Source organism: Pseudomonas sp. Ga0074129 (assembly GCA_001465025.1).
Classification (GTDB): domain Bacteria; phylum Pseudomonadota; class Gammaproteobacteria; order Pseudomonadales; family Pseudomonadaceae; genus Aquipseudomonas.
On sequence record LNDO01000079.1, the window covers coordinates 57,515 to 113,811 of the forward strand.

A 56,297-nucleotide genomic window follows, 5' to 3' on the forward strand; every position below is an offset into this window, starting at 1 on the left:
CAGCTACCCGGCGGATGCAGCGTGGCTGCCAGCCCGTGCAGTAGAACTGAGCGAAGTGTGGAGCCCGCAACCGGACACCACGCAAGTGGGCGACTCACTGACCCGTAGCGTACTGCTCAAAGCCGAGGGCTTATCCAGCGCGCAACTGCCGCCCTTACCGGCCACTGAAGCCAGTGGCCTGCGGCGTTACCCGGACCAACCGCAACTGGCTAACCAAGCCAGTGACACCGGCCTGGTCGGCAGCCGCGAAGAGCGCGAAGCGCTGGTGGCCAATCGTGAGGGCGTGATAACCCTGCCGGCCATTGAGGTGCTGTGGTGGAACACCACAACCGATCAACTGGAACGCAGCCAACTGCCCGCGCGCGCCTTGCAAGTGGCAGCCAACCCCAACCTGGAAAGCCCGATAGTGGCAGCCGCCCCTGTGCCGATGCGGGAAGATAACAGCGCCGAACTGTGGCCCTGGCAACTGAGCAGCGCGCTGCTGAGCATGACTACCTTGCTGGGTTTCACCCTCTGGTGGCGGGCGCGCCGTCAACCCGCCGTGCTGCCTAGCCAGACCACAGGCCCAAGCCCGCGCAACCTGCTTGATGACCTCAAGCGCAGTTGCATGGCCAACGATTCCCAAGCCACCCGACATGCCCTTGACGCCTGGGCACGACAACAACCAGAAACCCTGGCTGAAATGGCCGCCCGATTTATTCCCTTGTCCGAGGCACTGGACGGTCTAAATGGCGCGCTGTACAGCGAAAGCGGCCAACACTGGCAAGGCCGCAACCTGTGGTTGGCAATCCGCAGCCTGCCCAACATCGAAGACCTCGACAGCGCAGCCAATCCTGACAGCAGCGCCCTGCCGCCGCTCTACCCTCGCTGACCCATTGATTAAGCTGCGGCTCCAACAAGGACCGCAGCAATCAATCACATAAACCTATCGAAGCAATTCAATCGAAATATTTTAACAATCGACAAATCAGCACTACGCTGCCAATCAGACACAAATGATTCTCAGCCGAGGTGCGCCATGCTCAAGACCCTGACCTTTACCGTGATGCACTTTTGCATCGCCTTCGGCGTCACCTATGCGTTAACTGGCAGCCTCGCCGCCAGCAGCCTGGTGGCCGCCATTGAACCGCTGTGCAACTCGGTGGGCTTCTACTTCCACGAAAAAATCTGGCAGCGTGTCGAAGGCCGCAAAAAGCCCTCAACACAACCTAAACATGCCTGGTTACATCACCAAGCCTAATTTAGGCTGATGGCCACATAAAGGCCCAACACCGCACTCAAACAGCCCGCCCTGCACCAGTGCAATCAGCTAATATGCGCGCCTCACTCATCGACCGCGCACGATCATGCCAGCCACTTCTCGATTCTTCGCTGCACCTTACTTACTGACCTTGATGGTGTCGTTAATGGCGCTGTTTGGTCTGTGGTTTTACATCGGCCAACCCGTTGAGTTAGCCGATGCCGCCACGCCCACGCACAAGCTGCAGTGCGCCTCTTACACCCCGTTCGATAAGGACCAATCGCCCTTTGATCAGCCGCTGAAATTGCGCCCCGAGCGCATGGAAGCGGATATGGCCTTGCTGTCCGAGCGTTTCGAGTGCCTGCGCACGTATTCGGTTACGGGGCTGGAAGAGCTGCCCAATATGGCCCGCAAGTACGGCTTGAAGTTAATGGTCGGCGCCTGGGTGAGTCGCAACCCGGCGGATACCGCCACCGAGATTGCCGGCCTGATCAAAGTCGCCAACGCCCATCCTGACGTTGTTCAGTCGGTGATCGTTGGCAATGAGGCGCTGCTGCGTAAAGAGGTCACCGCCGAACAATTGGTGACACTGATCGAACAGGTCAAGGCGCAGATCAAGCAGCCCGTGACCTACGCCGATGTCTGGGAATTCTGGCTTAAGCATCCAGAAGTGGCACCGGCGGTGGATTTCATCACCATCCACCTGCTCCCCTACTGGGAAGACAACCCGGCGGGCATTGAAAGCGCCCTGCATGAGGTGGCTGAGGTGCGCAAGACCTTTGGCGCGGCCTACGCACCCAAAGAGATTTTTATTGGCGAAACGGGCTGGCCCAGTGAAGGTCGCCAGCGCGAAACCGCCGTACCCAGCTTGGTCAACCAGGCTAAGTTCATCCGCGGCTTTGTCGCTTTGGCAGAAGAAAACGGCTGGCGCTACAACCTGATCGAGGCCTTCGATCAACCATGGAAGCGTGCCAGCGAAGGGGCTGTCGGCGGTTACTGGGGGCTTTACGACGCCAACCGCCAGGACAAGTCGGTGCTCGCCGGGTCCGTATCCAACTTACCGCACTGGCCTTTCTGGCTGGGCACAAGCCTGGCGCTGTTTACCGCGACGCTGCTGTTAGCAGGCCGCCCCCGTTCCACGCGTACTGCGCTCCTGCTGCCCTTGCTCGCGGGCTTGGGTGCGGCGTGCATCGGCCTGTTCGCCGAACTGAGCTTGATCACCAGCCGTTACGTCGGTGAGTGGTTATGGGCTGGGGCGTTGATCGTGCTCAACCTGTTGGTTTTGAGTCAACTCGCGCTCACCCTCGGTCAACCGACAGGCTGGCGCGGCAAGCTCAGCCATTGGCTGTCCAGTAAAGCCGCGCTGTGGCTGGTGCTAAGCGGGTTTGCCGGCGCCGTGATGATGCTCGCACTGGTTATGGACGCGCGTTATCGCAGTTTCCCCAGCGCAGCCCTGCTGCTGCCAGCAGTGGGCTACCTGTGCTGGCCGGTGAGTGGTTATCGGCGCGAGGTCGCGTTGCTGGCTCTGTTGGTGGGTGCAGGCATTGCGCCGCAGTTGTATCAAGAGACCTTGAGCAACCTGCAAGCAGTGGGCTGGGCCCTGACCTGCAGCCTGCTGGTAGCGGCCTTGTGGCGCAGCCTGCGAACCACAAGGCGCACCGCCTGATCAGGTCGCCTTAGGCGCACGAATCAGACGTAACAACGCCAGCACAACGGCAAACACAGCAAGGCTGGCGCTGTACAACACCAGCGCTGGCAAGCCAAGGATCAATGCGGGGCCTGCCAGTCTGCGGCCCCATGGATCTGGCAGCACAAACGCCATCAGCGCAATGCCGAGGGCGCCAAGTGACAGCACACGAAAATGAATCAGCCAGCCGAAGAGTGCGCGCACCTCACAGCCTAATTGTGTGGGGTCGGTGACACACAGCCCCACCCACACCTCGTTCTCCATCACCTGATAACGCAGCACTAGACTGGCCAACAAGCTCAACGCAGCAACAATCAACACCAGAATCAGCGATAAGTAGCGTGGCATAAGTAACTCAGGCAATAAAAATGGCTGCGTAGGATAAGCCTCTCCGCTGCGGATAACATCCCCCAGCGCAATCGCTACACTGCTCACATGCTCATACGCCGCCTAATTATCGCTGTCGCTGGCTTGCTCGCCCTGTGGATGCTGTGGGTGATCGTGCTGCCCGACGCCAATCGTCTGCCATCCGGCGTCTCCACCAGCACCGGCACCTGGCGCGTGGGCGAAAATAACCTGCGCGCACTGCAAGCCTTTTCATTAAAGGCACGCGTTTTACGCCGCGAGAACTACTACTTCGACCGCGGCGCAAAACTCTCGCCCACCGACCTAGCGTTGGGCTGGGGGCCAATGGCCGACCCTCAAGTGCTCCGGCACATCAGCATCAGCCAACGTAATCGCTGGTATTTCTGGCGCGCTGAACACTTGCCGATTGAGCGCAGACAAATCGAAATTCACAGCGCCAACATGCACTTGATACCCGCCAATGCAGAGGTGGCCAAAACCCTCGCAGAGCTTAAAACAGACCAGCAGATTCAGCTCAGCGGCCAGTTGGTCAGCGTCGAAGGTGACGATGGTTATCGCTGGGTCAGCTCACTGAGCCGTGAAGACATCGGTGAAGGGGCCTGCGAGTTGATCTGGGTTGAGCAATTGGTGGTGCTGCCCTGACCTGAAGTTCAGGCGCTTCAAGCCGCACTTGCAACAGGTTCTGTGGTCAAATCGAGCCACTTGCCCCTTCGCAGCCCAGAACAGCGCCTTAGAGATATCACCATGTCGCAACGCCTACGCCTGCTCGCCTTGCTCAGTAGCCTGGCCTTTATTGCCCCTGCCTGGGCAACTGATGTCGATCCCAACAGCTATGGTTTTCCGCTGACCAACGCCTTTGAAGCGACCATTGCCACCACGCCCCCTGAATTGCGCCCAGCCCTGCCGGTCGACGCCGACATCAACCAGAGCGACTACCAGGTCAAGCTGCGTCCGGAGCGTGAATTTGAAGTGCCGGACAACTTCTGGCCCGTGACCAAAATGCGCTATCGCCTGGCCAAACAATCCGGGCAGGCACCGCTGATCTTTATCATCGCGGGTACCGGGGCGCATTACGCCAGCAGCACCCCGGAATACCTGAAAAAGCTGTTCTACGGTGCAGGTTTTCATGTGGTGCAGCTGTCTTCGCCGACCAGTTACGACTTTATGACGGCCGCCTCGCGCTTTGCCACGCCGGGGATCACGCGCGACGATGCCGACGACTTGTACCGCGCCATGCAGGCCGTGCGCGCGCAGCATCCACGCCTTAACGTCAGTGAATTCCACCTAACCGGTTACAGCCTGGGCGCATTGCAGGCGGCCTTTGTCAGCGAGTTGGACGAAACCCGGCGCAGCTTCAACTTCAAACGTGTGCTGCTGCTCAATCCGCCAGTCAACCTTTACACCTCGGTCACCAACTTGGACCGGCTGGTGCAAACCCAAGTGACCGGCATTGATGACAGCACCACCTACTTTGAGTTGGTACTTGGCAAGCTGACGCGCTATTTCGAGGAGAAGGGCTATGTCGACATCAATGACGCCCTGCTCTATGACTTCCAGAACTCCAAAGAAAAACTCACCGATGAACAGATGGCCATGCTGATTGGCACCGCCTTCCGTTTTTCGTCTGCCGACATTGCGTTTACCTCCGACCTGATCAACCGACGCGGCCTGATAACGCCCGTCAGCTACCCGATCAGCCAAGGCACCAGCCTCACCCCATTTTTCAAACGCGCATTGCAATGCGACTTTGACTGCTACCTGACTGAACAACTCATTCCCATGTGGCGCGCACGCTATGACGGCGGCAGCATCACGCAGTTGATTGATCAGGTCAGCCTTTATGCTTTGACTGACTACCTGAAAACCAGCAGCAAGATCGCCGTCATGCACAACGCCGACGACATGATTCTTGGCCCAGGCGATCTGGGCTTTCTGCGGCGCACCTTCGGCGACCGGTTGACGGTGTATCCGCTGGGCGGTCACTGCGGCAACCTCAACTACCGCGTCAATAGCAACGACATGCTGGAGTTCTTCCGTGGCTAAGCCGACCCTGCTGGTATTGACTCTTACCTTGCTGCTGCACACTCACTGGGCACTGGCGGCCGACGAAGACGGCTTCAAACGCCCACTGCAGAACCTGAAATTCAATCCCGGCTTGGACGAGCGCGAATTTGAACGCGCCACGCTCAACGCGTTGAGCGTCTACGACCCGTTGGAGTCATGGAACCGCCGCGTTTATCACTTCAACTACCGCTTTGATGAGTGGGTTTTTCTGCCGATTGTCGATGGTTATCGCACCATCACCCCCAACTTGGTGGAGAGCGGGGTCAGCAACTTTTTCAGCAACCTGGGCGATGTGCCCAATGCGCTGAACAGCGCCTTGCAACTCAAAGGCAAGCGCACGGCACAAACCACCGCGCGGCTGCTGCTTAACACCACCATTGGGGTAGCCGGTTTATGGGACCCGGCGACGCGCATGGGCCTGCCCAAACAGAAGGAAGACTTCGGCCAAACCCTGGGGTTTTATGGCGCGCCGTCAGGGCCCTACCTGATGCTGCCGCTGTTAGGGCCGTCCAACCTGCGTGATACCGGCGGATTGCTGGTGGATTTCAGCGTGAAGAACCAAGTCAACTGGCTCAACGTGGCCGAAGCCAGTAGCAATCACCCAGAAATCACCCTGCTGGAAGTGGTTGATCAACGCTCCACGGTGAACTTCCGTTACGGTCAGCTCAACTCACCGTTCGAATACGAGAAGATTCGCTTCTTCTACCATGAGGCCCGCAAGCTGCAGATTGCCGAATAGCCATGCACGCTTGACCCAAGGGCCGCCCACAGGTTTTAACCTGATGCGGCCATAAGGTTCTGGAGAGTGATTATGCACGTTGCCCAACTGGCCAAAGCAGCCGCTGTCAGCGCTGATACCGTGCGCCACTACACCGCGCTGGGCCTACTCAAGCCCACGCGCGACCCGCAAAACGGTTACCAGCAATACGCGGCCACGGACCTGCAGCGCCTGCGCTTTGTTGCCCGCGCGCGGCGCATGGGGTTTAGCCTCAAGGATATCCAGCGCATTCTCAGCAGCGCCGAGCATGACCGCGCGCCCTGCAGCGACGTGCGCGAACTGCTCAATGAGCGATTAAGCGCGCTGCAGGCGCACATTGACGAGTGCCAACGCCTGGCGGCGGTCATGCACCAAGCCGTGGAACAGTGGAACCATGCGGATCAATGCTCGGCAGAAGGCCAACCCCTGTGCCGACTCATCGAAGCATTCGAAACCGACATTGAACGCCGGCCTGCGACGCCCTGCCCGGCACATTAAAACCGAATAACGTTCTTCGGTCGCACTGCCCATAAAAAACGGCAGCGCATTCGGCGCGTTTGTTTAAACGCTGCGCCGAACAGGCTGCCGCTGGGTGCCGGTATCAGGGTGTTGGCGTATCCGCCGTGTCGATGCGCAATTGCTGTAGGTTTGTGGTTTTGCTGGCAATCGGCTGGCTGCTGCCGATCCACTCGCCTGCGGTGGCGTTGCCACTGCGCGAAATACGCGCCACCAGTTGCACCTGCTCAAAGCCAGAGATTTTCAGCTGCGGCATCATCGCATCGTTATCCGACAGGCTGACCTCGGCGGGCAAATCGGCCACGGTCAAACGCTTGACCGCCAGCGGCATCGGCGGGCCGGAAACCGCGCGGGCAAAGATGAACACCGCATCACCCGGTTGAACTTTATCGCTCAACTCAGGCGCCAGTTCGACCTTGACCGTAATACCCGGCACGTTGGTCACCGCGGCGTCTGGCGTGGCAATACCCAGTTGTTGGCGGGCACGTTCAATGCCGCCCTCAATGGCCTGACGCGACGGGTCTTCAACCGGCAATACCGCCACCAGTTGCTGCCAGTACTCGATGGCGCGCTGGTACTGACCGCCCTCGTACGCGGCAATGCCCAACAAACCCAGCGTGGTGGCTTCAGCCGGATCGCCTTTGAGGGCGTCATCCGTCATGGTTTGTAGTTGATCAGTCCACTGTTTATTGCCGGCAAAATACAAAGCTTGAGCCCATTGCCCCAAGAGCTCCGGCTCGCGGCCAGCTACTGCGACGGCACGTTCAAACGCGGCAGCAGCTTCAGCCGGACGCTCTTGCGCCATATAGGTACGACCGAGGAAATACCAACTCTCCGCCGAGTCGGGATTCTTCTCTGTGGCCTCTTCCAGGCGTGCAGTCATCTCTTCGATGGTCTTAGGCTGTTCAACAAAGGTGCGGGCCCGCTCCACCTCATCAATCACGCCCCAATGCATGTACAGCCCAACACCCAGTGCGGGCACCAGCAACGCACAAATCAGCGGCACGGCACGCCCCAGGGAGCGTTTAACCGGCAACGCCTGAGCACCCTCGGTATCGGACAGCAATTCACGAGCAGCCTCGTCACGCGCGCCCGCCAATTGCTTATCATCCAATGCACCTGCGGCATGCTGTGCTTGCAACTCCTGCAGATGCTCCTGATACAGGGTGACGTTCAATGCCGTGCGGTCTTCCTCGGCTTGGACGCCGCGACCGCGCAACACAGGTAGCAACAAGATGGCCAAAGCCGTCAGCAACAGCAGACCGGCGCACAACCAGAATTCGATCATCAGTCTTTGTTATCCATGGACGATTGATTAAGCAGCGCTTTAAGGCGTTGCACTTCATCAGCAGACAGGCCATTGGCCGCTGTCGCCGATGAGCCGCGCCGACGCAGCACGATAAAACCGAGCAGCACAAAACCCGCCCCCAGGAAGATCGCCGGGCCATACCACAGCAGCAGCGTACGACCGGTTACTGGCGGTTTATAGAGAACGAAGTCGCCATAACGACTGACCAGAAAGTCGACAATTTGCTGATCGCTCTCGCCCTTTTCCAACATGCGGAAAATCTGCTCACGCAGGTCCATGGCGATGGGGGCGTCAGAGTCGGCAATGTTCTGGTTCTGACACTTGGGGCAACGCAACTCCTCGACCAAGGTGCGGTAGCGCTGACGATCGGCCTCAGAGTCGAACTCATAGGTGTCGATGGCCGCCTGTACGCTGCCGGCGAGAACGGCGGTTAACAATGCAATGCTGATCCACGCTTTCATGGCGTTGCCTCATCAACCAGTGACTGATAAATGGGCGCTAACTGCTCACGCCAGATGCGCTCATCAATGGTGCCGACAAACTTATGGCGGATGATCCCCTGCGCATCAATGAAGAAGGTTTCCGGTGCGCCATACACGCCCAGATCAAGGCCCAGGCTGCCTTTGGCATCTTCAATGTTCAACTGATAGGGATTGTGCAGTTCACGCAGCCACTTTTGCGCCGCCGAACGATCATCCTTGTAGTTGACGCCATGAATCAGCACGCCGCGCTTGGCCAACTCATTAAGCACCGGGTGCTCATGCCGACACGACGGGCACCAAGTGGCCCAGACATTTACCAGTGCCGGACGGCCCTTAAGATCAGCCTCCGTCACCGTGCGTTGTGGGTCATCCAGCGCGGGCAGTGCGAATGCCGGGAAAGGCTTTCCAATCAGGGCTGACGGCAGCTCTGAGGGGTCCATAAACAGCCCCTTATAGAGAAACACCGCCATGCCCAGAAACACCAGAAAAGGCACCAGCAGGATTAACCGTTTCATACCCGCGCTCCGGCCATGCCCAGTGCATCACGCACCTTGGTACGCACTTTCATGCGGTAACGTTTGTCAGCTGCAGCCAGCAAACCACCCAAGCCCATTAACAAAGCGCCCAGCCAGATCCAGCGTACAAATGGTTTGATGTGTACGCGCACAGCCCAGTCGCCGCCTTCAAGTGACTCACCGAGGGCCACAAACAGATCACGGGTGATGCCCGCATCGATACCCGCTTCGGTCATCACGGTTTGTTGCACGGTGTAGAGGCGTTTTTCCGGGTGCAACACGGCAATTTCGCGCTCGTCTTGCAGCACGCGAACGGTGCCTTTATCGGAGCTGAAGTTCGGCCCGTCAAAGTGCTCAGCCCCTTCGAAAATAAAGCGATAACCGCCGATCTCGACCGAATCACCCGGCGACATACGCATATCGCGCTCGAAGCTGCCCACAGTGGTAAGGATCACCCCCACCGCACACACCGCCATACCCAGGTGCGCGACCTGCATGCCCCAGTAGCTTCGAGTCAGGCTCGGCAGCCCTTTGAGCAAGCCTTTGTGGCGAGTTTTCTCGCGGATGTCACGCAACCCGGCCAACACCACCCAGAGCGACAACAAGCACACACCCAGCACAGACCAGCGGAACTCGCCATGCAGGAAGGTCAAAGCAAAGGCCAACACGGCGGTGGTGATCAGTACCGGCACCAGCATGCTGGTCAGCCACTTAAGCGGTGTGTCCTTCCAGCGCACCATTACACCCACCGCCATCATCGCCATCAACAGGCCCATTAGCGGTACAAACAGCGCGTCGAAGTAAGGCGGACCTACCGACAGCTTGGTACCGGTCAGCGCATCCAGCACCAGTGGGTACAGAGTCCCCAGCAGAATCATCGCCGAAGACACCACCAGGATGATGTTGTTGATCAGCAGGAAGGTTTCCCGCGACCACATGGCAAAGCCCACCTGGCTTTTAACCACCGGGGCACGCACGGCAAACAGGGCCAGCGAACTGCCCACGACCAGAAGCAGAAACGCCAGAATAAACACGCCGCGTTCCGGGTCGCTGGCAAACGCGTGCACCGAGGTCAACACGCCGGAACGGACGAGGAAGGTGCCCAGCAAACTCAGGGAGAACGCGGCAATGGCCAGCAACACGGTCCAGCTTTTAAACACGCCGCGTTTTTCCGTCGCTGCCAGTGAGTGAATCAAGGCTGTGCCGACCAACCAGGGCATAAATGAGGCGTTTTCAACCGGGTCCCAGAACCACCAGCCGCCCCAGCCAAGTTCGTAATACGCCCACCACGAACCCAAGGCGATACCAATACCAAGAAAAGCCCAGGCGACTAGCGTCCATGGCCGCGACCAGCGCGCCCAAGCGGCGTCCAGTTTACCGCCTAGCAACGCGGCGATGGCAAAGGCAAAGGCCACCGAGAAACCGACATAGCCCATGTAGAGCATCGGTGGGTGAACGATCAGGCCGAAGTCCTGCAGCAGCGGGTTGAGGTCACGGCCGTCGGCCGGTGCGTTGAAGATCAGGCGTTCAAACGGGTTGGAGGTGACGATCAAAAACAGCAGGAAACCAATGCTGATAATGCCCATCACAGCCAACACACGGGCCAGCATTTCTTCCGGCAACTGGCGCGAGAAAATCGCCACGGCAAAGGTCCAGCCGGCCAGAATCAACGCCCACAGCAGCAGTGAGCCTTCATGCGCACCCCAGACGGCACTGAATTTGTAGTACCACGGCAACGCGGTATTGGAGTTGTTGGCCACATAGGCCACGGTGAAATCGTCGACCATAAAGGCATAGGTCAAGCAGGCGAAGGAAATCAGCAGAAAGACAAACTGCCCCCACGCTGCCGGTCGCGCGAGACTCATCCACAGACGGTCACCACGCCAGGCACCGATCAATGGCAAGGTGGCCTGCACCAAGCACATACACAGCGCCAGAATCATGGCCAAATGGCCGAGCTCAGGAATCATTATCAGTACCCCTGCTTAGCGGCGTTTGCCGCATCGTGCTGCTGTTTCATGCCGCTTTGCTCAAGCGCCTGCATGACTTCGGGTGGCATATAGTTTTCATCATGCTTGGCGAGCACTTCATCGGCGATTAACACGCCCTGATCATTCAGCTTGCCCATGGCAACGATGCCCTGCCCCTCACGAAACAGATCGGGAAGAATGCCGTTGTAACGGATGGTCACGTTGGCCACGCCATCGGTTACCACAAAGTCAGTATCCAGCGATTTATCAGAGCGCTTTACCGAACCCACGGCAACCAATCCACCGGCCCGAATACGGACTTCTTCAGGGGCATCACCGGCCGCAATCTGGGTCGGTGAATAAAACAGATTGATATTCTGCTGCAGGGCGCTGAGGGCCAAGGCCACCGCTATACCCGCACCGGACACCAAAGCCATGACGGCATACAGGCGTTTCTTGCGCACAGGATTCACTTCAACTCCTCCCGGCGCATACGGCGCGCCTCATCTTGCAGGAAACGTCGGCGCGCCAGAATCGGCAGCACCACATTAAGGGCCAACACAGCCAGGCTGATGGCATAACAGGTCCAGACAAACGGTCCATGGGTGCCCATGGCCAGAAATTCGCTAAAGCTGGCAAAACTCATAGGCCTTTCTCCACTTGCGCCTTGATCTCGGCCTTTGCCCAACTGCTGCGGACTTCACGGCGAAGTACTTCCAGGCGCATGCGCATAAGCAGCACGGCACCAAAAAAGCAGTAGAACCCCAGCACCGAGATCAACAACGGCATCCACATTTCAAACGGCATGGCGGGTTTGGCCACAATGCTGAACGTGGCCGGCTGGTGCAGGGTGTTCCACCACTCCACCGAGTACTGAATGATCGGAATATTCACCACGCCAACGATGGCCAGCACCGCACAGGCTTTGGCTGCACTGTCGCGGTTGGTAATGGCATTGCCCAAGGCAATCACGCCGAAGTAGAGAAACAACAGGATCAGCATGGAGGTCAGGCGCGCGTCCCACACCCAGTAGGTGCCCCAAGTGGGCTTGCCCCATATCGCGCCGGTGACCAGCGCGATAACCGTCATCCAGGCGCCAATGGGCGCGGCTTGCTGCAGGGCCACATCCGCCAGTTTCATCTTCCACACCAGCCCAACCGTGCCGGCGATGGCCAACATGATGTAGATGGATTGCGCCAGGAATGCGGCTGGCACGTGGATGTAGATGATGCGAAAGCTGTTGCCCTGCTGATAATCCGGGGGCGCGAAGGCCAGCCCCCAGACCAGACCGGTCACTAACAGCAAAATCGCGCTGACAGCGAGCCAAGGCAGCCAAAGGCGGCTGATTTCATAGAACCATTTAGGCGAGCCAAGCTTGTGAAACCACATCCAGTTCATCAGATTACTCATCAGTGCTAGGGCTGAATCCGACGCACGCAAGCGTCAGATCCGAGCGGCCATTCAGGCTTATTATCTACTCAGCGACGCTGATCCGAAGACCGGCGGCGATGGCGAAAGGTGTCAAGGTCACTGCTAATGCAGTGAGGCTGGCCAGCCACAACAGGTGGCCGGCCACCGGCAATCCTTGCAGGCTGGCTTGTAACGCACCGCTGCCAAGGATCAGCACCGGGATGTACAGCGGCAAAATCAACAGGGCGAGTAACACACCGCCACGCTTGAGCCCGACGGTCAGAGCGGCACCCACCGCGCCCAACAAACTGAGCACCGGAGTGCCCAACAACAGAGAAATCAGCAGCACCGGCAGACAGCGCCCTGGTAAGCCCAACATCAGCGCCATCAGCGGAGCCAACAACACCAGCGCCAAGCCCGACAGAAGCCAGTGTGCCAGCACCTTGGCCAGAACCAGAAGAGCCAGGGGGTGCGGCGAAAGGACCCACTGTTCGAGTGAGCCGTCTTCGAAATCACTGCGAAAGAGCCCGTCTAGCGAGAGCAATACAGCCAAAAGCGCGGCCACCCAGACCAAGCCAGGCGAAAGGGTTTGTAACAACTGCGACTCAGGGCCAACCGCCAACGGAAAGAGCGCAATCACAATGGCAAAGAAAACCAGTGGGTTGGCCAACTCTGCGGGACGCCGGAACAGCACACGTGCTTCACGAGCCAGCAGCAGGGTAAAAACATTGCTCATACGCTGCGCTGCCCCAGATCAAGCTCGCGGTAACCGGCGGGTTTGACCGTTAATTCATGATGAGTGGTTAGCACTACCAGACCGCCCCGCTCGCAATGCGCCGCCAAATGCTGTTCAAGCTGAGCGACTGCCGCCTTATCCAACGCGGTGAACGGCTCATCCAGCACCCAGAGCGATGGCCCAGGCAGGTAAAGACGCGCCAGTGCCACGCGACGCTGTTGACCGGCGGACAAGGTGTGGCAAGGCACATCTTCAAAACCGCGCAGGCCTACGGCGGCCAACGCCTGCCAGATCGCCTCGCGTGAGGCAGGCTCATGCAGCGCACACAGCCAAGTGAGATTCTCTTCAGCGGTGAGCAAGCCTTTGATACCGGCTGCATGACCGATCCACAACAAGTTAAGGGCTGAATCTGTGCGCGACTCTGTGAGGGCGCGGCCCTGCAAGCGAACCTCACCGGCCGTCGGTTGCATCAATCCGGCCAACAAACGCAGCAGACTGGTCTTGCCACTGCCATTGGGCCCCACCACCTGAAGCATCTCACCGGGCTCCAGTTGCAACTCCAGGCGCTCGAACAGCATGCGCCAGTCACGCTCACAGGTGAGTGCCACGGCTTCAAGAAGAGGGCTGGTCAAAGCATCGGCACCTAAGAGGAATGGCAAAAGCTGTTTAAGTCGACAGAGTCTTGGCCGCTATACTGAGGCACATTGAACGCGCGCCAGCTCAGTCGGGGCGCGATTATACATGCCCTGACCTGCCTGCCGCAGCGGGCATTTTCGACAGGGTGTAACCCGTTAATGAGCGAAATCAGTAGTCCACGCCCACTACCGCCAGCATCTGCCAGCAGCCGTGTTTCACCTGCAGCGGCAGACATGGCAGTTAAGCTGCTACAACCGATGCAAGGTATTCTGAGCAGTGGCGAGAGCGCCAAAGCTGAAGTCATAGCCCTCAAGGAAGTCGCCCAGAGCTTTCAGTTGCTGCTAAAGCTGACGTTGGCAAATGGACGTCAAACCACACTGGAAGCGCAAAGCAATCGCCCACTGATGCAAGGCACCAGCATGACGGTGACGGCTTTATCGGCAACCAGCCTGGCACTGTCGGCGTTAACGGGCGGTGAGAAACCCCTGACCAGCCTGGACCTTAATCAACTACCGGTCGGCACCTTGCTGCAAGGCAAGGTGATCAGTCGCGAGCAGATGCCACAGGATCGTGCGCAACAGGTGATTTATAAAGTATTGCTCAACCTGCTCAACACCCCGTTGGCAGGAAGCAAACTGTCGCTGGAAACCCCCCTTCCACTGCCAGTCGGCAGCCTGCTAAGCGCCCAGGTGCAAGGCAACCAGGCGTTAAGTTTTTTGCCCCTGAGCGGTCGTCTCGATCAGCTCGTACTCAGCCAACAACTGGGCTTACAGAGCAACAAACAAGGCTCGCTGGAGAACCTCTTCAGCGCCCTGCAAAGCTTGCGGGGTAATGCTGAGGCCAGCGAAGGACTGCGCACCAGTATCGACAAACTCTTTGCCAACCTGCCTGACGCCGACCAATTGAGCACAGCCAAAGGCCTCGCTTCAGCCATGGAAAACAGCGGCATTTTGCTTGAAAGCAAACTACTGACTGGGCAGGGACACCCCTTGAGCACCGACCTTAAAGCCAACCTGCTACGGTTGATTAGCCAGTTGCTGCCCAACCTACAACCTGGCACACCGCTGGCCAGCCTGACGGCAGGCGGCTCACTAGCACAGGCAATTCCAGCCCTGGCGCGAGACCTGTTAAACAGCCTGGGCAAAGCCAGCAACCGTCAGCAGGCGCTTAACTTCCCCCTGCCCTCCCGTCTGCTGCAAACCATGGATGGCGAAGCTGATCTCGAAGCGCTGTTGAAACTTGCCGCCGCCGCCATTTCACGCCTGCAGACCCATCAATTATCGAGCCTCGCACAAAGCCAAATCGGCCCAGATGGCAACCTACTGACCACCTGGCAACTGGAGTTGCCCATGCGTAATCAGCAGGAGTTGGTGCCCCTGCAGGTGAAGATCCAGCGCGAGGACAAAAACGCACAGGACAAGCCCGACAAGAAGGAAACGCTGTGGAAAGTCGAACTGGCATTTGATCTCGACCCGCTTGGGCCCCTGCAAGTGCAGGCTCAGTTAATTCATAGCCGCCTCACAAGCCAGCTGTGGGCCGAACGCATGAGCACCGTACAACTGATTGACGGGCAGTTGGATCATCTGCGCCAACGACTTAATGAGGCAGGCCTGCAAGTGGGCGATCTGGCCTGTCGGCAAGGCACCCCACCGCGCGGCCCCCGCACCAGCCTGGAACAACGCTGGGTGGATGAAACTGCATGAAGAAAAACACACCTCGCCAGGCAATCGCCCTCACCTATGACGGCAAAAATACCCCCACACTCAGCGCAAAAGGTGATGACGAACTGGCAGAAGCCATTCTGGCCATTGCCCGCGAATGCGAAGTGCCGATCTATGAAAATGCTGAATTAGTTCGACTGTTGGCACGCCTCGAACTGGGTGAAGCCATACCCGAACAGCTGTATCGCTGCATCGCAGAAATAATCGCCTTCGCTTGGTATCTAAAAGGGAAATGCCCGGCAGGCAATACACGCGACAACGACGTGACACCACCGTTGCGCTTATTGGAAGGCCCCGACCATTAAAGGCGGTCGAGTAATCAGGAACGCTGCAACTTGGCCTGATGCATTTTGCTGACTAGCTCGGCTTCAGCCTGGCTCAACCCGCAGGACTGAGTCAGGTCTTCAACGCTAGCGCCCATACCGGCCAAGCGCGCCGCCTGAGTGAACGACAAACTGCTAGGGTCGCGCTGCTCAATCTGATTTAGCTTGTCAGGCAAGGGTGCCACCACTCGCCTTAGCTCATACAACTCTTCACCAATCTGCACACTGCCCGTCAGGTAAGCATCCAATCGCCGACTCAACTCCTTGAGGCGACGATCGCGCACAGCGTCACGCTCGCCTTGCACACTCACGGCATGCCGCAGTTGCTTGGTCAACCAGATGCACGCAGCCACAAGCCCCAGACAGACTAGGGCTAGCGCGACCAGCAGTGCCTCGAGCATGGCTTAGAAGCCCTCCAGCTCGGACCACTCTTCCTCGCTCATCATCTTGTCGAGCTCAACCAAAATCAGCAATTCGCCATTCTTGTTGCACACGCCTTGAATGAACTTGGCAGACTCGTCGTTGCCAACGTTTGGCGCGGTTTCCACTTCCGACTGGCGCAGATAAACCACTTCGGCCACGCTGTCGACCAGAATACCGATAACCTGCTTGTCGGCTTCGATGATCACAATACGCGTGTTATCGGTCACTTCGCTCGAATCAAGGCCAAAGCGCTGACGCGTGTCGATCACCGTAACCACGTTGCCGCGCAGGTTGATAATCCCCAGCACATAACTTGGCGCACCAGGCACAGGGGCAATCTCGGTATAACGCAATACTTCTTGGACCTGCATCACGTTGATGCCATAGGTTTCGTTATCCAGACGGAAAGTCACCCATTGCAGAATCGGATCTTCAGAACCTTGTGCCGAACTTTTCTTCATGTTCCTAGCCTCGTCATGAACCGCTCGCGGCGGCGATCGCGGGTGTATACCCCGCTGTCATTACTATAGTTGCAAAGCTGCCAACCTCGCACAGCCAGCGTATTACTCAATGCACCCGACCGGCTGCCATACGCTTGGTCGCACCACTGGCAATCAACTCCGCCAGGGCTGTGATATCCAACAAAGCGCACATATGTTCAATCACCGTTCCAGCCAACCAAGGCCGCTGGGTACGCTGACTGCGCCACTTAACCTCTTTGGGATCAAGCCGAATCGACCGGCTGACTTGGTGAACCGCCAGCCCCCACTCATACCCTTCGATAGAAATGACGTACTGCAGGCCATCGCGAAAGTCATCGCGGTAGCGATCAGGCATCACCCAACGCGCAGTGTCCAGCACCTTCAGATTACCCGCCTGACACGGCAATATGCCGAGGAACCAGTCCGGCTGACCAAATAAGGGAGTCAACTCCTGCCCTTGCAAAGGATAGATGCTGCCTAAACACACCAGAGGGACAGCCAGAGTAAGGCCTGCGACATCAAACAGCAGACATTCAAATGACTCACTGGCCCAATCAGGACGACCGCTCAGAGCGGACTCGGTCAGTGCCGAGTGCTGCAGTACTGATTCGGCCACCTCAACCACGACCTGCACGTCGCTTACTTGTTCAAGCGCCGGCACACTGGGCGCCACAACCACTTGCAGCGCAGGCATCTCGATGGTCGGCAAAATAAGCGGCCTTCGGGCTAACTCCATGACCGGTTTGCTCATGGGCGCGACCTGCTTGATCATGCGCGCATCGCGTACTTGCTCTTCAAGTACAGCAGCCTCGAACTCGTCCAGGGTCGCGCTGTCAGCCAATTCAATGGCAGCATCCTGCAACAAGCCGTCCAAATAAGACTGCAAGGCCAGTTGCGAGCGTGTAGCGGTAACCAATGGACGACTCATGAAGACAACCTGCAATAACAATCTCTTAAGACTATCGGCCGCGCGTGCGACAGACTTGAGCCCCAATCTTCAGCATAGCTGTTCAACTCAAGCGACCTGTGCCGCAATTTGCTGCGACAGCAGGTGTTTAAGCAGCGCGCGGTAAGCAATCACACCCCGGCTGTTGCTATCAAAGTTTGAGGGCACGAGCCCTGCCCGACTGGCATCACGTAAACGGGTATCAACCGGAATATAAGCCGGCCAGAGGTGTTCCGGATAGGTGTTACGCAAGACCCTAAGCGTACCCATGGACGCCTGAGTACGGCGATCAAACAACGTCGGCACGATGGTGTAAGGCAATGCTTGTTGTCGCGAGCGATTAATCATCGCCAGGGTATTGATCATCCGTTCCAGCCCCTTAACCGCCAGAAACTCCGTCTGAACGGGTATCACCAACTGCTGACTGGCTGCCAGCGCATTAACCATTAACACACCAAGCAACGGCGGACTGTCGATCACCGCGTGGTCATAGTCCTGCCAGAGCTGTGCAAGGCTCTTGGCAATAACCAGCCCAAGCCCACTCTTACCTGGCGATTGACGCTCAAGCGTGGCCAGTGCGGTGCTTGATGGCAGCAGTGAGATGCGTTCATGACTGGTTTGCAGCAGCAACTGCTTGGGCAAATCGCTGGGCACACCGCCTGAGTGCTGAAACAAATCAAAACAGCTGTGTTCAAGGGTATCTGGATCGTGACCAAAATAACTGGTCATGGACCCATGCGGGTCGAGGTCCACAACCACAACACGTTTTCCAGCATCAGCCAGCAAACCGGCCAGTGCGATTGATGTGGTGGTTTTTCCGACACCACCTTTCTGATTGGCTACTGCCCAGACTCTCATCGTATTCATCCTCCCGGTGCAGCTAAAACCAGACCGAGAACGGTGCCAGCACTCATTGAGCTGGCGACGGGGGATTGACGGAACCCGCTTGCGGGGCCGGCGCTGCAGGGGCCGAAGCAGGTTGCGTGCCAGCACGCTGTAAGGCGGCGTCTGGCTTGGCATTGGCACTGCCGACGCCACTCACGCTGCGGCGCACATCCAGATTTCGAGAAATAACCAGGACTACCCGCCGATTTCGCCCTCGCCCCTCCGCGGTATCGTTATCCGCAACAGGTTGAAACTCGCCATAGCCTACCGCGGCCAAACGACTAGGGTTAACCCCATCCATGGCCAACATTCGCACGATACTGGCCGCGCGCGCTGTAGAAAGCTCCCAGTTGGTCGGGAACTGCGCCGTTTGAATGGGCTGATTATCGGTGAAGCCTTCTACGTGTATTGGGTTCTCAAAAGGCGCCAAAATTTTGGCCACTTTCTCAATAATATCGAACGCAGCATTATTAGGTACCGCATCACCGCTGGTGAAAAGAAGACTGGAGCTGAGTTCGATCTCAATCCACAGCTCATTACCGCTGACCTTGAGTTGCTCTGACTGAATCAGATCACCAAACGCCTCACGCACGCTATTGGCGATGCTTTCCAAGGAGTCCGCGGCCGATAGCGTTCTGTCTTCATCCACCAAGGATCGATCCGGCTCCGTAGTTCGCGGCCGCTCATCACCGACAGGAATGGGCTGAATTGCACGGTCAGGTTGGTTGAACACGCCTGTGAGGCTGTCCGAAAGAATTTTGTATTTGCCTTCGTTGATCGAAGAGATCGAGTACATCACCACGAAAAAGGCAAACAGCAAGGTTATGAAGTCGGCGTAGGAAACTAGCCAACGCTCGTGGTTCTCATGTTCTTCTTGGTGACGCCTGCGGGCCATATCCTGTCCCCATCAATCCATAAAGCCTTGCAGCTTTAATTCGATGGAACGCGGATTTTCCCCTTCAGCAATCGACAAGATGCCTTCAAGTAGCATCTCGCGATAACGCGAATGGCGCTGTGCGATGGCTTTGAGCTTGCTACCGATAGGCAGCAGCAAGAGGTTGGCAAGACCAACACCGTAAATGGTGGCCACAAAAGCCACAGCAATACCGCTGCCAAGCATGCTGGGGTCAGCCAGATTGCCCATCACATGGATCAAGCCCATAACAGCACCGATGATGCCAATGGTTGGCGCATAACCGCCCATGCTTTCGTAAACTTTGGCAGCCTGAATATCTCGGCCTTCCTGAGTGTACAAATCCACTTCAAGAATACTGCGTATGGCTTCGGGCTCCGCGCCATCTACCAGAAGTTGCAGGCCTTTGCGGGCATAGGGATCAGGCTCGGCATCGGCAACGGCTTCAAGCCCAAGCAAACCTTCTTTACGCGCAGTCATGCTCCAGCCAACTACACGATTAATGCCACCAATAAGATCGATCTTGGGGGGGAAGAAAATCCAACTGAGTATGGCGAGAGCTCGTTTAAAAACATGTACCGGTGCCTGCAGAAATGCAGCGCCTAACGTACCGCCGATAACAATCAGCGCCGCAGGGCCGTTAAGCAACGCAGCCGCATGACCACCTTCCAAGTAGTTGCCGCCAAGAATGGCCACAAATGCCAGGATGACGCCAATAAGGCTTAGTACATCCATTAACCGCAGGCCTCAACAATATGCCTGCCAATATCATCCAGAGGGTAAATAGCATCTGCCAAGTTGGCCTTCACGATAGCCATAGGCATGCCATAAATCACGCAACTCGCTTCATCTTGCGCCCACACTTGGCTCCCGCCCTGCTTGAGCAAGCGCGCACCTTCACGCCCATCAGCGCCCATGCCCGTCAAAACCACAGCTAGCACTTTGTCGCCATATGACTTGGCCACAGAGCCAAAAGTGATGTCCACACACGGCTTGTAGTTCAGACGCTCGTCACCCGGAAGAATCTTCACCATACCGCGGGCATCCACCATCATTTGCTTCCCGCCTGGCGCGAGCAGTGCCAAACCTGGACGAAGGATGTCACCGTCCTCGGCTTCTTTGACATTGATGCGACAAAGCTTATCAAGGCGCTCTGCAAAGGCTTTGGTAAATGCAGCCGGCATATGTTGAATCAGCACAATCGGCGCAGGAAAATTGGCCGGCAACTGTGTCAGCACCCGTTGCAGTGCAACCGGGCCACCTGTTGAAGTACCTATTGCAACCAGTTTGTAAGGCTTTCGCTTAGGTGCCGGGCTGTTTGCAACAGCCGCCTGGGCTGCAGCAGGACGCCCTGCAACAGCTGGCGCTGGGACAGGTCGCGCCACTGGCTTGTTAGCAGCGCTAGCCGGCATAAGCGGTGCTGGGGCCGGGGCACTAAAACTGCGACGGTTGCTGCGCGCAATGGTGTGAATCTTTTCGCAGAGCAACTGTTTAACTCGCTCTGGATTGCGCGAGATGTCTTCAAAGTTCTTCGGCAGGAAGTCAACCGCCCCCGCCTCAAGCGCATCAAGCGTTACGCGCGCGCCTTCATGGGTAAGCGACGAGAACATCAAAACGGGCGTCGGACAAGACTGCATGATGTTACGCACAGCCGTGATGCCATCCATCATTGGCATCTCGTAATCCATGGTAATCACGTCTGGCTTGAGCGCTTGCGCTTGCTCAATGGCTTCCCGGCCATTGGTAGCCGTGCCGACTACCTGGATGTTCGGATCGGCTGAAAGAATTTCCGAAACGCGCCGGCGGAAAAAACCGGAATCATCAACCACCAACACCTTAACAGCCATAAACACTCCTCAACGATGCGACTAATACCTGCATCGCGAATATCACATACGCCGCGCGTAACGTTTAAGCATGCTTGGCACATCTAGAATCAAAGCGATTCGACCATCCCCGGTAATGGTAGCGCCAGACATGCCGGGAGTGCCTTGCAGCATTTTGCCCAAAGGTTTAATGACTACCTCTTCTTGACCTACAAGCTGATCAACCACAAAGCCGATACGCTGGCTGCCCACGGTCAGAATCACCACATGCCCTTCGCCTTGCTCAACATGTGCGGCGCTGCCAATCAGCCAGCGCTTGAGGTAGAACAATGGCAGGGCCTTGTCGCGCACGATGACCACTTCTTGACCATCAACAACGTTGGTACGCGAAAGATCGAGGTGGAAGATCTCGTTCACGTTAACCAGCGGGAAGGCAAATGCTTGGTTGGCCAACATGACCATCAAAGTTGGCATGATCGCCAAGGTAAGCGGCACTTTGATAACAATCTTCGAGCCCTGCCCCTGAACCGAGAACACGTTAACTGTGCCGTTGAGCTGAGAAATCTTGGTTTTCACCACGTCCATGCCAACGCCACGGCCTGACACATCAGATATCTCGGTTTTGGTCGAGAAGCCCGGAGCAAAAATTAAGTTGTAGCACTCAAATTCATTGAGACGGTCAGCAGCGTCTTTATCGAGCAGGCCTTTTTCGACAGCCTTGGCGCGCAGTACATCCGCATCCATGCCTTTACCATCATCAGAAATCGACAGCAGGATGTGATCACCCTCCTGCTCAGCTGAAAGCACGACTTTACCGCCGCGTGGTTTGCCTGAAGCTTCACGCTCCTCAGGTGTTTCAATACCGTGATCAACTGCGTTGCGCACCAAGTGCACCAGCGGGTCGGCCAATGCCTCAACCAAGTTTTTGTCGAGGTCGGTTTCTTCGCCGACCAACTCCAGATTGATCTCTTTCTTTAAGCTGCGCGCAAGGTCACGAACCAGACGAGGGAATCGACCGAAAACCTTTTTGATCGGCTGCATCCGGGTTTTCATCACCGCGGTTTGCAGGTCAGCCGTCACCACGTCCAAGTTAGACACTGCTTTGGACATCGCTTCATCTGGACTGCTGGAGCCAAGTCGAACCAAACGGTTACGCACCAGCACCAACTCACCGACCATGTTCATGATCTCATCCAAGCGAGCGGTATCAACCCGAACAGTAGTTTCTGCCTCGCTGGGTGGCGCAGCCTTCTCGGCCACTGGTGCAGGTGCAGGTGCAGAGGCACGGACGGGTTCGGGCTTGGCCGCAGGTTTTTCAACCGGCTTGGCTACAGGCTTAGGTGCTTCTACTGGTTTAGATGCTTCTACTGGTTTAGAAACAGGCGTAGGCGCTACCGGAGCAATAACCTCGGGTTCAACAAACTTGCCCTTGCCGTGCAGCTGATCAAGCAGAGCTTCAAATTCATCATCTGTAATGTCATCACTGCCGCCAGCCGTTACGGGCCCAGCCTTAGCTGCAGCGGGAGGCGGTTCAGGTGCAACAGGCGGAGGGACAAACTGTCCTTTACCGTGAAGCTGATCAAGCAGCGACTCAAACTCATCATCTGTAATTTCATCGCTACTGCCGGCAGCAGGCTGAGCAGGACTGGACACGACGGCAGCAGGTGCTGCAGGCGCGCTGGTCTCTGCTACGAATTGACCTTTGCCGTGAAGCTGATCAAGGAGCGACTCAAACTCGTCATCAGTAATCTCATCGCTGCTTGGTGCCGCCGCCACCGCAGCAACTGGCTCAGCTTCAAGAGCGCCGAGCAACTGCTCAAACTCGCTGTCAGTGATGTCGCCAGACGCCATATCAACAGTCGGCTCAACGTCTTCTACGCAAGGCTCGGGTTCGTCAGGGACTTGAGCCTCAACAACTTCCTCGGCACCTGCTGGCTCAGCCAAGCGCGCCAGAGCTGCAAGCAGTGCTGGCGTAGCCGGAGTAAGGTCAGAACGCTCACGCACTTGGGTAAACATGCCATTAACGGCATCCAGCGCTTCCAAGACCACGTCCATCAGGGCGGAATCTACGCGCCGCTCACCCTTGCGCAGGATGTCGAAAACGTTTTCAGCGATGTGGCAGCATTCAACCAACTCGTTGAGTTGGAGAAACCCAGCACCACCTTTGACGGTATGAAACCCGCGAAAAATGGCGTTGAGCAGATTCATGTCGTCCGGGCGGCTTTCAAGCTCTACCAACTGCTCGGACAAAAGTTCAAGAATCTCGCCGGCCTCTACCAGGAAGTCCTGGAGGATTTCTTCATCGGCGCCGAAGCTCATATAGACGTGCTCCTAAAATCCTAGGCTGGAAAGCAGGTCGTCAACATCATCTTGATTAGATGCGACGTCTTCACGCTTATCGGCATGAATCTGCGGACCTTCACCACGTGAAGGCTCTTTTTGTTTTTCTTGTTCAGCACGAAGCAACTCATGGTTGTGCTCAACGCCAGCAAACTGATCAACCTGACTGGCCATAAGCACCAGTTTCAGCAGATTGCTTTCAACTTCTGTAACAAGCTGGGTAACACGTTTGATCACCTGCCCGGTCAGATCTTGGAAATCTTGGGCCAGGAGAATATCGTTCAGGTTAGAGGAGAGTTTGGCGCCATCTCGCTCGCTGCGAGAGAGAAACAACTCAACACGCTTGGCAAGCTCACGAAATCCGTCCGCGCTCATTTCGCGGCGCATAAACCGGCCCCACTCGGCATTCAGGTTATGCGCCTCATCACTGAGTTCATGCACCATTGGCGCACTCTGCTCGACCAAATCCATGGTGCGATTAGCTGCCTTCTCAGTCAGCGTCACTACATAGTTCAGCCGCTCGGTAGCATCAGTAATTTGTGAAACTTCGGTGGCGTGAGGCACCCGAGGGTCAAGTTGAAAATTGACAATGGCGTTATGCAACTCACGGGTCAGCTTACCGACCTCGTGGTACAAGCCGCGGTCGCGGGCTTTATTAAGCTCATGTATCAGCTGTACCGCTTCACCAAAATTGCCTTGCTCCAGGCTGTCTACCAGCTGGCGAGCGTTGTATTTCAGGGTCGACTCAAGGTCACCTTGAACGGAATCTTTATGTTCCATAGCACCCTCGTGGCAAACATCAGCCGTTGACCCGCTCAAAGATCTTCTCAATCTTCTCTTTCAGAACCTGGGCAGTAAACGGTTTAACTACATAACCGTTAACCCCAGCCTGAGCTGCTTCGATGATCTGATCACGCTTGGCTTCAGCCGTAACCATCAACACGGGAAGCGTTTTCAGACGGTCGTCCGCTCGCACGGCGCGCAGCAGGTCAATACCGGTCATGCCAGGCATGTTCCAGTCGGTAACCAGGAAGTCGAAGCTGCCACTTTGCAACATAGGCAAGGCTGTGGTGCCGTCGTCGGCCTCTGCCGTGTTGGTGAACCCCAAATCACGCAGGAGGTTCTTGATGATCCGTCGCATCGTTGAAAAATCATCAACGATGAGGATTTTCATATTCTTGTCCAAGTCGACCTCCGTACAGTCCCAAACGCACCCAGCAACCTGTGTACGCTTTTAATCGTGAAACCGGCTCTAGATTGAGCGAGTAACAATTGTCACTCAGCGAGCACGCCAGTCGCCCAAACGGGCCCTTAAACGAGCTGCACATTGACTGTGTAGCTGGCTTACGCGTGATTCGCTAACCCCCAGAACTGCGCCGATCTCCTTAAGATTTAATTCTTCATCGTAATATAGCGCTAACACCAGACGCTCGCGCTCTGGCAGTTGGGCGATTGCATCGGCCAAAGCTGCTTGAAAGCGTTGATCTTCCAGATCACGAGAGGGTTCATGGTGGTTGCTGCCAGCGTCTTCACCCAGCCCTCCTTGATCGCCGTCCTGTAACAGGTCGTCGAAACTGAATAGGCGGCTGCCTAAAGTGTCGCCAAGAATGCCGTAGTAATCCTCGATACTCAATTGGAGTTCGGCCGCAACCTCTTGATCTTTAGCATCTCGACCCGTTCTGGCCTCAATTAATCGAATAGCATCACTAACCATGCGGCTATTTCGGTGAACAGAACGCGGTGCCCAGTCGCCTTTACGCACTTCGTCAAGCATGGATCCGCGGATACGAATACCGGCGAATGTCTCAAAGCTTGCGCCCTTGCTGGAATCGTATTTTTTTGACGCTTCAAGCAGGCCGATCATGCCGGCCTGAATCAGATCATCAACCTGTACATTGGCCGGTAAACGGGCCAACAGGTGATAAGCAATGCGTTTGACCAACGGCGCATAGCGCTCGATCAATTGGTGCTGAGAATCTTGCGCCTGTGCCTTGCTATACATACGAAGTCCAGAGGCTGCTGTCATATGGCGGTGTCCGCAATCGGTTGCTGCACCAGACGCTCAACAAAAAACTCCAAATGCCCACGTGGATTGGCCGGTAATGGCCAGGCGTCAACTTTTTGAGCAATGGCTTTGAACGCCAGCGAGCACTTCGAACGCGGAAAGGCTTCATAAACCGCGCGCTGTTTCTGCACGGCTTTGCGCACTGACTCGTCGTAGGGGATGGCACCCACATATTGCAGGGATACATCGAGAAAACGGTCAGTCACTTTGGTCAGCTTAGCAAACAGATTGCGACCTTCCTGCGGACTGTGGGCCATGTTGGCCAACACCCGGAAACGTGTCATACCGTGATCACGGTTGAGCAGCTTAATCAGGGCGTAGGCATCAGTGATCGAGGTGGGCTCATCACACACAACAACCAGCACTTCCTGAGCGGCCCGCACGAAACTCACCACGCCGTCGCCAATACCGGCGGCAGTGTCAACGATCAGCACGTCAAGGTTGTCACTGATTTCACTGAAGGCTTGAATAAGGCCGGCGTGCTGCATGGGCGATAACTGCACCATGCTCTGAATACCGGAAGCGGCAGGTACGATACGCACACCACCCGGCCCCTGCAGAAGCACATCACGCAGATCACACTCGCCGCTGATAACGTCTTCCAGTGTCTTTTTGGCCGTCAACCCCAGCAGTACATCGACGTTGGCCAGGCCCAGGTCAGCGTCCATGAGCATCACCCGACGCCCCAGGTCAGCCAACGCCAACGCCAGATTCACTGAGACGTTGGTTTTACCGACGCCACCTTTGCCGCCGGTTACTGCAATCACCTGTACGGGATGCATACCCATATCTTCTAACACCTTGTCTAACTTCGACTGGAGCCACTTGGCCGGCTAAGCACGGTTTAACCAACAAACCACGCGCTAACTGACACACTGCGTGGGTTGTTGGTAGAGGCCGGCAAACATCTGCGCCATCGTATCTTCACTTGGGTCTTCTGCAGCCTGCAGCCCTACTGCACGACTGACTAATTGATGACTGCGCGGTACGTGCAAATCATCAGGAATTGCAGGCCCATCAGTGAGATAGGCTACCGGTAGACGCTGAGTAATAGCCAGCCCTAAAACCTCACCCAGACTGGCTGCCTCGTCTGCCTTGGTCACAATACAGCCCACCAGACCGCAGCGCTTATAACTATGGTAGGCGGCTTTCAGCACTTGGCCCTGACTGGTTGATGCCATAACCAAATAATTTTTTGCGTTGACCCCACGACCAGCCAGGCTTTCCAGTTGCATACGCAAGGCTGGATCGTTTGCCGGCAAGCCGGCCGTATCGATTAACACCACACGCTTGCGTGCCAGCGGAGCCAATGCCTGAGTCAAGGATTGGCCAGGATCAACCAGTGTCACGGAGACATTCAGAATGCGCCCCAGGGTCTTGATCTGCTCCTGAGCGCCAATGCGGTAGCTATCTAGGCTAACCAGCGCGATATGCTGCGCACCAAACTTGAGGACGTAACGCGCGGCCAGTTTAGCCAGGGTTGTGGTCTTGCCCATGCCAGCCGGACCGACCAGCGCAATCACCCCGCCCTCGTCCATGGGTTCTTGAGCCGGTGTTTTGATGGCGTGCGACAAATGCGCCAACAGCATCCCCCAGGCTTGGCGAGGCTCTGCAATATTGGCCACACGCTCCAGCAAAGGCTTTGAAATCTCCGCTGGCAGGCCCATACGCTGCAGACGACGCCAGAGGTTGGCTTGCTGCGGGCGGCGGTTTTGCATTTGCCCCCAGGCAATCGAACCCAACTGGACTTCGATCAACTCACGCAATCCGTGCAACTCAAAACGCATCGCATCCAGGGCTTGTTGATCCGTACCCGCTGGCGCCGTCGCCTGGGTACGCGGTGAGGAAGGCGGAGTATCCAGCGAAAAACTGGCGGCAGGCGCAAAGAGTTGACGATCTTTACCGGCATCAAGCTGATTGCGCGTGCTCAATTCAGCTTGCGCGTTCGCAATCTTGGCTTGGGTCTTACGCAATTCAGCTTCTAAAGCAGGGTTCGGCTGGCGGGCAGGCGCGGCGGGCACTTGATAATCCAGGGCGGCGGTCAGCTCAACACCACCCGCCACACGGCGATTACCAATGATCGAGGCATCGGCACCCAATTCGTCACGCACCAACTTCATGGCGGTGCGCATATCGGCGGCGAAAAAGCGTTTGACCTGCATGGCCTGTAACCTCGGTTAGTTCTGCCCCACCGTCGCAACGATGGTGACCTGCTTGTTATCCGGAATTTCCTGGTATGCCAGTACATGGATACTCGGAACCGCCAGCCTCGCGAAGCGTGAAAGCATTGCTCGTACTGGGCCGGCTACCAACAGGATCACTGGTTTGCCGAGCATTTCCTGACGTTGCGCTGCTTCCATCAATGACCGCTGAAGCTTCTCAGCCATTCCAGGCTCCAGAAGAATGCCATCTTCAGCGCCTTGACCGGCCTTCTGAATACTGTTGAGCAATATCTGTTCCAACCTGGGTTCCAGCGTGATCACAGGCAGCTCCAGCTCTAGTCCCACAATGCCTTGCACGATTGCGCGGGACAGCGCGACGCGGACCGCGCTGACCATCGCGGCGGGATCTTGACTCTTCACTGCCACATTGGCGATGGCCTCGGCGATGGTGCGAATGTCGCGCACGGGCACCTGTTCCTGTAGCAAGGCTTGCAGCACTTTGAGCAGGGTCGACAGGGAGATCATGCCCGGTACCAGCTCCTCGGCCAGCTTGGGCGAGGTTTTGGCCAGTAATTGCATGAGTTGCTGCACTTCTTCATGCCCCAACAACTCATGGGCATGCTTATGCAGGACCTGATTGAGGTGCGTGGCAACCACCGTACTGGCATCGACCACGGTATAACCGAGCGATTGCGCCTGATCGCGCTGATTGGGATCAATCCATACAGCTTCCAAACCAAACGCCGGATCTTTGGCGGCGATGCCGTTGAGCGGACCGAATACCTGGCCAGGGTTAATTGCCAGCTCGCGATCGGGATACACCTCAGCCTCGGCCACACTCACGCCCATCAGCGTCAGCCTGTAGGCGTTGGGCTGCAAGTCCAAGTTGTCGCGGATGTGCACCGATGGCATGAGGAAACCCATTTCCTGCGACAGCTTTTTGCGCACGCCCTTGATGCGCGCCAACAACTGCCCACCCTGATTACGATCCACCAGGGGTATCAGCCGGTAACCCACTTCCAGCCCCACCATGTCCACGGGGGTGACATCGTCCCAGCCCAACTCTTTAACTTCCTGAGCCTTTTGCGCAGGCAGCAAGTCCTGCTGACGCTGCACTTCCTTAATTTCGTCTTCTTTGACCACGCGTTGCTTATTGGCAATCCAATAGGCCGCGCCAGCCGCAATCAAACCAAGGCCAATGAAGAAGAAATGCGGCATGCCGGGCACCATGCCCATGGTGATCATGATCGCCGCCGTAACCGCCAACGCCCGTGGCGAGGCAAACATTTGCCGGTTGACCTGCGCGCCCATGTCCTCGGAGCTGGACACGCGCGTCACCATGATGGCCGCTGCAGTGGACAGCAGGAGCGAGGGAATCTGTGCGACCAGACCGTCGCCGATGGTCAGCAAGGTGTAAACCTTACCGGCCTCGGCGAAAGGCAGGTCATGCTGGAAGATGCCGATGGCGATACCGCCGATCAAGTTGATAAACAGAATCAACAAACCCGCTATCGCATCACCGCGTACAAACTTGCTGGCACCGTCCATGGAGCCGTAGAAGTCCGCTTCTTGCGACACTTCGGAACGACGCGTCTTCGCCTCATTCTGGTCAATCAAACCAGAGTTGAGGTCAGCGTCGATCGCCATCTGCTTACCGGGCATTGCATCAAGGGTAAAACGTGCGCTGACTTCAGAGATACGCCCGGCGCCCTTGGTCACTACCACAAAGTTGATGATCATCAGGATCGCAAACACCACGATGCCGACCACATAGTTGCCGCCGATCACCACTTCGCCGAAGGCCTGGATAACCTGACCTGCAGATGCATGCCCCTCATGCCCGTGCATCAACACTACACGCGTGGACGCCACGTTAAGCCCCAGGCGCAGCAAGGTAGCCGCCAGCAATACCGTGGGGAAAACAGCGAAGTCCAAGGGACGCAGCGCATAGATGCTGACCAGCAGCACCACGATTGACAGCGCAATACTGAAGGTAAACAACACATCGAGGAGAAAGGGTGGAATCGGCAACATGACCATGCTGAGCATGACCAACAGCAATAGAGGAATCCCTAAATTGCCTTGCTTCAACCCCGACAGGTTGCTGCGCACATCACCGATCATTTGCGAGCGATCTATTGCCACACCACTACCCCAGACCATTCAATCTTTTGACGCTATTCGCGCCTCTGGGAAGGGTTTTGCAAGAAGCTGTCCAACTTTGCCAAGCACGTTCGGTCAATGGCTCATCACGCCGCCAAAGCGCTGAGCATCAATCGTCGCGACGTAAATCCGGCGGGATGGGCACGTCCGGCAGCGGACCGGGGCGCTTGCCCTTGCCAGCCTGGTATTGGCGCAATTGATAGACGTAAGCCAGCACCTGAGCGATGGCCAAATACAGGCCGGCCGGTATTTCCTGATCAAGCTCAGTGGAGTAGAAAACGGCCCGAGCCAAAGCCGGAGACTCCAGCACCATGACCTTGTGCTCGTTGGCGATTTCGCGAATCTTCAGCGCCGTAAAATCGCCGCCCTTGGCCAGCAATACCGGCGCACTGCCCTTGGCCGGGTCATATTTAAGCGCCACGGCAAAGTGGGTCGGGTTGGTAATCACCACATCTGCATCGGGCACGGCCTGCATCATCCGTCGCTCGGCCATTTCACGCTGCAACTGACGAATACGCTGCTTGACCTCGGGCTTGCCCTCACTGTCTTTGTACTCGTCAATGACTTCCTGCTTGGTCATCATCAGCTTCTGCTTGTTACTCCAGAGCTGAAACGGCACATCCACGGCAGCGATCAAGATCAACCCGCACGACATCCACAGCGCACTCCACCCCACAACTAACGCGGCATGCAGAATGGCGGCTTCAATGGGTTCATGAACAATGGCCAGCAAATCCTCTTGCCACGCAGCCAGTACCGCCACACCAACCAGGAGAATCAGCACAAACTTGGCCAACGCTTTGAGCAACTCAACCAAGGCATCGGTTGAGAACATTCGCTTCAACCCTGCCAAGGGGTCCATACGACTGAATTTAGGTGCCAAGGCTTCAGTCGAAAACAGCCATCCCCCGAGGGTGATTGGTCCGGCAATCGATACGATCAACAACAGCAAAAAAAGCGGAAACAGCGCTTCAAGGGCAAGCTGCCCTGAAGCCCCCAGCCAAAGCGCCATGCTGCGCTCATCCATCACCACTTCACGGCTAAGGGAAAAATTGCCGCGCATGATGTCCAGCATGGCCTGCCCCATCCCGGCACCAAATGCCAAAATGCCACCAAAGCCAGCCAGGGTAACTGCAAGCGTATTGAGTTCTTTGGAGCGCGCGATCTGACCCTTCTCACGGGATTCGCGCAGGCGTTTCTCCGTGGGCTCCTCGCTTTTATCGGCACCGCTCTCGGATTCGGCCACTAACTAGCCCCCGCCATTTCACGCAGAAACTGCAAGGCCTCTGTAGCAAACCGTTGATACTGCGAGAGGATGTCTGCCATGCCAATCCAGACAATCACCATACCCAGCACCAGGGTTAGCGGGAAACCAATCGAGAAGATGTTCAGCTGTGGCGCGGCGCGCGTCATAACGCCAAATGCCAGATTGACCACCAGCAACGCCGTCACGGCTGGTAACACCATCAGCAATGCAGCGCCCATGACCCAACCTAGCTTGAGGGCAATTTCCAAATAGTTCTCCACCAAAAACCCGCTACCCACGGGCAAGGTAAAGAAGCTTTCAGCCAAGACCTCAAACACGACCAGATGCGCATTCATGGCCAAAAACAACAACGTCACCAGAATCATGAACAACTGGCCAATCACCGGCACCGACACACCATTGGCCGGGTCAACCATGGACGCGAAACCCAAGCCCATCTGGATCGCCACAATTTGCCCGGCGATCACAAATACCTGAAAGAGTAACTGCAGGACAAAGCCCAGCATGGCCCCGATGAGGATTTCCTGGGCGACCCAGATAAACGCCTGCAAATTGATGGCATCGATAGCCGGAACAGGGGGCAACGTGGGCATGATGAGGACACAGATAGCCAAGGCCAGGTATAAGCGCACCCGCGCCGACACCAACTGCGTACCGATGATCGGCATAAACATCAACAGCGCGGTGATGCGAAATAGCGGCAGCATGAAACTGCCCACCCAGGCACCAATCTGCTCGTTGGTTAGCTCAAGCATGTCAGCCGATCAGCTGTGGAATGTTCATGATCAATGTCTCGGTGTACTCCATGAGCTCGCGCACCAGCCAAGGACCGAACACGATCAGACAAATCAGAATCACCAGCAACCTGGGCAAAAAACTCAAGGTTTGCTCGTTGATCTGGGTAGCAGCCTGAAACATCGCCACCAGCAGCCCCACCAGCAAGCTGGGTACCACCAGAATTGCCACAATCATGGCGGTTAGCCACAGGGCATCGCGCACCAAATCCACTGCAACTTCAGGCGTCATGTCTAAGTGCCTCCGAAGCTGGCCGCCAGCGTGCCCATAATCAGCGCCCAGCCATCAATCAGAACAAACAGCATGATTTTGAATGGCAGAGAAATGATCAACGGCGACAGCATCATCATCCCCATCGCCATCAACACACTGGCCACGACCATGTCGATAATCAGGAACGGGATAAAAATCATAAAGCCGATCTGAAACGCCGTTTTCAGCTCCGATGTAACAAACGCCGGGATCAGGATGACCAGAGGAGTCGCTTCAGGGCTGGCGATATCTGTGCGCTTGGACAAGCGCACAAACAACTCCAGATCACTTTCACGCGTCTGCGCCAGCATGAAATTTTTGATCGGCACCTCTGCCCGTGCAACCGCTTCCATCGCCGGCAATTCCTGCTTCAAGTAGGGCTGCAGGGCGTCACGGTTAATTTGCTCAAACACTGGTGCCATGATGAACATGGTAAGAAACAGCGCCAGGCCAACCAAAATCTGATTCGAGGGTGTTTGCTGCAGGCCCAGCGCTTGGCGCAGGATCGAGAAGACGATGATGATGCGGGTAAAACTGGTCATCAGCATGACGAAGGCGGGAATAAAACTCATCGCCGTCATGATCAGCAAAATCTGCAGCGTGACCGAATACTCCTGCTGCCCCTCGGTGTCGGTGCTCAGGGTAATGGCAGGGATCTGCCAGGGGTTGTCCGCTGCCAGCACCATGGGCGCTATGGAGGTTAATGCCAGCAGCACCAGCAGGCGCAGGATACTCATCACGGCTTGTCCTTCTGGTCCTTACCCAACAACTCCATCAGACGCTGAGCAAATTCGGTAGAGGCCGGTTCTGCATCAGGCATGTGCACGGGCTCTTTAAGCACATGCAGAGAAGTGATGTTGCCCGGCGTCAATCCAAGCAGCACTTGCTCGCCCCCCACCTGCACCAGCACCAGGCGATCACGCGGCCCCAAGGCCTGGGTCGCCAGTATCTTAATCACCTGCCCACCGCGCGGCACAATCTGCTGCACCCGACGCATCAGCCAGGCCAGTAAAAAAATTACCCCGACAACCAGCAGCAGCCCCAACAGCAGTTGCAGCACCTGCCCACCCATGCCACTGCTGGCGATAGGGGCGGCGGCGGGTGCGGTGGACTCGGCGGCCCACGCCGTGAATGGCAAGGCAAGACTCAACAGCAGAGGTTTATGCATGGTTAGCGCAGCTTCTTGATGCGTTCACTGGGGCTGATCACGTCAGTCAGACGAATACCAAACTTCTCATTGACCACCACCACTTCGCCGTGGGCGATCAAAGTGCCGTTGACCAACACATCCAGCGGCTCACCTGCCAGGCGATCGAGTTCAATCACCGAGCCTTGATTGAGTTGCAGCAGGTTGCGAATGGTGATGTCGGTATTGCCCACTTCCATGGAAATCGACACGGGAATATCCAGAATCACATCCAGATTCGGACCTTCCATATTCACCGGCAAGTTGACCTTAGGGGCACTGTTAAACTCTTCCATTGGTGCACGCGGCGCCGCAGGAGCGGAAGGCGCAGGGTTGCTGGCTGCCAGCATGGCATCGATATCGTCCTGGCCAGCATCACCTGCCTCGGACAATGCAGCCGCCCATTCATCAGCCAGTGCCTGCTCCTCAGGAGAAGAAGCTTCGTTCTCGTTTTCGTCTGCCATCGTATGTCCTCGGCTGGCGTTAAATCAGAAATAGGGATTAGCGTTGGCGCTCAATGGGCTCCAGCACTTGCAGTGATAGATTGCCTTTGTGTGCACCCAGCTTGACCTTGAACGCCGGCACACCATTGGCGCAAAGCGTCATGTAATCAGGTAGTTCAACCGGAATCACGTCGCCCGGCTGCATGTGCAAAATGTCACGCAGTTTGAGCTGGCGACGCGCAACGGTGGCGGACAGCGGCACACTGACGCCCAGAATGTCTTCGCGCAGGGCTTTGACCCAACGCTCATCCTGATCATCGACATCCGACTGAAAGCCCGCGTCGAGCATTTCGCGGATGGGCTCAATCATCGAATATGGCATGGTGATGTGCAGATCACCGCCGCCGCCATCGAGTTCGATATGAAAGGTGGAGACCACAATCACTTCACTGGGGCTGACAATGTTGGCCAGTGCGGGGTTAACCTCGGAGTTGACGTACTCGAAGTTGATGTCCATCACCGCCTGCCAGGCTTCCTTCAGGTCGATAAACGCCTGATCCAACACCATGCGCACAACGCGCAGTTCAGTCGGGGTAAATTCGCGGCCTTCGATCTTGGCATGCCGACCGTCACCGCCAAAAAAGTTGTCCACCAGTTTGAACACCAGCTTGGCATCAAGGATGAACAGGCCGGTGCCGCGCAGTGGCTTCATCTTGACCAAGTTAAGACTGGTCGGCACATACAGTGAGTGGACGTACTCGCCGAACTTCATCACCTGAACACCGCCCACGGCCACATCAGCCGAACGACGCAGTAGGTTGAACATGCTGATACGGGTGTAACGGGCAAAACGCTCGTTGATCATTTCAAGCGTCGGCATGCGCCCGCGAACGATGCGGTCCTGACTGGTCAGGTCGTACTGTTTGACGCTTCCCGGTTCGGCTTCATCCTCGGGTTCCACCAAGCCGTCATCGACACCGTGCAGCAAGGCATCGATTTCGTCCTGGGAAAGTAGGTCTTGCACAGCCATGGATGGCTCCTGATTACTGCAACACGAGGTTGGTGAACAGCACTTGTTCGACCGAGACCTTACCGGTCTCTTTCTGTTCCAGTTCTTGCACGCTAGCAGTGGCCTGCTGGCGCAGCATTTCCTTGCCTACCGGGGTAATCAGCGCTGCAAAATCCTGGCCGGAAAACAGCATGACCAAACGATTGCGCAATACCGGCATGTGTACCTTGAGCGCATCAAGAGCCGCCTGATCACGGGTCATCAACGCCACGCTGACCTGCATGTAGCGCGCGCGGCCTTGATGGTTAAAATTCACTACAAACGCTGGGGCAAGCTCTTCATATATTGCAGGCAATTTGACCGGTACGGCCGGTGCAGCGGCGGCCTCTGCCTCTGCTTTAGCCTTGTCAGCGCCATCATCGCCCTTGCCGAGGAAAAACAGCGTCGCCCCCACGGAAAGCCCCACCGCCAACAGCACAGCAATCACAATGATGATGATCAGTTTCATTTTACCGGCTGGTTTCGCTTCGCCATCTGCCGGGGCAGGTGCTGCTTCTTTCTTAGCCATGCCAATAATCCGTCGTTATTCGGAGTTTTATCCGTTTTCAATGGGTTAAGAGCAAGTGTTATGCCAGACCATCAACATACCTGCTCGCGCTAGACAGCCACACACCACAAGGGTGACGTGGCCTCGGCGTAGGCTGAACAACGCCCACAGAAAAGCGTCGGCTGACACAGATGAAAGCCGACGAAATGCAGTTTAGAACAGTGGGCGCAGCAACTACAGCGGCATACACCAATAGGCTCGCGTAAACCCTATTTAGGTCGCGCCCTCAGAGGCCTCATTGCAAGGCCTAATCCGCCAACAAATAGGCGCGGCGACCACGTGTGCGCAACGCCGGGTGACCGATCACGTACTACTGGCAAAGCTTAGAGGCCGCACAACATCAGCACTCAATGCTAAGAAACCACCAGATAAGACCGTTAGGTTGCTCAGAGGCGAACCGCTCACATCTACCCTCATATGAGCGGATCACCTGCCTGTTTATTGCTTCAGCCAGCTCATACGGCAGTCAAAAGCGCGCTTAGCGACTGCCGAAAAAGCGGCATCACGCGTAATAATCAACCAAGCCCCTTGAGCTGATGGCGTTAGCGCGACTGGATTCAACGCCGACAACTGACGCCATGTCGTCAGCGCCTAGCGTCTCACTGTCACGGCCATTACCTCCACGACCACTGCCTGAATCCTGCCCCTGACCTTGCCAGCCACGATTAAGTGACTGATCCGAGACGTTGACGTCCAGCAGGTTCATGCCCTGCTGCGCAAACAATTCACGCAGGCGGTGCATCTGCGAATCTAGGGCTTCGCGAACGCCAGCATGGGGGCTGGCAAACGTTACCTGGCTCTGCTCCTGGTTCATGCTGATGCGCACCTCAAGGCGGCCCAACTCAGCAGGGTCGAGTTGAATCTCTGCACTTTTCAGATTTTGGCTGGACATCACCATCACCCGATCAACCATTGCCTCACTCCAGCCACCTTGTTGCATCGGCACGGGCTGGCCAACCAAAACAGGAGCACGAGTCGACAATTGATTCTGCTGGGAAATGGCCTGGCTTAGCGCATCAAGCTTGCTGACAAAGTTGTCTGCGTTGGTATTGGCCATTCCCTCTTTCAGGGCTTCAAGGCCCTTGCCCGTCAGCGCCTCCAGCTTCAGTTCCGCCAATTGCGGCGTGTCGCCTTCTATCGGCATCTCATCCTGAACCACCTGACTGGCAAGCAAGGATTGGCTAACGCTTTGTGCGGCCGGTGCAGCCTGAGCCAGCGGCGTCGCGGCCTGCTCTGCCAACGCTTGTTCTTTGGCACCCATTTCCAATGCCATACGTACCGCTGGCAACTGGTTAAGAGCGTCCAGTTCAGGATCAAAACTGGCCTCGGTCATGCTTGCCGGACCGGCGCTCATGAGGCTGCTTGTCGCGACCGGCATAAACTCACTGCCAAGCGTCGCATCAACCTGCTCTACCGGTAATTCGCCGGTAATACCCAGCAACAGCAACGGATCGAGCACAGCCCCCTCCACCGGTAACTCTTCCGGCAAAGCCTTGCCGCTATCGGCAACATCCACCGTGTCTGCTGCGGCAACAGCGTGCGGGTTGTCGTCTGATGGTTGATCAGAGGCGCTGTCGCGTGCGGGCTTGGCAGCAGCTTCAGTGCGTTCACTGGCTTTAGCCTGACGTTCCTTGGCATACACCTCTGAGAAGCTGGAACCCTCATTCCTACTGGGCTCAGCAGGCGGTTTGGCAGCGGCGGCTCGGGGCTTTATTTCAGGTGCCGACATCAGCAGCAGATCGGGGGCAACGGACATGGACACTCTCCGCACGGGTTAATCGTACAGGGTGTTTTGCAAGGGATGGGCCAACTTACTGAAACAGAACCGAGGGCGTTGGATACGCTTTGGTAAGACAATCAGCGCCGATAGCGCTGTCGTTCGGACTTGAACAGAATGCGCACAATGGCAAATTCGCGCTCAACCTGCTCGATCAACTCAGGTGCCAAATCAAGCTGCTCGCGCCGGCCGACTTCTTCGAGTTGCTTGCACAATCCAGCCAACATGTTTGCCCCCATGTTGCTGCAACTGCCTTTAAAGCTGTGTGCCGCCAAGCGCAGATTATGCGCATCCGCTTCTTGCTGAGCCTGACGCAGCAACAGCAGACGCTCCTCGGAATCAACCAGAAAAGTATCCAGAAGCACCGGATACTCATCTTCCATGACGTCCTGTAATGCGGCCAATACGGCACTATCGAGGTGGATATCGGACAACGGCTCGCCCTCCTAGCTAAGTGCTTGGGATTATGCCCCAGCCTTCCAGGAAAACTCTACGCACACACCCGGTTCGCCATCGCCCCATTGGCAACGCTCGCTTAACTGCCTGACCAGCGCCAGCCCGCGACCACTCAGGCGAGAAGCATCGTCGGGCTGCGGCAGGAGCAATTGCGGATCGAAACCCGCCCCGCTGTCTTCAACCCGCAAGCGCAAGCGACCGCCACCGCCCTCTGGCAGCAGGTGCAGATGAAAACGCACAAACCCATCGGTTAGATGCGCAAGTCGATCACTGCGCTGGCGGTAATAGTCCGCAAAGCCTTCGGCATTGGCTTTAAGCGATGACTCAAGCCCCAGCACGCCGTGCTCCAGCGCATTAGAGTAAAGCTCGGCCAGCACCGTGAACAAGGCGGCGCCCTGCGGCCTCAAGCCCTGAACCTCGAGCAGCAGATGCAAGAGAAAAGGTAAGGGGTTGAAATAACGCAGCGTCTCACCACGAAACTCAAAGGTCGCCGACCAATCAAGCAAATGGTTTTGCCCGTTATCGGCAAACGCCAATGGCGGGCGATTGAGGTTGGCATCCTCAACCAGGCTGACTTCCAAAAGGCTGACGTCATCTTGCTGCTCGCCGCTGAACTCCAGCAGTGCGTGCTGGATCTCGTCAAACAACGCCTGGGGCTTTTGGTTGTCAGCAAAAACGCTAAGCAAACGTTGCTCGCCGAACAGTTGCGCCTGCTTGTTACACGCCTCGAGCACGCCGTCCGAAAACAGAAAAACGCGATCCCCCAGGCATGCCGGATAAACCTCGCAGGCATCATTAAACGCTGCAGGCTCCAGCACACCCAGCGGCAGATGCCGAGACACCAACGGCACGCGCTCGCCATTTACGCGTAGCAGGTAGCCATTGGGCAATCCGCCGTTCCACACCTCTACGACCTGACGCTGAAAGCTCACGTTGAGCAACGTGGCGCAGCAAAAGACACCTCGCGGCAGGATATGCCTGAGCTTCGCGTTGATCTCACGCAGCACATCGGTCAGGGAGTAACCCTTGGCGGTCATGCCGTAAAACACTTCAGCCAACGGCATGGCACCAATCGCCGCCGGCAAACCATGGCCGGTAAAGTCGCCGAGCAACACATGCATGCCACCCGATGGCTTATACGCTGCCAGCAACAAATCACCGTTGAACAGGGCAAAGGGTGACTGCACATAGCGGATATTGGGCGCATCTAGGCAACCTGAATGCGCCACTTTATCGAATACGGCTTTGGCCACCCGCTGCTCGTTGAGCAAGTGCTCGTTATGCCGGGCAATCAAGTCTCGCTGCTGCAGCACCGTCTCCTGCAAACGGCGCAGACGATCCATGGCGTTGATCTTGGCTTCAAGAATGACCCGGTTATAGGGTTTGGCGAGAAAGTCGTCGCCACCGGCCTCCAGGCAGCGAACCAAGGCCTCGCCTTCGGTAAGCGAGGTGAGAAAGATGATGGGGACGAGCGCTTCACCTGCAGCCTGTTTGATTCGGCGCGCAGCCTCAAAGCCGTCCATCACCGGCATCAGGGCGTCCATCAACACCAGATGCGGACGCTCTTGATCAAACAGTGCAACCGCTTCCAGGCCATTGCTGGCGGTCAGAACACGATGCCCCTGATGACTAACAATGGTCGACAACAACATGCGATCAGCCGCGTTGTCCTCAGCAATCAGGATGGACAAGCGCTCGATCATCACGCTCGCCCCGGGTCAGGCTATGTTGAACAGCTGTTCAAAATTTGAGATGGCGAGGATTTTGCGCACATCTGGGTTGCAATTAACCAAACGAATCAGCGAGTTATCGCCACCCGCGTGATCACGAAGCAAAAGCAGCATGCCCAGGGCGGAGCTGTCCAGATAGGTGGTGTCTTTAAGATCTACGGTGTAGCGCTGGGGGGTGCTGCTGACGCGCTCATAAGCATTGCGAAAATCCTGATGCGCGCCAAAGTCAAAGCGTCCCTGAATCAAAATGGTCAGCTCTTGCCCGTCGGATGAGGGCAGCGAGGTGATTGCCATGAACTACTCCTTTCAAAGAAAACTCAGCCATGCGCATTAGCATGGCGCATGTAACAGGTTGTGCACGATCAAGATGTAGCACCGCAATGCACGGCGGGCAACTGTTGGACGCCCGCATCGTGATGCAGTGTTTTACTGTTAGCGCTGCAACTCACGGCTGGCGAGGCGTTGCGATAAATCGTCGAGTAATTTTTGTTCCCGCTTGTCTTCGGCGATACGGGCTTCGTCCTGGTAGCGTTTGACCAGTTTCTTGAGCCCCTCAAGGCGCGCATAGCGCTGCTGCCAAACCTCTCGCACCTTGAGCATATTGTTGCGGTGCCAATCGACGCTGCCGCGTTGTTGGCCGATGGCGGTTTCCAACTGTGAAAGAAAGCGCTGATAGTTCATCAGCCACTGACCGGATACTCCACGCTGCCCTTCCGTGATCCATTGCTGCTGATAATCGCCGCGATAACGCTCCAGATCACCCAGTTGCGCCTCTGCCTGGCGCATAAGCCCCTGAGCATGGCCCAACTGCAACGCTGCCTCACGTTCCGCGCGCTCGGCCATCTCAACCACTGGGGCCAAGCGTGCGGCGCGACTTTGCGCCATGAATTAACCTCCAGCAGCAGGGTTGAAGACGGCAGCCAGTTGCACCTGACTGTTGACCAGGCTCTCGTTGTCTTGCAGACCCTGACGCAGGTACTTGACCATGGCAGGCTGGCGAGCAATCGCCAGATCAGTGTCGGCATCACCACCGGCGACGTAGGCCCCCACGCTGATCAAATCGCGGCTCTGCTGATAGCGCGACCACAGTTGCTTGAAGCGTTGAGACTGACGCAAATGATCCGGGCTGATCACTTGTGGCATCACTCGACTGATTGAGGCTTCAATATCGATAGCCGGGTAATGCCCCTCCTCGGCCAGCCGCCGTGACAACACGATATGGCCGTCTAGCACGCCGCGCGCCGCATCGGCGATGGGATCTTGCTGATCATCGCCCTCGCTCAGCACCGTGTAGAACGCGGTAATCGAGCCACCACCGGCTTCAGCATTACCGGCGCGCTCAACCAGTTTCGGCAACCGAGCGAACACCGACGGCGGATAGCCTTTGGTCGCGGGCGGTTCGCCAATGGCCAGGGCGATTTCCCGCTGCGCTTGGGCAAAACGAGTCAACGAGTCCATCAATAACAGGACATTTTTACCTTTGTCGCGGAAATACTCGGCGATACGCGTGCAGTACATGGCCGCGCGCAAACGCATCAACGGTGCATCATCGGCGGGTGAAGCCACTACCACCGCCCGTTTGATGCCCTCTTGACCAAGAATCTCGTCGATAAATTCTTTAACTTCTCGGCCCCGCTCGCCAATCAGGCCGACCACGATGATGTCGGCCTCGGTAAAGCGCGTCATCATGCCCAGCAGCACCGACTTACCTACACCGGTGCCTGCGAACAAGCCCAGACGCTGACCACGCCCTACAGTCAGCAGGCCATTAATTGAGCGAATGCCCACATCAAGGGGTTCACTGATGGGATGACGATTGAGCGGATTGATGGTCGGGCCTTCCATCGGCACCCAGTCTTCGGCCTTCATGCCGCCTTTGCCATCCAGCGCCCGACCAGTGCCATCCAATACCCGCCCGAGCATGGACATGCCCATGGGCAGGCGGCCGGTATCAGGCAGCGGCACCACGCGGGCACCGGGGGCGATACCGGCCAGGCTGCCGACGGGCATCAAAAAGATTTTGCCGTTGGAGAAGCCCATCACCTCGGCTTCGACCTGCACCGGGTGATAGCTGTCATCGTTGATCACTAGGCAGCGACTGCCCAAGGCCGCACGCAGCCCTTCGGCCTCCAGCGTCAGGCCCACCATCCGCAACAGACGGCCTTCAACCAGCGGCTGAGTAGGTAATTGCACAGCCTCGTGATAACCGGCCAGGCGCTTGGCAAAACTCACTCGCTCAAGGCGCATCCGGACTGGCCTCTGCGGCGTCGAGGTCGAGGTGCAGATCAGGCTCCTGCGGGTGGCTGACCTGCTCGCGCTGCTGCTCAAACAATTGCTTGAGGGCCTGATTGAGGCGGGTTTCTACTGTGGCATCAATACGGCTGAGTTCAGTTTCAACCCTGCAACCGCCCGGGAGCAGCGAGGCATCTTCAAGGATTCGCCAACTTTCTTCATGGCGCTCACGCATGCTTTTGATCAGTTCAAAATCCTGCGGATTAACGTGAATACGTATATTGCCGGCCCCCATGGGCAACAGCTTGAGCGCTTCGCCAAGAACCTGACGAATCTGACTGGAATCGCTGGCCAGCTCTCGCTGAATCACCTGGCGCACCATCTGCCCGAGCAGCGTCACCATGGCCTCTTCAAGCTGCTGATCCTGCTCGGCGATAGGGGCAAATAACTGCGTCATCAGCTGTTCAAGGCCGACCATTTTAGCGGCTAAGGCGGTATCGCTTTCCTGCTTGGCTTTTAACTGACCGGCATGGAAGCCGTCTTTCTCGCCGGTGGCAAAGCCTTCGTTGTAAGCATCCTGGCGAATAGCTTCCAGCTCGTCCAACGTCAAAGGCTTGACGTCTTCTAAGGCGACTTCTTCGCTCTCTGCCTGCAGAAGTGTCTCTTCTGTCGACTCAGGCACCGGCTCCGGTTCAGTTGGCTCGGGAGCCTCAACGTGGGGATCAAAGCTAGGCAATGCCCAGAGATCTACGCCCTTGAGATCCTTGGCGCGAATCAGCTCACTGGGCGGCTCTTTGCTGGACATAAGTTAAACCATTTCCTCGCCACCCTTACCGCCCAAGACGATTTCGCCGGCATCGGCCATGCGCCGGGCAATGGTGAGAATTTCCTTCTGCGCGGTTTCCACATCGCTGACGCGAACTGGGCCTTTGGCCTCCAAGTCGTCGCGCAACAGCTCGGCCGCGCGCTTGGACATATTTTTGAAGACCTTTTCCTTGATCGCTTCGTCGGCACCTTTAAGTGCCAGCACCAGCACATCCGACGACACTTCGCGCATGAGCGCCTGAATGCCTCGATCGTCCACATCGGCCAAGTTGTCGAAGACAAACATAAGGTCTTCGATCTGGCTGGACAGGTCTTCGTCGACTTCGCGGATGGAGTCCATCAACTGGCCTTCAACCGAGCTGTCGAGGAAGTTCATGATGTCCGCTGCACGTTTGACACCACCCAGCGCGGCGCGTGAGGTATTGGCGCTGCCAGAGAACTGCCGTTCAAGAATATCGTTGAGTTCTTTCAGCGCTGCCGGCTGCACGGTTTCCAGCGACGATACCCGCAACACGATGTCCAGCCGCACTTTGTGGTCGAAATGCCCGAGCACTTCACCAGCCTGATCAGGGTCCAGATAGGCCACCACAATGGCTTGGATTTGCGGGTGCTCGTAGCGGATCACATCCGCCACGGCGCGCGGTTCCATCCACTTCAGGCTGTCCAGGCCGCTGGTGCTGCCACCGAGCAGAATACGGTCGATCAGGCTGCCGGCTTTGTCTTCGCCCAGGGCCTGAGTCAGCATCTTGCGGATATAGCCATCGGCCCCCACGCCCAGGCTGGTCTGATCGCCGACGATATCGACGAACTCCCCCATCACCTGTTCAACCTGCTCGCGCTGGATATTGCGCATGCCGGCCATGGCCACACCCACGCGCTGCACTTCTTTGGGCCCGAGGTGACGCAGCACCTGCGCCGCGTCGGTTTCACCGAGCGAAAGCAGCAAAATCGCGGCTTTATCAACCTTGGTCAACTTAGCGGGGGTTCGATTATCACTCATCGGCGTTAATCCACTCTTTCACAACCTGGGCCACCCGACCCGGGTCTTCGGCAACCAGGCTCTTAATGGCGTTTAGTTGCGCATCATACCCCTCACTCGGACTCGGTAGGAGGATGCTTTGCGGGCCGCCCAGGCTGACACGGTCGTCTGCCAGATCGCCGCCCAACGCGCCCATTTCACCCAATTCAACATCGCCGCCACGACCACCGTCTTGGGACTTGCCCGCGTTGGTGATGTTGTTAAGCACAGGGCGCAGCACGCCAAACACCAAAATCAGGATAAACAGCACACCCATCGCTTGCTTGACGATGTCCCAGAACCAGGGCTGGGTGTAGAACGGGATATCGATGATTTCTTCACCCAACGCATCCGTGAACGGCGTATTGATCACACTTACGCTGTCACCACGCGAGGCATCAAAGCCAACCGAGTCCTGCACCAAACGGGTAAAGCGCGCCAAGTCCTCAGTGCTCCACGCGACGCGGGTGGTTTCACCCGTGGCGGCGTCAATTTTGACCTGATCATCGACCACCACCGCCACCGACAAACGACGCAGACGCCCTTGTTGTTGCTTGGTGTAGCTGACCGAGCGATCAAGCTCAAAGTTACGGGTGGACTGTTCACGCTTATCAGCCGGATAAGGTGCCAGCATGGCGACACCCGTTGCAGGGTCGATGATCTGCTCACCGTTAGCATCCAATAATGGCTGGCCAGCCGCTACCGCGCCCGGCGGGGCCGCCGTACCCGCTTGCTCAGGCGCACCCGCAGCACCTGGCGGCTGATTAGCCACTGCGCCTGGCACGCCTTGCGGCGGCTGGCTGCTGGTGCGCTGCTCGTTGACTTGCTGCTCGCTGCGCAGCGCCGGCTGATCTGGGTTGAACATCTCCGCAGTGGACTCCACAGAGCTAAAGTCCACGTCTGCCGACACCTCGGCTTTATAGCGGCCCGACCCCAGCACAGGCTGCAGAATGTTGTGCACGCGCTGGGTAAACAGGCTCTCCATACGGCGGCTGTAGTCAAACTGTTTGCCGGCCATGGTCAGCTCGGACATTTCCTGAATATCCGAGAGCAGGTTGCCCTTCTGATCCACGACAGTCACCTGTGACTTGTCCATCTCAGGCACGCTGCTGGCAACCAAATTAACAATGGCCATAACCTGGCTGGGCTCCAGCCCCCGCCCGGAATACAGTTCAACCAACACCGAGGCGCTAGGTTTGCGCTCATCACGCACAAACACCGAGCTTTTCGGAATAGCCAAATGAACCCGCGCCGCTTTGACGTTGTTCAGGCTCGATACCGTGCGCGCCAGTTCACCCTCAAGGCCACGGCGGTAACGTGTGGCTTCCATGAACTGACTGGTACCCAAGCCTTGCTCTTGATCGAGAATTTCAAAGCCCACGCTATTGTCGCGCGGTGATACGCCAGCGGCAGCCAGGCGCATGCGCGCACGCGCCAGATCATCGGCTTTGACCAGCAAAGCGCCGGAATTGGGTTCGACGGTGTATTTGATGTCCGCAGCCGCCAGCGTCTCCATCACCTGCGATGCATCCATACCATCAAGGCTGCCATACAGCGGTCGGTAATCCGGCTGCTGCGACCACAGCACCACAGCAAAACCGATGGCCACGCTAGCGGCCAAGCCCACCAGCAAGCCGATCTGACGCAACATCGACATGTCGGCCAGGTTTTCCAGAAAAGTCAGGCCGAACAGCGGTTTTTTCGGCTCATCGCCACCGGTAGTGGCAGGTACGTTTGCAGCGGCGGCTTCAGCCATGATTCAGCTCCACCCTTAAACCGGCATCTGCATGATGTCTTGATACGCCTGGACCAGCCTGTTACGAACCTGGGTCATGGCCTGGAAGGAAACGCTGGCTTTCTGCGAAGCGATCATCACATCCGTCAAATCAACGCCACCTGTGCCCATTTCAAAGGCGGTGGCCAGCTTATTGGAGGCTTGCTGGTTTTCGTTCACCTTGTTGACTGCCTGACCGAGCATTTCAGAAAAGCTCGGTGCGCCGACTTCTGGCGTGCTGATCACAGGCTTTTGACGCGCCATGGCTTCAGCCTGCATGGACCGCATCTCAAGCATCAGACGATTGAATTCAACACCTTGGCTCATCATTACCTCCACTGGCCGCGGTTTTTTGACGCTTCGCGGCGTTTGTGGAGTCTTTGCAACAAGGGTGCCAAATTTCTGAACGGATGGTTTTGGGTCTATCAGCGACCGAGGGTGCGCACGTACAGCGCTTCGACCTTCTCCCGCGCCCAAGGCGTTTTACGCAAAAACGTCAGGCTGGACTTAATACTCGGGTCGCTTTTAAAGCAGCGAATATCAATGCGCTGTGCCAGCTCATCCCAACCGTACTGGGCAACCAAGGCGGTGAGAATGGCTTCGAGGGTAACGCCATGCAGGGGATTTTTGGGTGACTGAGTCATGCAGAACCTGTGCGAACAACGTGGTTAATGTAAACCCCGCCACCTTAGCCAAGCTGGCGAACAATCGAAAGCTCCACAGGCACTTGAATGCAGGCACACCGGGACCAAGCTGACATCAACCTGAGGCGGCTCCGGACAGCAACTACCCCGCCAAGCGGCCAAAAAAAAGCCGGCCCAACACGCTATGTGGGGGCCGGCGAAGCACTATCGGGTCACACGCACATCAACGCGAAACACACTCGCGCAGCAACTGAGCGACCAGCCAGTTGCTGTAAATCTCAGCCATTACGCCGATTGGTATTCTTTCTCAGCGTCGTCAAAGCGCTTAATCATGCTGGCCGAAGGGCCATTGCCGATCTTGCTAAATACAACGATGGCGAGGGTGGCGAGGATGAATCCAGGAATGATTTCGTAAAGGCCCAGGTGGCCGAGGAAGTTTTTCCACAGGATCACTGTCAGTGCGCCCACCAACATGCCTGCCAACGCGCCATTACGCGTCATCTGCTTCCATACCAGCGAAAGAATCACCACCGGACCAAAGGCAGCACCGAAACCCGCCCATGCATAGGACACCAAACCTAACACGCGGTTTTCTGGATTAGCGGCCAGGAGGATTGCGACCACTGCAATCAGCAACACCATGCCACGACCAACCCACACCAGCTCAACCTGCGAAGCGTCTTTGCGCAGGAACGCTTTGTAAAAATCCTCGGTCAGCGCACTCGAGCACACCAACAACTGGCAGCTCAGGGTGCTCATGACAGCGGCAAGAATGGCCGAGAGCAGAATGCCGGCAATCCAAGGATTAAACAGCAGCTTGGCGAGTTCAATGAATACACGCTCTGGGTTCTCGGCAACTGGGCCAGCAAGCTCGGGGTTGGCAGAGAAATAAGCGATGCCAAAGAAGCCAACAGCGACTGCGCCACCCAGGCAAAGCACCATCCACGTCATGGAGATGCGACGAGCAGCGGCAATGGATTTCACCGAATCAACAGCCATAAAGCGCGCCAAGATGTGCGGCTGACCAAAATAGCCAAGCCCCCAAGCGAGCAATGAAACCACACCGACAAAGCTGGCACCTTTGAGCATGTCGAAGCTGGTGGCATCTTTCAGCTCAATCGCCGCAAACGTTGCATCCGCTCCACCGGTGGCAATGATCACCACGATAGGCGTCAGAATCAGGGCAAAAATCATCAGCGTGGCTTGCACGGTGTCAGTCCAGCTAACCGCCAGGAAACCACCGATAAAGGTGTAAGCGATGGTTGCTGCTGCACCGGCCCACAGCGCTGTCTCGTACGACATGCCGAAGGTGCTTTCAAACAGCCGCGCACCTGCTACCACGCCCGATGCGCAGTAGATGGTGAAGAACACCAAAATAACCAACGCCGAGAAGATGCGCAGCAAGCGGCTGCTGTCTTCAAAGCGGTGAGTGAAGTAATCGGGCAAGGTCAGGGCATTGCCATTGTGCTCGGTCTGCACGCGCAGGCGGCCAGCAACAAACAACCAGTTCAGGTAAGCACCCACAATTAGCCCGATGGCAATCCAGCCTTCAGACAAGCCCGACAGATACACGGCACCGGGCAAGCCCATCAGCAGCCAGCCACTCATGTCCGATGCGCCAGCCGACAACGCGGTGACAAAACTACCCAGGCTGCGACCGCCCAAGATGTAGTCGGATAGATTTTTGGTACGCATGTAAGCGAACAGGCCGATCATCACCATCAGCGCGATGTACACCACAAACGTGATGAGCATCGGGGTATTTGCAGTCATTGGGGGCTCCCCTCTTGATTGTTGTTATAACGGCAACTGGAACAACCCAGTTACCCGCATGAAATTTCATACATAAATGGCAAACGGCCTCTGCATCTTGTTCAACACGGTGAGTGTTGAAACCAACGCGAAGCCACTGCCACTCAGTTGACCGGCAAACGTCCCTTTAATTACCTGACGCATTAACGATGCGGGCATTTAAGTGAAGTGCTCAGGGCTCTTCACCGCCGCGCCAATCACGTATTTACCAAGCAACGTCCTTTCGGCTCGCGCTGGCAGCGTTCGGGTGTTGGCAAAAACTGCACTCCGGACAAAGCGAGAACGGAATTTAGTGGCAGACGCATCACAGCTTCTTACAAAAAACTCTGGAGTTTTTGCAAAAACCTCCAAGCACGGAACTTACTGCCCGCCAGGGAAGGTTCATAAGACGCTTATCGGCTCGGTTTAAGCGGGTATCAGGCGAGGGTCAGGACGCCTAACGGTCGATGACTTGCGCGCGCATAGGTGCAAGGCGCGCCAGCAAACGATTTTGCGCGGGGATGGCAACACCTTGGGCCGTCATGGCGGCCTGAAGATTTTCTACCAGCGCATTGAAGTCGCTTGGGGTCAGGTTTTGCCCTTTATGGCTTTCTTCCATGCTGTCGCCGGTGTAAACGCACGGCCCGCCGGCTTCAACACAGAACTGCTCGACCAGTTTGTCGCGCAGGCGCACGATGTCGATCTTCTCAAAGTGGCGCACGATGCGTGTGTCGGCGGCGATGTTAAGCAGCATCCCTTCAACAATGCGCGTAATGCCGGCCTGCCCACCCAAAGCGCGGTAAAGGCTGTCATCCTTCGGTGGTTGCTGAGCGCACGCCGCGAGGCTGAGGACAACCGCCAGTAGTAACGCGCGCATACTCAGAAGCTCCCCTGAACAGACAGATACACCCCGTCCTGATTATCCAGCGTGGCAATTTCGCCCAGTCGGGCGTAAGCCAGCACCAGCGCCAGATTTTTAGTGGGGAAATAACCGACAAACACGTCCGCCCAGTCACTCTCCCCGGCAAAACTCAGGTTATCGGGCTTCTCGCGGTACTCAATGCCCAGCGCCCAGTGCGGATTGAACAGCACGGCCAGCGAACCTTCTTTCAGGAGCGAATGACGATCACGGCGGTCGCCGCCAAAACCCAACAGCCCCAACTCGTTGGCCCGGCTGTAACGCACCCCGCCATTGATCAGCAGGTTATATCCAAAGGCCCCGCCCAGTAGCAGGCGGCTGGCCGTCAGGTAGGCCTCGCTGTCTTCGCTGCGCTGTGCGCCAATCAGGCTGGGAATCAGAAAATCTTTCTGCCGCTTGTGCTGGATGCCCAGCGAAACCTGCGGTAACTGATCGTAAATAAGGTCGCCGAAGAGGCGCACTTTAAGGCCAAAAACATCCTGACTCAGGCTGTTTTCCGGCAGATTCAGGTCGCGCGCCAGGGTGCCCAGATCGAACCGTTGCCGTGCATAGGACAGCTCGATGCGGTTGTCGAATGCCACGCCAACACCGGCCACGTCCAAGCGGTAATCGCCCGTTTCCACGCGGGTGGCAAACACATCCGCGCCCCATTCGCCACGCTCGCCATAACCGGACAACACCGCCCACGGGGTGATACCGCCACCGGCAGCACCTTCGATACTGCTGGCACCACCTGTAGCCAGTAAGCGGCCATCTGCCCAACTTGAACTGGCTAAAAGGGCCGAAAGCACGGCGGCTGTGCGCAGGATTTTTCTCATTCGCTCACCTCGCCAATGTTGGTTTCAGCCCGCTGTTTCATCCAAGTTGCAAATGCCTGAGCCGGCAACGGCCGGCTGATCAGATAGCCCTGAACACTGTCGCACTGCCAGCGTTTAAGCAGGTGCAAGCTGCGCTCATACTCCACCCCTTCAGCCACCACTTTAAGCCCCAAGCTGTGACTCATTTCGATGGTCGAGCGCACGATGACCGAGTCTTCACTGCCATCATCCAAATCGCGGATAAATGACTGATCAATTTTCAACTCCTGTACCGGCATGCGCTTGAGCTGGGCCAGAGAGGAATAACCTGTGCCGAAGTCGTCAACCGACAGGCTGACGCCGCACTCACGCAGACCATGCAGCACCTGCAGAGCGCTCTCGGGGTTTAGCATGACGCCGCTCTCCGTGATTTCGAAGATCAGCTGCTCAGAGGGCACCTGATAATCACGCAGCAATTGATTGACCCGCTCCGGCAACTGCGGGTCGATTAGATCGTCAGTGGAAATGTTCAGCGAGACCTGAACCCACAAGCCGTTGCGCGCCCATTGCGCCAATTGACGTACCGCCTCCTCAATGACCCAGGCAGTCAGCAACTGAATGCTGCCAGTGCGCTCGGCCAGGGGAATGAATTCCCCCGGCGAAACCATGCCCAGCTCAGGGTGCTGCCAACGCAACAGGGCTTCCGCCTGGCGTACCACGCCGCTGGCTAAATCCAGTTTGGGTTGATAGTGCAACTGCAACTCGGCCCGCTCCGGCGCGTGTCGTAAATCGCGAATCAGCTGTATTTGCCGCTGCTGATCGGCATCACGCCCGCGCTGGTAGATCTGCAGATAACTGCCCGAGCCTGCGACATCCTGCATGGCAATGGTCGCACGGCGCAGCAGTTCTTCAGGCGCATTGCCGTCTTCGGGGTAGCTGGCAATGCCCATGCGGCATTCCAGGGTGAAATCATGCACACCCACGCGCAAGGGCGTGAGGAGCATTTGCTGCACCCGGTCAGCGACGCCCACGGCGCTGTCGCTGTCGCTGTTTTCCAGCAGCAGCAGAAACTCATCACCAATAATCCGCGCCACGCTGTCGCCGGGACGCAACATGCCTTGCAGGCGCTGGCTCAGTTGCTGCAAAGCCAGATCGCCGCCCTGCGGCCCGAGGCTTTCATTGATTGCGCGAAAATTGGCCACGCCGAGATAAAGCAGAGCAGTCGGTCGCTGCGCCGTCATCGCGCTGCCCAGTCGCTCAAGGGCCAAAGGCCTGTTGGGCAAACCTGTCAGCGGGTCATGCAAGGCGTTATGCGCCAGTTGCCGCTCACGCTCGGCAATCGCCTGCTGCATGGTCTTGAATGCCGCCGCCAAACGACCCAGCTCATCTGAGCGCCGCATGTTCAGGTCGACCTGATAATCCCCCCGCCCCACACGCTCAACCACGGCCGCCAGTTGCTGGACGGGTTTTGACACCGAACGGGCGAGCAACAGCGCGCCGCCCAGAGAAGCCATCAACGCGGCGAGGGCAATTAACAGAATGTCGCGATCCAGAGGGGCAAAGGCCTCTTGCGCCTGGTTCAGCGATTTGTGTAGCAGCGCCTGCACTTTGAAATCCGCACCACTGGCCAACACCAACGCCTGATTGAGGTAGGCCTCATCACCCATAACCTGCAGGGCTTCATCGTTACCCTGAGCGATGTGCGCCTGCAAGAGCGCCAACTGTGCCGCAGGCAACGTGCTGATCCAGATATCCGGCAAATCTGTCTGGGTCGCTCGCAGGGTCAGGTTGAGGTGGGTTAGCTCGCGCAATTCGGCGGCAAATTGATCATCAACTGCAAAGCCCATCATCACCCGGGCAATCGGCAAGGGGGCGCTGACGGCGGTTTTCACCAAGAGGTAAATACTGTCGCCAATCGGTATCAGGAAAATCTGGATACCTGCCCTCTGCCGCTTCGCAACTTGAGAGCTAAGACGCCGCGCTGTTTCAGCGGTGATTTTGCGATCGCTGCTGATCTGCAGATTACCGTTCAGATCAAGCAACATCATGACATCGGCATTGATTCGTGCGCCGTGATTGGCCAGCGCCGAGCGAATCGTCTCAGTGTCGCCGCTGGCCACCGCATCCTTGAAGCCAAAATCGGCGGCCATCACCTGCACCGCGTCATGCAACTGGCGGCCGCGCACTTCGAGTAGCTGTTGGAACACCAGACTGCCGACATCCAACTGCTCACGCGCCTGGCTGCGCACGGCGGCATTGGTGGCGGTTTGCACGGCCACATACAGCGCCCCCACCACCACCAAGAGCAGCAGCACGAGTACGCCGGCGATTCGCGCCTGAAAACTATTGCGCAGCATCAAGGGCCTTCTTGAATGCATCCCCGAAGGAATTGGTGGGTGGCGACGGGGCAATCGCATCCGCTGCTACCTGCACGGCTATGGTGAAGCGCTGCGCTGTGGCCTGCTCCCCAATGTTCACGTCGGCAGCCGACTGCGGCAGCATCTCGGCGATATGCGGATGCCATAAGCTGACGCTGTAACGCCCTGCTGGTAAGTCATCAATGCGCAAACGGCCCTGGTCATCGGTGACGGCAAACCAAGGGTCATCGGTGACGTAGACATAACCCACCATCCAGTCATGGATATTGCAACCGAGCACCACCACGCCTGGGGTATCAAACACAACCGGTTCGCTGGGTGTGCCCTGATACAGGCGAAGCTCAAAACGCTTGGCTGCCGAGAAGGAATAAACGTGGTGACGAATGTTGTCGCTGTTGGGAAACGACACAGCCGTCCCGACCCGCACAGCCAAGACGCTTGGCGCAAATTGCTGCGCGCGCTGATCAATGACTGCCGAAGCAGGCGCCGAGGCTGCCAAGGCGTCATTGCGCAGGCTCACAACCGCATTGGCCAATGGCCGGCCTTGGCTATCCACCACTTCAGCCTGCAGATTGGCGGCCTGTAAAGGCGCTGCTAGAAACAGGGCCAGCAGCGGGTATGCCCACGACTTCTTCATAAACACCACTCACATCAAAAAAAAACGTGCATGCGCACGCCAGCAGCTTAACCGGGCAACAGCCGGGTAAACATTAGCTGGCCAGTGACCGAAGAGTACGTAGGGACGCCTGTGCTGTGCAATCGGCACACCGGCTTAAAGAGAGAAAAACCAACCACTTGGACAGCACCACGGTGCCGACTCAATGCCATGGCATGTGCTCGGATAAGCGCACGCGCAGGTTAATCAGCGCCCCGCACGCGCTTGGGCGTTAAACCCAGGTAACGGCGCATGGCTGTAGTCAAAGCACTCTGGCTGGAAAAACCGCATTCCTCGGCAATCCGTATCAATGGCAGGCCGCTTTCACGCAGCAAACGGGCGGCACGGTCTAGGCGTGTTTTGAGCAAATATTGATGAGGCGTCAGGCCCACACTGTCCTTGAACTGAGCATGGAAATGACTCGGGCTCAAACACGCCACTTGGGCCAACTCGGCAACGCTGATACGTCGCGCGAGGTTATTGATGATGAACTGGTCAAGGCGCTCCACATTGAGCATGCCGGCAACACGCTCCTGCGGTTCGCCGAACAGGCGCAAGTGCAAAGCACGCAGCAATACGCCGCCCAAAGCACGACCGAGAAAAGGATCGGTGCCGTAGCGCTGCAACTCGGCACCGGCGTAGCTCAACAAGTTTTGAAAATCAGCATCCAGTTGCGGATAACGCGGCATTTCAAACAGGCGGGTCAACACTTGCAGGTCTGAACTGGAGGCACCCTCCTCATCCAGATCAATGATTAGCATGCGGTTGTCGCCCATCCCGGCAAACTGGTGATCGGCATCCCCAGGAACCAAGCACGCACGCATGCGGCAGACTTCACCGCCACGGCCGTTGACCTCGAACTCGGCGCGCCCAGCCAAGGACAACACCACCTGATGATGGTCGTGGGTATGTTCATGGGCCTGGTCATCGAGACGCATCAGGCGGGCGTTAAACATTGCGGTGCAACCCCTGCAAATAAAGGTGCAACTTTACTCGCTTAACCACTAAAACTGCAGCCCGCACGACAAAAGGACATCTCACTACGGCGCACCATGCTGCTTAATCAGAGGCGACAAACCAAGTGAGGTGCAACCCATAAAGCAGCAACCACACACTCAACCACTACCGCCCTGCATGAGCGATACGGTCAATACAGAGTCTGCAGCAAACACCCTGCAGATAGCCTGCGTGCGTTAAATGGCCCGCTTAAATCACTCAATTAGCACGGCACGAACGCCCATACGCGCGATCTTGTCGCTATGCTGGCAACCTAAACCTCTGCTGGAGCCAATCATGCTCGTTCTGCGCCTCACAGCCTTGTTAAGCCTCGCCGCACTTCTCAGCGCCTGCGCGCAAAAACCCAACAGCGTAACCCTCGACCAGAAACACCAGAGCAAATGCCCACTAGAGCTGCATGTTGGCCAGCAATTCATCCTGCGCCTGCCCAGCAACCCAACGACCGGGTTCCGCTGGTTGATGCGAGATGCCGCGCCGCAGGTGTTAAAAAGCCTTGGCCCCGAGGTCTACAGCAACCCCGAAGACACAGGCCTGGTCGGCAGCAGCGGCATCTCCACCTGGCGCTTCAACGTCGTGGCAGCCGGGGAAGGCCAACTCAGCCTGACCTATGAGCGCCCCTGGGAAGTCGGCGTGGTTCCCGCGCAGCGCTTTACCTGCACGCTTAAAGCCAAGTAAGTGCTGCGTAATTAACTGGGGCTGCGGGTAAATTTGCGACCAATAGCTGCAATCAACGTTTGGCTATGCCGCGCACTTGGCTAAAATGCCCGGCTTTCTCGACCAGTGCGCAGCCATCGTGAGCAAACAGCCCGACCGTCTTTTCGCCCAACCCCTGGCCCAGGTGCCGGACTTCGTGTTCAACGAAGATGTGGTGCGGGTCTTCCCCGACATGATCAAGCGCTCAGTGCCGGGTTATCCGACCATTGTCGAGAACATTGGCGTGCTCGCGGGGCAGTTTGCCCAACCGCACAGTGTTCTCTATGACCTTGGCAGTTCGCTGGGCGCCGTGACGCAAGCACTGCGCCGGCATGTACAGATTGCCGATTGCCGGGTGATCGCCGTGGACAACTCCAGTGCCATGGTCGAGCGCTGCCGCGAATACCTGCATGCTCAGGACTCGATGTTTCAGGAGTTATTGCCGGTCGAGGTGATCGAAGCCGACATCCTCAGCCTCGACTTCCAGCCCACCTCGCTGGTGGCCTTGAACTTCACCCTGCAATTTATTCAGCCCGAACAACGCCTCGAACTGCTCAGCCGCATTCGCCAGGCCCTGCTGCCCGGCGGCGCACTGATTCTCTCGGAAAAACTGCAGTTCGAAGATGCTCAGCAGCACGCGCTGCTGGGCGATTTGCACATCGCGTTTAAGCGCGCCAACGGTTACAGCGAGTTGGAAATTGCGCAAAAGCGCAGCGCCATCGAAAAAGTCATGCTCCCCGATAGCCTCGAACAACACCGCGAACGTCTGCTGGCAGCCGGCTTCAGCCAGGTAGTGCCGTGGTTCCAATGCCTTAACTTCGCCTCGATGATTGCCCTGCCATGATCAACCGCCTCGACCTCGATGCCCTGCAAGCCACTCTGGCCGGCACCCCACTGCAAGAATGGTCAGCCGACTTGCCCGGACAAATTGACGCAAAGTTGGCCATCGGTCATGGCGACCTGCCGCGCTGGTACGGTGCGGTGCAGGCCCTACCGAAACTGAGCGTCGAACAGCTGGAACTGCTGCACAGCTTCAGCTTCAACGGGCCATGCGACGACAGCACCCGCGCCGCCCTGAACACCGCTCTGCAGGGCTTGATCCCGTGGCGCAAGGGACCGTTTCATCTGTTCGGCGTGCACGTCGACACCGAATGGCGCTCGGACTGGAAATGGCAGCGGGTCGCGCCCTACCTCGATCTCAAAAACAAGCGCGTGCTGGATGTCGGCTGCGGCAACGGCTATTACATGTGGCGCATGCTCGGCGCAGGTGCAAGCAGCGTGGTCGGCATCGACCCTAACTGGCTGTTCCTCTGCCAATTTCTGGCGATGAAGAACTACCTGCCCGACCTGCCAGCTTGGCATCTACCACTGGCCTTCGAGGAATTGCCCGGCAAGCTGCAAGGCTTCGACACGGTGTTCTCCATGGGCGTGCTGTACCACCGCCGCTCGCCCATTGATCACTTGATCGACCTCAAGGACTGCCTGGTAAAAGACGGCGAACTGGTGCTGGAGACCTTGGTGGTCGAAGGCGATGCGCAGCAAGTACTGGTGCCCGAAGACCGTTACGCGCAGATGCGCAACGTCTGGTTTTTGCCTTCGGTGCCCGCGCTGGAGTTGTGGTTACGCCGCGCCGGCTTCGTCGACATCCGCTGCGTAGATGTCAGCACCACCAGCGTCGACGAACAGCGTTCGACCGAGTGGATGCGCTTCCAGTCACTGCCGGAATTCCTCGACCCGGCTGACCATAGCCGCACAATCGAAGGGCTACCGGCACCAAGCCGTGCGGTGTTGATCGCGCGCAAACCGTAGGATGGGTTAGACGCGTAGCGACGTAACCCATCGCTCCAAGAGATGGGTATCGCTGCGCTCAACCCATCCTACAACTAAGCTCTCGATCAGCCGCGATTGGCCGCCGCAATAATCAGCGCCTTCATCTCCGCCACAGCCGGCTTAAAGCCAACAAACAGCGCATGCGCTACCAGGGCGTGACCGATGTTCAGCTCATTGATCCCGGCAATCGCGGCCACTGGCTCGACGTTGTGATAGTGCAGGCCGTGCCCGGCATTGACGATCAACCCGTGCTGCAGACCGCAGG

At 57.2% G+C, this 56,297-nt stretch carries 62 protein-coding genes (2 of these 62 running past the window's edge); 12 read left to right on the top strand and 50 right to left on the bottom strand.

Translation table 11 applies throughout. The features are described 5' to 3' along the window. The 3 genes from AUK77_RS10175 to AUK77_RS10185 all read left to right on the top strand — a co-directional run. On the top strand, window positions 1-871 hold the 3' portion of the coding sequence (locus AUK77_RS10175; protein ID WP_296129076.1) for a BatD family protein. Its footprint begins 767 nt before the window's first position; 871 of the gene's 1,638 nt are visible here — the last part of the coding sequence; the start codon falls outside the window, past its left edge; it ends in the stop codon at window positions 869-871. A 147-nt stretch (window positions 872-1,018) separates the two neighbouring features. After that, window positions 1,019-1,240: a DUF2061 domain-containing protein gene (locus AUK77_RS10180; RefSeq protein ID WP_296129078.1), complete on the top strand. Its 222-nt coding sequence runs from the start codon at window positions 1,019-1,021 to the stop codon at window positions 1,238-1,240. A gap of 106 nt (window positions 1,241-1,346) precedes the next feature. Continuing rightward, window positions 1,347-2,906 (top strand): beta (1-6) glucans synthase, encoded by a 1,560-nt coding sequence (locus tag AUK77_RS10185; protein WP_296129081.1) that lies wholly within the window; start codon window positions 1,347-1,349, stop codon window positions 2,904-2,906. Here AUK77_RS10185 and AUK77_RS10190 read toward each other — a convergent pair whose 3' ends face one another. Then, the gene (locus tag AUK77_RS10190; RefSeq protein ID WP_296129087.1) at window positions 2,907-3,275 is read right to left on the bottom strand and encodes a hypothetical protein; all 369 of its coding nucleotides are present in this window, start codon (window positions 3,273-3,275) and stop codon (window positions 2,907-2,909) included. An 87-nt stretch (window positions 3,276-3,362) separates the two neighbouring features. On the opposite strand from AUK77_RS10190, the gene AUK77_RS10195 reads away from it, so the two are divergent. The 4 genes from AUK77_RS10195 (at window position 3,363) to AUK77_RS10210 (ending at window position 6,612) form a co-directional block, all read left to right on the top strand. Continuing rightward, a complete protein-coding gene (locus tag AUK77_RS10195) occupies window positions 3,363-3,935 on the top strand; it encodes a hypothetical protein (protein WP_296129090.1) in 573 nt (190 codons plus the stop codon). A 102-nt stretch (window positions 3,936-4,037) separates the two neighbouring features. Then, window positions 4,038-5,336, top strand: a complete 1,299-nt coding sequence (locus AUK77_RS10200; protein WP_296129092.1) for a serine/threonine protein kinase — start codon at window positions 4,038-4,040, stop codon at window positions 5,334-5,336. 7 nt (window positions 5,337-5,343) lie between these two features. Beyond that, window positions 5,344-6,096: a VacJ family lipoprotein gene (locus AUK77_RS10205; RefSeq protein WP_296129383.1), complete on the top strand. Its 753-nt coding sequence runs from the start codon at window positions 5,344-5,346 to the stop codon at window positions 6,094-6,096. Window positions 6,097-6,168: 72 nt separating this feature from the next. Continuing rightward, entirely contained in the window at window positions 6,169-6,612 is a 444-nt protein-coding gene (locus AUK77_RS10210; RefSeq protein WP_296129096.1) for a MerR family transcriptional regulator, read from the top strand. Between the two features lie 103 nt (window positions 6,613-6,715). Here the strand turns inward: AUK77_RS10210 and ccmI are convergent, their stop codons facing one another. The 9 genes from ccmI to ccmA form a co-directional block, all read right to left on the bottom strand. Then, complete coding sequence (gene ccmI / locus AUK77_RS10215; RefSeq protein WP_296129099.1) at window positions 6,716-7,918, bottom strand: c-type cytochrome biogenesis protein CcmI; 1,203 nt, start codon at window positions 7,916-7,918, stop codon at window positions 6,716-6,718. Then, window positions 7,918-8,400, bottom strand: a complete 483-nt coding sequence (locus AUK77_RS10220) for a cytochrome c-type biogenesis protein (RefSeq protein WP_296129102.1) — start codon at window positions 8,398-8,400, stop codon at window positions 7,918-7,920. The genes ccmI and AUK77_RS10220 overlap by 1 nt, the downstream gene beginning before the upstream one ends. Continuing rightward, window positions 8,397-8,936: a DsbE family thiol:disulfide interchange protein gene (locus AUK77_RS10225; protein ID WP_296129104.1), complete on the bottom strand. Its 540-nt coding sequence runs from the start codon at window positions 8,934-8,936 to the stop codon at window positions 8,397-8,399. The genes AUK77_RS10220 and AUK77_RS10225 overlap by 4 nt, the downstream gene beginning before the upstream one ends. Then, the gene (locus AUK77_RS10230; protein WP_296129106.1) at window positions 8,933-10,906 is read right to left on the bottom strand and encodes a heme lyase CcmF/NrfE family subunit; all 1,974 of its coding nucleotides are present in this window, start codon (window positions 10,904-10,906) and stop codon (window positions 8,933-8,935) included. Before AUK77_RS10230 ends, AUK77_RS10225 begins: the two co-directional genes overlap by 4 nt. A gap of 2 nt (window positions 10,907-10,908) precedes the next feature. After that, complete coding sequence (gene ccmE, locus AUK77_RS10235) at window positions 10,909-11,379, bottom strand: cytochrome c maturation protein CcmE (protein ID WP_296129109.1); 471 nt, start codon at window positions 11,377-11,379, stop codon at window positions 10,909-10,911. Beyond that, a complete protein-coding gene (gene ccmD, locus AUK77_RS10240; protein ID WP_296129111.1) occupies window positions 11,376-11,552 on the bottom strand; it encodes a heme exporter protein CcmD in 177 nt (58 codons plus the stop codon). Before ccmD ends, ccmE begins: the two co-directional genes overlap by 4 nt. Then, window positions 11,549-12,307, bottom strand: coding sequence for a heme ABC transporter permease (locus tag AUK77_RS10245; RefSeq protein ID WP_296129385.1), 759 nt, complete (start codon window positions 12,305-12,307; stop codon window positions 11,549-11,551). The genes ccmD and AUK77_RS10245 overlap by 4 nt, the downstream gene beginning before the upstream one ends. A 73-nt stretch (window positions 12,308-12,380) precedes the next feature. Then, window positions 12,381-13,052 (bottom strand): heme exporter protein CcmB, encoded by a 672-nt coding sequence (ccmB, locus tag AUK77_RS10250; RefSeq protein ID WP_296129113.1) that lies wholly within the window; start codon window positions 13,050-13,052, stop codon window positions 12,381-12,383. Beyond that, window positions 13,049-13,684: a cytochrome c biogenesis heme-transporting ATPase CcmA gene (gene ccmA / locus AUK77_RS10255; protein ID WP_296129115.1), complete on the bottom strand. Its 636-nt coding sequence runs from the start codon at window positions 13,682-13,684 to the stop codon at window positions 13,049-13,051. The genes ccmB and ccmA overlap by 4 nt, the downstream gene beginning before the upstream one ends. Window positions 13,685-13,846: 162 nt before the next feature. Here ccmA and AUK77_RS10260 point away from each other — a divergent pair, with 162 nt between their 5' ends. Further along, window positions 13,847-15,391 (top strand): flagellar hook-length control protein FliK, encoded by a 1,545-nt coding sequence (locus AUK77_RS10260; protein ID WP_296129117.1) that lies wholly within the window; start codon window positions 13,847-13,849, stop codon window positions 15,389-15,391. Continuing rightward, on the top strand, window positions 15,388-15,714 hold the full coding sequence (locus AUK77_RS10265; protein ID WP_296129120.1) for an EscU/YscU/HrcU family type III secretion system export apparatus switch protein: 327 nt from the start codon (window positions 15,388-15,390) through the stop codon (window positions 15,712-15,714). The genes AUK77_RS10260 and AUK77_RS10265 overlap by 4 nt, the downstream gene beginning before the upstream one ends. Window positions 15,715-15,728: 14 nt before the next feature. Here AUK77_RS10265 and AUK77_RS10270 read toward each other — a convergent pair whose 3' ends face one another. The 39 genes from AUK77_RS10270 to AUK77_RS10460 all read right to left on the bottom strand — a co-directional run bounded on the left by AUK77_RS10270 (window position 15,729) and on the right by AUK77_RS10460 (window position 53,448). Next, window positions 15,729-16,133: a DUF2802 domain-containing protein gene (locus AUK77_RS10270; RefSeq protein WP_296129121.1), complete on the bottom strand. Its 405-nt coding sequence runs from the start codon at window positions 16,131-16,133 to the stop codon at window positions 15,729-15,731. A 3-nt stretch (window positions 16,134-16,136) separates the two neighbouring features. Continuing rightward, window positions 16,137-16,616: a chemotaxis protein CheW gene (locus AUK77_RS10275; protein ID WP_296129123.1), complete on the bottom strand. Its 480-nt coding sequence runs from the start codon at window positions 16,614-16,616 to the stop codon at window positions 16,137-16,139. A 106-nt stretch (window positions 16,617-16,722) separates the two neighbouring features. Next, a complete protein-coding gene (locus tag AUK77_RS10280; protein WP_296129125.1) occupies window positions 16,723-17,565 on the bottom strand; it encodes a CheW domain-containing protein in 843 nt (280 codons plus the stop codon). An 87-nt stretch (window positions 17,566-17,652) separates the two neighbouring features. Continuing rightward, entirely contained in the window at window positions 17,653-18,441 is a 789-nt protein-coding gene (locus AUK77_RS10285) for a ParA family protein (RefSeq protein ID WP_296129128.1), read from the bottom strand. A 52-nt stretch (window positions 18,442-18,493) separates the two neighbouring features. After that, window positions 18,494-19,363 carry a flagellar motor protein MotD gene (gene motD / locus AUK77_RS10290; RefSeq protein ID WP_296129131.1) on the bottom strand — a complete coding sequence of 290 codons (870 nt, stop codon included), beginning with the start codon at window positions 19,361-19,363 and terminating at the stop codon, window positions 18,494-18,496. A 12-nt stretch (window positions 19,364-19,375) separates the two neighbouring features. Further along, entirely contained in the window at window positions 19,376-20,116 is a 741-nt protein-coding gene (locus AUK77_RS10295; RefSeq protein WP_296129133.1) for a flagellar motor protein, read from the bottom strand. Further along, a complete protein-coding gene (locus AUK77_RS10300; RefSeq protein ID WP_296129135.1) occupies window positions 20,116-21,228 on the bottom strand; it encodes a chemotaxis response regulator protein-glutamate methylesterase in 1,113 nt (370 codons plus the stop codon). The genes AUK77_RS10295 and AUK77_RS10300 overlap by 1 nt, the downstream gene beginning before the upstream one ends. Window positions 21,229-21,270: 42 nt before the next feature. After that, window positions 21,271-23,526, bottom strand: a complete 2,256-nt coding sequence (locus tag AUK77_RS10305) for a chemotaxis protein CheA (protein ID WP_296129137.1) — start codon at window positions 23,524-23,526, stop codon at window positions 21,271-21,273. A gap of 12 nt (window positions 23,527-23,538) precedes the next feature. Then, window positions 23,539-24,327 carry a protein phosphatase CheZ gene (locus tag AUK77_RS10310; RefSeq protein WP_296129140.1) on the bottom strand — a complete coding sequence of 263 codons (789 nt, stop codon included), beginning with the start codon at window positions 24,325-24,327 and terminating at the stop codon, window positions 23,539-23,541. A gap of 19 nt (window positions 24,328-24,346) precedes the next feature. Beyond that, window positions 24,347-24,721 (bottom strand): chemotaxis response regulator CheY, encoded by a 375-nt coding sequence (locus tag AUK77_RS10315; protein WP_177480012.1) that lies wholly within the window; start codon window positions 24,719-24,721, stop codon window positions 24,347-24,349. Window positions 24,722-24,826: 105 nt separating this feature from the next. Continuing rightward, complete coding sequence (gene fliA / locus AUK77_RS10320) at window positions 24,827-25,573, bottom strand: RNA polymerase sigma factor FliA (protein ID WP_296129142.1); 747 nt, start codon at window positions 25,571-25,573, stop codon at window positions 24,827-24,829. Continuing rightward, window positions 25,570-26,400, bottom strand: coding sequence for a flagellar synthesis regulator FleN (gene fleN, locus AUK77_RS10325; protein WP_296129144.1), 831 nt, complete (start codon window positions 26,398-26,400; stop codon window positions 25,570-25,572). Before fleN ends, fliA begins: the two co-directional genes overlap by 4 nt. Window positions 26,401-26,475: 75 nt before the next feature. Then, on the bottom strand, window positions 26,476-27,774 hold the full coding sequence (gene flhF / locus AUK77_RS10330) for a flagellar biosynthesis protein FlhF (RefSeq protein WP_296129148.1): 1,299 nt from the start codon (window positions 27,772-27,774) through the stop codon (window positions 26,476-26,478). 15 nt (window positions 27,775-27,789) lie between these two features. Beyond that, entirely contained in the window at window positions 27,790-29,913 is a 2,124-nt protein-coding gene (gene flhA / locus AUK77_RS10335; protein ID WP_296129387.1) for a flagellar biosynthesis protein FlhA, read from the bottom strand. 133 nt (window positions 29,914-30,046) lie between these two features. Further along, on the bottom strand, window positions 30,047-31,183 hold the full coding sequence (flhB, locus tag AUK77_RS10340) for a flagellar biosynthesis protein FlhB (RefSeq protein WP_296129151.1): 1,137 nt from the start codon (window positions 31,181-31,183) through the stop codon (window positions 30,047-30,049). Further along, window positions 31,183-31,959 carry a flagellar biosynthetic protein FliR gene (fliR, locus tag AUK77_RS10345; RefSeq protein WP_296129153.1) on the bottom strand — a complete coding sequence of 259 codons (777 nt, stop codon included), beginning with the start codon at window positions 31,957-31,959 and terminating at the stop codon, window positions 31,183-31,185. The genes flhB and fliR overlap by 1 nt, the downstream gene beginning before the upstream one ends. A 1-nt stretch (window position 31,960) precedes the next feature. Beyond that, entirely contained in the window at window positions 31,961-32,230 is a 270-nt protein-coding gene (gene fliQ, locus AUK77_RS10350; protein WP_296129157.1) for a flagellar biosynthesis protein FliQ, read from the bottom strand. Window positions 32,231-32,232: 2 nt separating this feature from the next. Further along, entirely contained in the window at window positions 32,233-32,937 is a 705-nt protein-coding gene (gene fliP / locus AUK77_RS10355; RefSeq protein ID WP_296129390.1) for a flagellar type III secretion system pore protein FliP, read from the bottom strand. A 50-nt stretch (window positions 32,938-32,987) separates the two neighbouring features. Beyond that, complete coding sequence (fliO, locus tag AUK77_RS10360) at window positions 32,988-33,419, bottom strand: flagellar biosynthetic protein FliO (protein WP_296129159.1); 432 nt, start codon at window positions 33,417-33,419, stop codon at window positions 32,988-32,990. Between the two features lie 2 nt (window positions 33,420-33,421). After that, window positions 33,422-33,901 (bottom strand): flagellar motor switch protein FliN, encoded by a 480-nt coding sequence (gene fliN, locus AUK77_RS10365; RefSeq protein ID WP_296129161.1) that lies wholly within the window; start codon window positions 33,899-33,901, stop codon window positions 33,422-33,424. Between the two features lie 37 nt (window positions 33,902-33,938). Further along, window positions 33,939-34,910, bottom strand: a complete 972-nt coding sequence (gene fliM / locus AUK77_RS10370) for a flagellar motor switch protein FliM (RefSeq protein WP_296129163.1) — start codon at window positions 34,908-34,910, stop codon at window positions 33,939-33,941. A gap of 13 nt (window positions 34,911-34,923) precedes the next feature. Then, window positions 34,924-35,457 carry a flagellar basal body-associated protein FliL gene (gene fliL, locus AUK77_RS10375; protein ID WP_296129165.1) on the bottom strand — a complete coding sequence of 178 codons (534 nt, stop codon included), beginning with the start codon at window positions 35,455-35,457 and terminating at the stop codon, window positions 34,924-34,926. 541 nt (window positions 35,458-35,998) lie between these two features. Continuing rightward, window positions 35,999-37,252, bottom strand: coding sequence for a flagellar hook-length control protein FliK (locus AUK77_RS10380; RefSeq protein ID WP_296129167.1), 1,254 nt, complete (start codon window positions 37,250-37,252; stop codon window positions 35,999-36,001). 101 nt (window positions 37,253-37,353) lie between these two features. Then, window positions 37,354-37,707 (bottom strand): Hpt domain-containing protein, encoded by a 354-nt coding sequence (locus tag AUK77_RS10385; RefSeq protein WP_296129170.1) that lies wholly within the window; start codon window positions 37,705-37,707, stop codon window positions 37,354-37,356. 30 nt (window positions 37,708-37,737) lie between these two features. Beyond that, window positions 37,738-39,432 (bottom strand): fused response regulator/phosphatase, encoded by a 1,695-nt coding sequence (locus AUK77_RS10390; RefSeq protein ID WP_296129172.1) that lies wholly within the window; start codon window positions 39,430-39,432, stop codon window positions 37,738-37,740. Window positions 39,433-39,447: 15 nt separating this feature from the next. Further along, a complete protein-coding gene (locus tag AUK77_RS10395) occupies window positions 39,448-39,753 on the bottom strand; it encodes an STAS domain-containing protein (RefSeq protein WP_296129175.1) in 306 nt (101 codons plus the stop codon). A 138-nt stretch (window positions 39,754-39,891) separates the two neighbouring features. Further along, window positions 39,892-40,344, bottom strand: coding sequence for a flagellar export protein FliJ (gene fliJ / locus AUK77_RS10400; protein WP_296129178.1), 453 nt, complete (start codon window positions 40,342-40,344; stop codon window positions 39,892-39,894). A 3-nt stretch (window positions 40,345-40,347) separates the two neighbouring features. Beyond that, complete coding sequence (gene fliI, locus AUK77_RS10405) at window positions 40,348-41,706, bottom strand: flagellar protein export ATPase FliI (protein ID WP_296129180.1); 1,359 nt, start codon at window positions 41,704-41,706, stop codon at window positions 40,348-40,350. After that, window positions 41,696-42,496: a flagellar assembly protein FliH gene (gene fliH, locus AUK77_RS10410; RefSeq protein ID WP_296129183.1), complete on the bottom strand. Its 801-nt coding sequence runs from the start codon at window positions 42,494-42,496 to the stop codon at window positions 41,696-41,698. The genes fliI and fliH overlap by 11 nt, the downstream gene beginning before the upstream one ends. Window positions 42,497-42,499: 3 nt before the next feature. Then, window positions 42,500-43,516, bottom strand: coding sequence for a flagellar motor switch protein FliG (fliG, locus tag AUK77_RS10415; RefSeq protein WP_296129185.1), 1,017 nt, complete (start codon window positions 43,514-43,516; stop codon window positions 42,500-42,502). Then, entirely contained in the window at window positions 43,509-45,290 is a 1,782-nt protein-coding gene (fliF, locus tag AUK77_RS10420) for a flagellar basal-body MS-ring/collar protein FliF (protein WP_296129187.1), read from the bottom strand. The genes fliG and fliF overlap by 8 nt, the downstream gene beginning before the upstream one ends. A gap of 15 nt (window positions 45,291-45,305) precedes the next feature. Beyond that, entirely contained in the window at window positions 45,306-45,635 is a 330-nt protein-coding gene (gene fliE, locus AUK77_RS10425) for a flagellar hook-basal body complex protein FliE (protein WP_296129189.1), read from the bottom strand. A gap of 98 nt (window positions 45,636-45,733) precedes the next feature. Further along, window positions 45,734-45,952, bottom strand: a complete 219-nt coding sequence (locus tag AUK77_RS10430) for a VF530 family protein (RefSeq protein ID WP_296129192.1) — start codon at window positions 45,950-45,952, stop codon at window positions 45,734-45,736. A gap of 285 nt (window positions 45,953-46,237) precedes the next feature. Next, window positions 46,238-47,725 carry a sodium/proline symporter PutP gene (putP, locus tag AUK77_RS10435; protein ID WP_296129194.1) on the bottom strand — a complete coding sequence of 496 codons (1,488 nt, stop codon included), beginning with the start codon at window positions 47,723-47,725 and terminating at the stop codon, window positions 46,238-46,240. A gap of 475 nt (window positions 47,726-48,200) precedes the next feature. Further along, window positions 48,201-48,620 (bottom strand): group 1 truncated hemoglobin, encoded by a 420-nt coding sequence (locus AUK77_RS10440; RefSeq protein ID WP_296129196.1) that lies wholly within the window; start codon window positions 48,618-48,620, stop codon window positions 48,201-48,203. Window positions 48,621-48,622: 2 nt separating this feature from the next. Beyond that, a complete protein-coding gene (locus AUK77_RS10445) occupies window positions 48,623-49,480 on the bottom strand; it encodes a DUF3034 family protein (protein ID WP_296129201.1) in 858 nt (285 codons plus the stop codon). Then, window positions 49,477-51,819, bottom strand: coding sequence for an EAL domain-containing protein (locus tag AUK77_RS10450; RefSeq protein WP_296129205.1), 2,343 nt, complete (start codon window positions 51,817-51,819; stop codon window positions 49,477-49,479). The genes AUK77_RS10445 and AUK77_RS10450 overlap by 4 nt, the downstream gene beginning before the upstream one ends. Continuing rightward, on the bottom strand, window positions 51,803-52,474 hold the full coding sequence (locus tag AUK77_RS10455; protein WP_296129208.1) for a methylamine utilization protein: 672 nt from the start codon (window positions 52,472-52,474) through the stop codon (window positions 51,803-51,805). The genes AUK77_RS10450 and AUK77_RS10455 overlap by 17 nt, the downstream gene beginning before the upstream one ends. Window positions 52,475-52,695: 221 nt before the next feature. Continuing rightward, the gene (locus tag AUK77_RS10460) at window positions 52,696-53,448 is read right to left on the bottom strand and encodes an AraC family transcriptional regulator (RefSeq protein WP_296129211.1); all 753 of its coding nucleotides are present in this window, start codon (window positions 53,446-53,448) and stop codon (window positions 52,696-52,698) included. 337 nt (window positions 53,449-53,785) lie between these two features. On the opposite strand from AUK77_RS10460, the gene AUK77_RS10465 reads away from it, so the two are divergent. From AUK77_RS10465 to cmoB, 3 genes are all read left to right on the top strand, one after another. Continuing rightward, window positions 53,786-54,184, top strand: coding sequence for a protease inhibitor I42 family protein (locus AUK77_RS10465; RefSeq protein WP_296129214.1), 399 nt, complete (start codon window positions 53,786-53,788; stop codon window positions 54,182-54,184). Between the two features lie 85 nt (window positions 54,185-54,269). Further along, complete coding sequence (cmoA, locus tag AUK77_RS10470) at window positions 54,270-55,046, top strand: carboxy-S-adenosyl-L-methionine synthase CmoA (RefSeq protein ID WP_296129392.1); 777 nt, start codon at window positions 54,270-54,272, stop codon at window positions 55,044-55,046. Continuing rightward, a complete protein-coding gene (gene cmoB, locus AUK77_RS10475) occupies window positions 55,043-56,011 on the top strand; it encodes a tRNA 5-methoxyuridine(34)/uridine 5-oxyacetic acid(34) synthase CmoB (protein WP_296129217.1) in 969 nt (322 codons plus the stop codon). The genes cmoA and cmoB overlap by 4 nt, the downstream gene beginning before the upstream one ends. Before the next feature lie 86 nt (window positions 56,012-56,097). On the opposite strand, the gene pdxJ is transcribed toward cmoB, so the two are convergent. Then, window positions 56,098-56,297 carry the end of a pyridoxine 5'-phosphate synthase gene (gene pdxJ / locus AUK77_RS10480; protein WP_296129219.1) on the bottom strand. 547 nt of this gene lie beyond the right edge of the window, so 200 of the gene's 747 nt are visible here — the last part of the coding sequence; its start codon lies off the right edge, out of view — the gene reads right to left on this strand; its stop codon occupies window positions 56,098-56,100.

Bases quoted from the DNA above. Each gene is read 5' to 3' on its own strand.
- fliA (WP_296129142.1), bottom strand. From the start codon at position 25,573: ATGACAGCAGCCTCTGGACTTCGTATGTATAGCAAGGCACAGGCGCAA.
- AUK77_RS10260 (WP_296129117.1), top strand. From the start codon at position 13,847: ATGAGCGAAATCAGTAGTCCACGCCCACTACCGCCAGCATCTGCCAGC.
- AUK77_RS10465 (WP_296129214.1), top strand. From the start codon at position 53,786: ATGCTCGTTCTGCGCCTCACAGCCTTGTTAAGCCTCGCCGCACTTCTC.
- AUK77_RS10440 (WP_296129196.1), bottom strand. From the start codon at position 48,620: ATGCGCGCGTTACTACTGGCGGTTGTCCTCAGCCTCGCGGCGTGCGCT.
- fleN (WP_296129144.1), bottom strand. From the start codon at position 26,400: ATGGGTATGCATCCCGTACAGGTGATTGCAGTAACCGGCGGCAAAGGT.
- AUK77_RS10285 (WP_296129128.1), bottom strand. From the start codon at position 18,441: ATGAGAGTCTGGGCAGTAGCCAATCAGAAAGGTGGTGTCGGAAAAACC.
- cmoB (WP_296129217.1), top strand. From the start codon at position 55,043: ATGATCAACCGCCTCGACCTCGATGCCCTGCAAGCCACTCTGGCCGGC.
- fliR (WP_296129153.1), bottom strand. From the start codon at position 31,959: ATGCTTGAGCTAACCAACGAGCAGATTGGTGCCTGGGTGGGCAGTTTC.
- ccmI (WP_296129099.1), bottom strand. From the start codon at position 7,918: ATGATCGAATTCTGGTTGTGCGCCGGTCTGCTGTTGCTGACGGCTTTG.
- fliM (WP_296129163.1), bottom strand. From the start codon at position 34,910: ATGGCTGTGCAAGACCTACTTTCCCAGGACGAAATCGATGCCTTGCTG.
- fliQ (WP_296129157.1), bottom strand. From the start codon at position 32,230: ATGACGCCTGAAGTTGCAGTGGATTTGGTGCGCGATGCCCTGTGGCTA.
- AUK77_RS10445 (WP_296129201.1), bottom strand. From the start codon at position 49,480: ATGAGAAAAATCCTGCGCACAGCCGCCGTGCTTTCGGCCCTTTTAGCC.
- AUK77_RS10280 (WP_296129125.1), bottom strand. From the start codon at position 17,565: ATGAGTCGTCCATTGGTTACCGCTACACGCTCGCAACTGGCCTTGCAG.
- AUK77_RS10430 (WP_296129192.1), bottom strand. From the start codon at position 45,952: ATGACTCAGTCACCCAAAAATCCCCTGCATGGCGTTACCCTCGAAGCC.
- AUK77_RS10270 (WP_296129121.1), bottom strand. From the start codon at position 16,133: ATGCTCGAGGCACTGCTGGTCGCGCTAGCCCTAGTCTGTCTGGGGCTT.
- AUK77_RS10230 (WP_296129106.1), bottom strand. From the start codon at position 10,906: ATGATTCCTGAGCTCGGCCATTTGGCCATGATTCTGGCGCTGTGTATG.
- AUK77_RS10190 (WP_296129087.1), bottom strand. From the start codon at position 3,275: ATGCCACGCTACTTATCGCTGATTCTGGTGTTGATTGTTGCTGCGTTG.
- AUK77_RS10200 (WP_296129092.1), top strand. From the start codon at position 4,038: ATGTCGCAACGCCTACGCCTGCTCGCCTTGCTCAGTAGCCTGGCCTTT.
- motD (WP_296129131.1), bottom strand. From the start codon at position 19,363: ATGGCCCGCAGGCGTCACCAAGAAGAACATGAGAACCACGAGCGTTGG.
- fliH (WP_296129183.1), bottom strand. From the start codon at position 42,496: ATGTCCAGCAAAGAGCCGCCCAGTGAGCTGATTCGCGCCAAGGATCTC.
- fliE (WP_296129189.1), bottom strand. From the start codon at position 45,635: ATGAGCCAAGGTGTTGAATTCAATCGTCTGATGCTTGAGATGCGGTCC.
- fliL (WP_296129165.1), bottom strand. From the start codon at position 35,457: ATGGCTAAGAAAGAAGCAGCACCTGCCCCGGCAGATGGCGAAGCGAAA.
- fliG (WP_296129185.1), bottom strand. From the start codon at position 43,516: ATGAGTGATAATCGAACCCCCGCTAAGTTGACCAAGGTTGATAAAGCC.
- fliN (WP_296129161.1), bottom strand. From the start codon at position 33,901: ATGGCAGACGAAAACGAGAACGAAGCTTCTTCTCCTGAGGAGCAGGCA.
- AUK77_RS10225 (WP_296129104.1), bottom strand. From the start codon at position 8,936: ATGAAACGGTTAATCCTGCTGGTGCCTTTTCTGGTGTTTCTGGGCATG.
- ccmD (WP_296129111.1), bottom strand. From the start codon at position 11,552: ATGAGTTTTGCCAGCTTTAGCGAATTTCTGGCCATGGGCACCCATGGA.
- AUK77_RS10185 (WP_296129081.1), top strand. From the start codon at position 1,347: ATGCCAGCCACTTCTCGATTCTTCGCTGCACCTTACTTACTGACCTTG.
- AUK77_RS10380 (WP_296129167.1), bottom strand. From the start codon at position 37,252: ATGTCCGTTGCCCCCGATCTGCTGCTGATGTCGGCACCTGAAATAAAG.
- AUK77_RS10195 (WP_296129090.1), top strand. From the start codon at position 3,363: ATGCTCATACGCCGCCTAATTATCGCTGTCGCTGGCTTGCTCGCCCTG.
- flhF (WP_296129148.1), bottom strand. From the start codon at position 27,774: ATGCAGGTCAAACGCTTTTTCGCCGCCGATATGCGCACCGCCATGAAG.
- AUK77_RS10295 (WP_296129133.1), bottom strand. From the start codon at position 20,116: ATGGATGTACTAAGCCTTATTGGCGTCATCCTGGCATTTGTGGCCATT.
- AUK77_RS10180 (WP_296129078.1), top strand. From the start codon at position 1,019: ATGCTCAAGACCCTGACCTTTACCGTGATGCACTTTTGCATCGCCTTC.
- AUK77_RS10315 (WP_177480012.1), bottom strand. From the start codon at position 24,721: ATGAAAATCCTCATCGTTGATGATTTTTCAACGATGCGACGGATCATC.
- ccmB (WP_296129113.1), bottom strand. From the start codon at position 13,052: ATGAGCAATGTTTTTACCCTGCTGCTGGCTCGTGAAGCACGTGTGCTG.
- AUK77_RS10275 (WP_296129123.1), bottom strand. From the start codon at position 16,616: ATGAAGAAAAGTTCGGCACAAGGTTCTGAAGATCCGATTCTGCAATGG.
- AUK77_RS10395 (WP_296129175.1), bottom strand. From the start codon at position 39,753: ATGGCAATCACCTCGCTGCCCTCATCCGACGGGCAAGAGCTGACCATT.
- fliJ (WP_296129178.1), bottom strand. From the start codon at position 40,344: ATGGCGCAAAGTCGCGCCGCACGCTTGGCCCCAGTGGTTGAGATGGCC.
- AUK77_RS10300 (WP_296129135.1), bottom strand. From the start codon at position 21,228: ATGGCTGTTAAGGTGTTGGTGGTTGATGATTCCGGTTTTTTCCGCCGG.
- AUK77_RS10455 (WP_296129208.1), bottom strand. From the start codon at position 52,474: ATGAAGAAGTCGTGGGCATACCCGCTGCTGGCCCTGTTTCTAGCAGCG.
- AUK77_RS10210 (WP_296129096.1), top strand. From the start codon at position 6,169: ATGCACGTTGCCCAACTGGCCAAAGCAGCCGCTGTCAGCGCTGATACC.
- fliF (WP_296129187.1), bottom strand. From the start codon at position 45,290: ATGGCTGAAGCCGCCGCTGCAAACGTACCTGCCACTACCGGTGGCGAT.
- cmoA (WP_296129392.1), top strand. From the start codon at position 54,270: ATGCCCGGCTTTCTCGACCAGTGCGCAGCCATCGTGAGCAAACAGCCC.
- AUK77_RS10305 (WP_296129137.1), bottom strand. From the start codon at position 23,526: ATGAGCTTCGGCGCCGATGAAGAAATCCTCCAGGACTTCCTGGTAGAG.
- fliP (WP_296129390.1), bottom strand. From the start codon at position 32,937: ATGGTGCTGGCAGCGGACAACCCCTGGCAGATCCCTGCCATTACCCTG.
- AUK77_RS10460 (WP_296129211.1), bottom strand. From the start codon at position 53,448: ATGTTTAACGCCCGCCTGATGCGTCTCGATGACCAGGCCCATGAACAT.
- fliO (WP_296129159.1), bottom strand. From the start codon at position 33,419: ATGCATAAACCTCTGCTGTTGAGTCTTGCCTTGCCATTCACGGCGTGG.
- fliI (WP_296129180.1), bottom strand. From the start codon at position 41,706: ATGCGCCTTGAGCGAGTGAGTTTTGCCAAGCGCCTGGCCGGTTATCAC.
- putP (WP_296129194.1), bottom strand. From the start codon at position 47,725: ATGACTGCAAATACCCCGATGCTCATCACGTTTGTGGTGTACATCGCG.
- AUK77_RS10390 (WP_296129172.1), bottom strand. From the start codon at position 39,432: ATGATCGAGCGCTTGTCCATCCTGATTGCTGAGGACAACGCGGCTGAT.
- AUK77_RS10220 (WP_296129102.1), bottom strand. From the start codon at position 8,400: ATGAAAGCGTGGATCAGCATTGCATTGTTAACCGCCGTTCTCGCCGGC.
- AUK77_RS10265 (WP_296129120.1), top strand. From the start codon at position 15,388: ATGAAGAAAAACACACCTCGCCAGGCAATCGCCCTCACCTATGACGGC.
- AUK77_RS10310 (WP_296129140.1), bottom strand. From the start codon at position 24,327: ATGGAACATAAAGATTCCGTTCAAGGTGACCTTGAGTCGACCCTGAAA.